This is a genomic window from uncultured Mucilaginibacter sp. (genome assembly GCF_937859865.1).
GTDB lineage: Bacteria > Bacteroidota > Bacteroidia > Sphingobacteriales > Sphingobacteriaceae > Mucilaginibacter_A.
Genome location: NZ_CALMAT010000098.1, coordinates 1 through 46,118 on the forward strand (window position 1 = coordinate 1; position 46,118 = coordinate 46,118).

The window sequence follows — 46,118 nt, forward strand, 5'->3', positions numbered from 1 at the left end:
TTTGGGTACTGTACCGATACAAAAAGTAAAATGGGCCAATGATTTTTATGCGGTAAAAGAAGCATAAAAAATACCTTGAACAAATTTTAAACAAGCTCTTAAAAATAACAACTTTTTATGTTAAAAGTCCGTATTTATCCGATATTATTATTAGTGTTATTATTATGCATAGCTTTTCCATTATACAACAACCACTGATATCAGTAATCGTGCCTTGTTACAATCATGGAGAATATTTAGAAACCGCAATTGAGAGTATTTTATTACAATCCTATAAAAATCATGAAATCATTGTGGTTGATGATGGCTCAACAGATAATACCAAGTTGGTTGCCAAAAAATATGCCGGAGTAAAATACGTCTATCAAACTAATCAAGGGCTTTCTGCAGCCCGAAACAAAGGGATAGAAAAAAGTACAGGTAAATTTCTTGTATTTTTAGATGCGGACGATTGGCTCGTTCCTGATGCGCTTTTAACCAATTTAAAGCATTTTGAACAAGATAATGAAGTTGCATTTGTAGCGGGGGCTTATGAGTTTTTTTATATGTGGAATAATGAAAAGTCACAAATTTGGCAAACCAATTTAATTGAAACGCCCTATTGCCATCTCCTGGAAAAAAATTTTATTGGAATGCATGCGTCTGTACTGTTTCAAAGGTGGGTATTTGAATTATTTAAATATGATACTAATTTAAAAAGCTGCGAAGACTATGATTTATACCTCAAGATAACAAGAAAATTCAAAGTATCAGTTCATACAGAATTAATCGCTGTTTACCGCATCCACAGTAATAATATGTCAAGCAATTTTGTATTGATGTTAGAAAGTGCTTTATTGGTATTAGAAAAGCAAAGAAAATTATTAAAAAATAAGACAGAAATAAAATGGTTTAAAAAAGGCATTATTAGTTGGAAATCTTATTACTCTAAAAAAATTTATGAAAAGCTTTTAAACCATTTGTATGATGAAAACAAAAAAGTTATCAAAAAAGATATTGAAGATTTAAAGCGTTACGATACCTTTTCATATTTAAAGTATGTTTATTATGTTAATCTAAAATATAGAATCAAAAATTTAATAATTAAAAATTAGGTTTAATTTGAACATGATAAGGAAGCACTGTTCTTTTTTATTTATAGATTACCAATAAGAAGTAAAAATGGGAATAAAACTTATCATACTGACTTTTCCAAAAAATCCCCATTTACTAAAAGCCTGTTTAAAATTGCTTCAATCTATTTTCGATGCTTCTTTTATCTCCTAAAAACTGGTAAGCATTTGGTTTTTGCTTGGGTTAAATTGATGCAAACACCAATTTTTATAGGGTAAAAGAAGCATTAACATCAATCCTCCTAAGCATATCGAAGGATCTTGAATAAATTTAAACAGGCTCAAAGAGTTATTAAATAATCTCCTTTATTAAACTAACAATGTCCCCTCCTGCTTTTTGCCAATTCAGTTTTGTTGAATACTGGTTGAAGGATGACAAGCAGAATCCTGAGTAATCTGTTGCGTTTTCCAGCTTTCCCTGTATGTATTCTGCATATTTAACGGGTTCATCCTGTAAAGTAAACATTTTACCATTTATATCATCCTCTATTACACTGCTAATTCCTCCAACGTTAGTAGTAATACAAGGCAACCCGAATGAATTTGCTTCAGAAAATACTACAGGTGTACAATCTGCTTTGGATGGTAAAATCAAAAAATGACTTTCTGCAAAAAGTTGATCAATTTTTTGCTTCCCCGCAACATTTGCCTTGTTAATATAGCCATGATTAATTACATAATCAGGCATAACCTCAAAAGGAAGTTCTTTTATACCAGCAATGTGCAATATGGTTTTTAAACCGTTAAGGTTAAGTAGCCGAGCTACTTCTAACGCTAAATCACCGCCTTTTCGGTTCCAATCTATACCTAAAAACAATAATTTACATACATTTTTAGAACGGCTGTTGATAATTGCTTTAATATCCTGCAAATTTCTGTTGCATTCAATATTTGCTCCAAACGGAACAATCTTAACTTTATTTGGATTAATATGATAATCATTAATGGCAGATTGAGCTGCCCAACTGGAAGTATAAATGGCCAAACTGCAACTATCTAATGCTTCCTGCTCTATTTCGTTGCCTGTTTTTATTATTTCTGTATTTAAATCTGTATAATGATCATAAAAATTTATCAGTTTTGCAAAGGTTGCATCTGCATAAAAAACTTTAGGTTTATTACTTTTTACAAATGCTATATGCAGGTTTCCGGGAGAAAAAATCACATCCGAATCAGGTTTTATCCTACATTCTATTTGTTTTGCATAGTTTTTAGCAATATCAATACTTGGAACTAAATCAATGAGATAACTCTTGCCTATCATTCTATAAAATGCTTTTTTTAGCAGTAGTGCAGGCGTTAATTCTTTTGTTAAATTACCTACATAATCAACTTCTTCTCCCTGTTCTTTTAAAGATTTAGCAGCATAAAAACCAATCCCAGACCAGTTTTTAATATCGGCAGCATCATAGGTTGTTATGTAAGAAATCTTCATATTTTGTTATAAGTATTAGGTAAAGAGCGTTGAATTTTTTAAAATTGCAAAAACGAAAACGTAACTAACATTGCTTGTTAAATAAAATTTTTAAATAAAACGATGAGGAAATCAACATAATTTACAATTATAGGTAATATTTTTTCTTATAATATATGTGCAACAGAATTTATATATCAGCCTGCTTAAATTTCTATCAGAAAAATTTATAATGCTTCTTTTATGCCTGTAAATTTTGTTTTTAAAATATTGTTTTAATACAAAAAAGTACAATGTGCCAATGATTTTTATGCGGTAAAAGAAGCATTGAAAATATATTGAACAAATTTTAAACAGGCTTTATATCTTTTTATATATCTTTATAAGCCTTAATAATAAAATTTAAATCTTTAAAATTCTTTATGAACAAAATAAATAATTTTTATTATATATTTTTAACACTACTTCTTAGTTCCTGCAGCTCTTATAAAAATATCCCCTATTTCCAGGACTTAAACCACACCAAACCCACTAAGGAACAAGTTGAAAACTACTCCCCGCTTACCATACAGCCAGCAGATGTTTTAAGCATCAATGTAAGTAGCAGAAATCCCGAATCTTCGGCTATATTTAGCAGTGTAAACGGGAATAATTCTAATAATTCACCAGATAATCAAAGCATTGGGTATTTGGTGGATCAAAAAGGCAATATCCATTTGCCATTAATTGGAAATTTAAAGGTAGCGGGGCTAACTACTAACGAACTACGTGAAAAACTGAATCAAACTCTTCTTACCTATTATAAAGACCCGGTTGTAAACATTCGGCTACTTAACTTAAAAGTTTCTGTGTTCGGAGATGTATTGCGCCCTAATATTTATACTTTACCCAATGAACGTACAACCCTTACGCAAGCACTAAGTTTAGCAGGGGATTTGAATATTACAGCCATGCGCAACAATATTATATTAATCAGGGAAGAGGACGGTAAACGGAATTATATACCCCTTGACCTAACTTCTAAAAAATTGTTTGAATCTCCGTACTATTATATAAAAAACAATGACGAAATTTATGTACAACCAGACCGTACCAAATATGCTACTGTTGATCGTGGCAACCGTACTGCAACCTTTGTGCTTTCAGGTATTTCCGTCCTCGCCATTCTTCTTACCTATTTACGTCGGTAATTTATAATATATGAATGTACAGCAAACGTCTTCCGCTACATCAACACCGCTTACTACGTTTACCAATCCTAATATTACCAGACAATCTATAGATTTGAAAAGTATAATTACTAAATACCTTTATCATTGGCCCCTTTTTGTTGTTGGATTAATATTAGCCCTAACAGGAGCATTTATTTATGTTCAAATGGCCCAGCCTTATTACGAGATAAAGGCTACACTACTTATTAAAGATGATAAAAAAATGCCCGATCAGAAGTCGGCTTTAGATAAAATTGATCTTTTAAATTCAGCAAAAATAATAGAAAATGAAATTGAAATATTAAAATCAAAACAGCTTATCAGCCAGGTGGTGCAGGATTTGCAACTCTGGATTGTCTATCAAAAAAAAGACGGCTTATCTTATCAGGATTTGTATCAATCAAGCCCTGTTAAACTAACTTTAATAAATCCAACCGGAAATTTAAACCAAGCCACCGTCAATCTTGTTATAAAAGATAATAATTCATTTTCCTTAATGCTGCCTAATGGTAAGTTAAAAGATTTTTCTTATACAAATACATTTAAAAACAGCTTTGGTACTTGGAAGTTGGAACCAACCAAAGCCTTGGCACAATATAAAGGCGCTACAATTAAAATTACACTTTTTGATCCCGATAAATTAGCACTAAACTATCAGAACGCCATTGATGCAAGCTTACCAAATAAGTTAACTACCGCTATTGTTTTATCTATTTGGGATGAAGTTCCGCAAAGAGGAAAAGATATTCTTAACCGCCTTATTTATAATTATAATTTAGCTGCCACCCAGGAAAAGAAACGCGAAACAAAAAGCACCCTTGATTTTATTGATCAAAGATTAGCTTCTTTAAATGGTGAATTAACTACAGCGGAGAAAGGCATAGCAGGATTTAAAAGTAGCAGGGGCATTACAGATATCAGTGCTGATTCTAAAATTAGCTTAGAGAACCAGCAGGCAAATGATGCCCGTTTAAATGAGGTAAATGTTCAGCTTAGCGTGATTGACGGAATTGAAAGGTATGTCAATTCTTCTCAAAATTCCGGAAAGGCACCGGCAACCCTTGGAATTACTGATCCTGCATTAAGCAGCTTGATTGAGAAATTATCAACTTTACAATTACAACGCGAACGACTGTTGGCTACTACACCGGAAACCAATCCGGATTTTGAACCAATTAACAGGCAGATTGCAACTACCAGAGCAGCAATCAAAGAGAATGTTAGAAATATAAAGTCATCTTTATTAAATACGCAGGGTAAGCTTCAGTCCTTTAATTCCAGTTTTGAATCTTCCATCAGGAACATTCCAACTGAGGAGCGGCAGTATGTCAGCAAAAAAAGACAACAAGAGAGTAAAGAAAGCCTATACACTTACCTGCTACAAAAGCGGGAAGAAATGGCTGTAACTTATGCTTCTACATTAACCGATGACCGTGTAGTTGACCAGGCCTACGCCGGGCCAGCCAAAGACCAAAAAAAATCTTTAATTTATGCTGCGGCCATGCTTTTAGGCTTAGGATTACCCGCAGGGCTAATTTATGCCAGAAATAGTTTTAGCGATAAAATAACAACCTTACAAGAAATTAAAGATGCTGTAACCATTCCTGTTTTAAGTGAATTACCTTTTGAAGCATCTCAAAATTCAATTGTTATTAATGATACGAATACCAACGTACTTGGTGAACAGTTTAGGGCATTACGTACAAAATTATATTATTTGTTTGGAGAACGGGAGCATGGCCGGGTAACCTTATTAACTTCCAGCGTTGCCGGTGAAGGTAAAAGTTTTGTATGCACCAATTTAGCTACTTCACTTGCAAATGCAGATAGAAAAACAGTTATCCTGGAACTAGACTTGCGCAAACCTAAAATTGCAGAAACGTTTAATCTATCAAAAGAACATGCAGGTATCAGTGATTTCCTAAAAGGAAACGCAACAATAACTGATATTGTACAAGCCTGCAGTATGGTACCAAACCTGGATATTATTAGTAGTGGAACAACAGTGCAAAATCCTTCGGAGTTGTTGGAGAAAAAACTATTAAAAGATTTAATTTTAAGTTTACGAAATAGTTACGACGATATCATTATTGATAGTCCTCCTGTACATTTGGTTCCTGATGCTTTGATTCTTTCCCGCTTAACAGATATTACTTTGTATGTGATCCGTCAGGGATTTACCGAAAAAGCAGAATTAAATTTTTTAAAGGAACTATATCAGCAAAAGCAACTACCTAATATCAATCTAGTTTTTAATGGTATCGAAAGAGCTAAATATGGTTATGGTTACCACTATAGTAATAACTACTATAATAATACTTATAAAAAAAGCAAAGGTGCCAATTCCATATTTAGTGATTTTTTAAATAGATTCTAATTTATTTAGGGCCTGTTTAAACTTATACAAGAAGAAATGCTAATGCTTCTTTTACCCTATAAAAATTGGTGTTTGCATTAATTTAAATAAAGCAAAAACCAAATGTTTGCCATTTTTTAGGCGATAAAAGAAGCATTGAAAATAGATTGAACCAATTTTAAACAGGCTCTAAAGAAAAGTTTGATAATAAGCTAGTTACTACTTAATACTATTAGTTGCTAGCTTGTATAATCATCGGCTTATTAATAGGATCGCATAAATTTTCGTAAGCGCCCATATCAGGTGCTTTCCCGCTAAAAGTTAACCCAACGTTTTTGCCTGCATCAATACAGAGTGAAGTTTTCTGGAGGTGCAAATCATTTGTGCTTACAAAAAGTGGGTTTACAGATATAGAATGAAGCCCTTTTCCAGTTGCTGCTTTATACTGAGCCAAGCTCTTTTGATTACCGGTACTGTAATCTGAGTAGATGTCGCTTAATCCGTTATTATAAAAACAATTGTAATCATCTTCTGCCAATACATTTTCATTTGTGCTAAAACTAATCATGGCATACCAAGAAGGGCTTTCTATGGTACTGAATACATTGTTTACCAGTCTGATCATTGGTACTTCTGACGCAGAGGCATAGTCCAGATTAAAAAAGCGGCTTTTAAAATCGTAAATAGAGTTGTTATAAACATTTATGCCACCAACTTTATAAATACCTATTGCCACACTTGTAAAATCTATCCCCCCTCCAATCATGATGTTTCCGGAAATGGTTGTATTTAACATTGCCCCAATACCGTTTGTTGCCCCATGTCCATCCATCACCTCACACTGTTCATAGTTTATAGCATAAATATATGAATGTCCACCACTATACATGTAATTACCATTTATATTAGAATCAAAGGCATTTTCAAGCGCAATCGAATACTCTGGACAATTGTAGATTTTATTGTTTCTTATCGTATGGCCATAATCAACATGATAAGCCCCGTCTAGATCTATACCCGCCACTTGGCAATCATGGATAATGTTATTCTCAAAAATACAATCATGTGTATTAATCATCGTCCAAATCCCACGTACTGTAAAATTACTTATGGTATTCCCTGTGTAAGTATTATGATGGCAAAACTTATGGTGCTCCCAAATGCCGTTGCCATTCCCATCATTAGTGCTTCCGTCAACAATATTATTCTCAAAAAAATTATAAGAACCAAGAAGTTGGACTCCACCATAAAAAACGCAATTTTTTATCCTGCAATTGCTCATTCCAATATCAGTGTCATTCCAAATATTTCCTAATTGAACAACCATGCCCTTTGTGCCAGTCATTTTAAATGCTATTCCGTCAACTGTTTGATTGAGACTAAAATCCCTCGCAATGTTTATAGCTACACCTGTACCGCCATCAATAACAGGCAATTCTCCACTTCCATAATTACCGAAAGTGATACCATTACACATAGTAGTAAGGGTAGCACCAGTCCAAACATCCCCTTTATTAAATAAAACAAAATCGCCTGGACGAATGCTGGCAGCGAAAGAATTTAGTTTATCTAAAGTTTTCCAGGGAGTTAATGAGTTTTTTGCCTGCTCACTACTTCTGCTATCATCACCAAACCTTGAGGAAAAGTAGTATGTGGAGGCCAAACAACACTGAGATAAGGCAATAAAAAATAAAACAAACAGTAGCTTCATAAAAGAGAAATTCATAAAAAACCATTTACTTATACCAATCTATCAATACTAAGTTGCAAAAATTTTAGAAAATTTAGCTTAATATTTTAGAGACTGTTTAAATTTTGTTATACGAAAAAATATTAATGCTTTTTTTATGCCGATAAATTTTGTCTTGCATAAAATTAAGATGTAAAAAGCATAAAAGTTGTTATTTTTCGGGTGATAAAAGAAGCATAAAAAACAAATTGAATAAAATTTAAACAGGCTCTCATAATTAAGTGTGAAATTAAATTTACATTTAAAAAGCAGATGTATATTTTTAACCTTAAAAAAGCATGTGTTTGTATTGTATTTATGTAAAAGAGAATAGGAAGATTAATCTTTATTATACGAATAAAATAAGCATAGAAACCAAATTTAGAGCATGTTTAAAATTTACTTAATTGGTTCTCAATACTTCTTTTATCGCATAAAAATTGGTAAACATGTGATCTTTAGTTTATTTAAATTGATGGAACTACCAATTTTACAGGGTAAAAGAAGCATTAGCATTTTTTCTTATATAAGTTTAAAAAGGCTCTAAATAAACTTTAAACAAGCGCTAATAAACACTTTTATTAATCAACTCAATACATAAAATATGTTTTAAAAAATAATCGTTAAAATAAAAAGGGAACAGAAAAATATTATATTTGGAATTAGTTATTTTCCCACAATACAAATATGATATTTAATTCTTTTGAATTTTTACTTTTTTTTCTTATAGTAACCAGCTTGTACTTCTTGCTTCCACACAAATTTAGATGGGTATTATTGCTATTTGCAAGTTGTGTTTTCTACATGTTTTTTGTACCCATATATATATTCATTTTATTAATCACTATTTTAATTGATTATTTTGCTGCAATATATATAAGTAAGTCTGAAGGCCGAAAGAAAAAACTGTATTTGCTTATTAGTATAGTCTCTACCTGTCTGGTACTTTTTATTTTTAAATACTTCAATTTTTTTAATGATAACTTTAAACTATTAGCACAGTATGCACATTGGAAGTATCCTATTGGCGCATTAAAAATATTACTTCCCATAGGATTATCCTTTCATACTTTTCAAAGTCTTAGTTATGTAATTGAAGTCTATCGCGGCAATCAAAAACCAGAAACGCACTTTGGTATTTATGCGCTTTATGTCATGTTTTATCCACAATTAGTTGCCGGTCCAATTGAACGTCCGCAGAATATACTTTATCAATTTTACGAAAAACATAATTTTAATTATGATAATGTTACTTATGGTTTAAAATTAATGTTATGGGGTTATTTCAAGAAAGTAGTTATTGCTGATCGTCTTTCTATATATGTAAATACTATATATAACAATCATCAACATCATAACGGAACAAGTTTATTGTTGGCCACTGTTTTTTTTGCTTTCCAAATCTATTGTGATTTTTCCGGTTATTCTGATATTGCAATTGGCAGTGCCCGTGTAATGGGTTTTAAACTCATGACCAATTTTAACAGGCCTTATTTTGCAAAATCTATATCTGAATTTTGGAAAAGATGGCATATCTCCTTATCAACCTGGTTTAAAGATTATGTATATATACCCATGGGAGGCAACAGGGTTATTAAACCGTTAGTTTTATTTAATTTATTGGTTACGTTTTTATTAAGTGGTTTTTGGCATGGTGCAAACTGGACCTATATAATTTGGGGTGGATTAAATGGATTATATTTAGCAATTGGCGTGCTGCTTTATAACACAAAATCGAAGATAAACCACAAATTTGATAAAGGTTATTCAAGCTTTTTTAATCAATTAATAAACATCATTTTTACTTTCTTTTTAATAGCATTTTCATGGATATTTTTTAGGGCGAATTCCCTTCATGATGCTGTAAACATTATTCACAAAATACTTTTTGAAAAAGGTAAATTATTTATTGGGGATAATAAGAGTATGGCTTATTCAATTTGTTTTCTAACTATATTATTAATAACAGAAGCAATTGAGGAATATAAACTATTCAACAAATTTAGTCTATACAATAATAGCAGTAAATTGGTGAGGCATTTAACTTATTACTCCTTAATTATCATCATCATGCTATTTGGTGTATTTGATTCCAGTCAGTTTATTTATTTCCAATTTTAATTTTAAATGGATAACAACAATGATTTAAAAAGATTTTTAAATAAATTTCCACTATTCGTTATTATATTAATAACACTAGATTTTTTAATTGGAGGAATATTCAAATATTACTATTTTAAACAAAGATCAGGAATACTTTATCGTACTACATACACAATTGATAGTACTAAGGCAAACCTTTTAGTTTTTGGTTCATCACGGGCAACTCACCATTATGTACCGTCAATATTTGAAAGTAAACTACATACTACTTTTTACAATGCCGGCCGCGATGGCTGCAATTTAATCTATTATTCAGCTGTTATTTCAGCTGTTTTAGAAAGATATACTCCTAAACATATAATTATTGATTTAACACCTAATGAATTAGATTTTTCTGAAGAAGGAAGGTTATCACCATTACTTCCATATTATAAAAACCCTGTTGTTTACAATTATATTAAATACAACAGTAAATTTGAGAATTGGAAGTTACTGTCAAAAATGTACCCTTTTAACTCAATATTTACGACTATTATTATTGGTAATTTAGCCACCAATAAATCGCAGATTTTAGAAGATAAAGGTTATATAAAACTTGAAAACACAATGCCTTTTCATCCAATAAAAACATTTAAGCATGATCAAATAATTGATAAGAGGGTTAAAATTTTAAATGAACTTTTAGCAAAATTAAATAAAAAACATATTGCTGTAACTCTTGTAGTTTCGCCCTCCTATTTCTTATATAGAAAAAATGATCCAGTAATTGTAGCCATCCAAAAGTTAGTAGCTAAACATGACAACATTAATTTTTTTAATTATGAAAATGATCCTGCTTTTGCAAAATATCAATTATACAGTGATGATGACCATTTAAATGAGTGGGGAGCACAAAAATTTTCGCAAGATTTAACCACTAAATTAATTAATACGAATTAAAATACTTTTATAAATTTTCAGATAAGTGATTTTATAGGCTGTGATAACATTTTCTCAACTGCTTTACAACACCTTTTGCCTTACAATTTTATTTTCAAAAAATAATTCTCTTTTTCCTCCATGTTACAAATGCTCCTTTAACGGTTTGTTTAAACGTTATTTATAAGTAACTAATATCTGAAGTAAAATTTTAAAAAGATTATTTTTTATTGATTTTGCTATTTAATAATATATAAAAAAAGAAAAATTAATATTATCAGGAAGACTAAATTCCAGTTAGTTTTTTTTAAGGCATAACCTTCAAAGGCAACAAAATATATTGTTATAATTCTATTATATTTTAGTTTATAATAATATTATATTTGAAACGTAAAACCCTTTGAAACAATGAAGTATAGATTTGAAATTTTAGATATATTTAGAGGATTGTTTGCATTCATTGTTGTTTTGTATCACCTTAAAACAGTTTTCCCTAACTCTATTTCTTTAAATAATGAATTTATATCTAATGGGTATATGTTTGTTGATTTCTTTTTTGTACTAAGCGGGTTTGTTATTGCTTATAATTATGAATCAAAAATTTCTAATTACATAGAATTTAAGCAATTCATGGTAAAAAGATTATTTAGAGTGTATCCCCTACATTTAGTAATGCTTATGATTGCATTAATGTATGTCGTTTTTAGAATTATTATTGGTTTTCATTTTAAACCTGATGCTATCAAACTTTATACTGTCGAAACATTTTTTACAAACTTATTTTTATTAAATTCTATAAAGTTTCCTAACACAAATGATTTATCGTGGAATTACCCATCATGGTCTATAAGTGCCGAAGTTATTTCTTATATGGTGTTTGCAGCATTTACATTAACTATAAAAAAATTAAATTTAAGCTATCTTAGAACTATTGTATGGCTACTTGTATTAGGAATTTCCATTTACTGGATACATTCTTTATCTAATAACTATTTCATATTTCTCACTTATAATAATGGTTTCATCAGAGGTTTAATTGGTTTTTTTTCGGGCGTTATTTGCCAACAAGTATTTCAAAAATTAACAGGAAAGATAAACGGCAACTTTTTAATAACGTTTACTATTTTAGAAGTTACAGCTATTTTACTCATTATATATTTTGTTACATCAGGCAATCTATTCAAAAGCTTTGGTTTAATATATGACTTTGTTTTTTTACTTTCTATATTAATATTTTCATTTGAAAAAGGTTTATTATCAGAAAAAATAAAAAAGATAAGACTTTTAAAAGAGATAGGAAAATTCTCTTATTCTATTTACATGACTCATGCATTAATCATCATTTTTGCATCTATTGTATTAAAAAAAATCATTAATAAAAACTATATTTTAGATACTATAATTGAATGTTGCTTATTACTGGTTATCTATTATACTTCAAAATGGACTTATAAAAATATAGAATTAAGGTTTTATAACATAAGTCATAAACCTAAAATTAAAAACTAAACTAAAAGTGATGTAACTAAAAAATCTATATATAGAACTTGTTAAACTTATTCTTTTGTATTTTACACCATGCTTCTTTTATCGCCTAAAAATTGGCCTTGCCTGGTTTTATAAGTTTGTTTAGGCAGGTACAGGCACCAATTTTTATAGGGTAAAAGAAGTATCAACTAAAAAAGAGGGCCAGAAAAAAAGTTTAAACAACTTTATAATATAAAACCATGATTTAGAACAATCAACTAAAACATTAAATTCTGGTAAAAATATTTTTGTATTACATTATTTAGGCGCCTTTATCTCATCAAAAAACCAAAATTTATTGGCATAAAAGAAGCATTATCATTTCCAAACAAATCATTTAAACAGGTTTTTACCTTTTTAAATGATTTATGCTGATAACATTTTTACCTAAATTTTATTTCATTACAATAACCTTCTTTGTCAAGTTATTTTTTCCGCTTTTTAAATGAAGAATGTAAACACCGTTCTGTAAACTTTCTGCGCTAAGTATCAAGTCCTGCTTAACATTTGCTTCTGTTGTTCCGGTAAATAATTTGCTAATTAACTGTCCTTTTGTATTATACAAAGCAACATCTGTTTGTCCTGCTTCCGGCAAAGCAAACTCTACAGTTGTTTGCTGTGAAACGGGATTTGGATAAACATACAACCCTGGTTTCACAGTTGCCGATATTTGTTCAGTTGCTGTTGCAGAGAATGGCAAAGTACTTCCGGTTCCGAAGTTTGCACTTAAAGAAGATGTATTCATTTGTTCTGCAACATAAGGCGACAAATGGCTTCCTGCAATTGGTGTTTCCATCGTTGCATCCGGAAGCCGCCATTGAACTGTTAAATTATTCCAGCCGCCACCGTCTTTTTGTAAGGCTTCTACATAATATTTCTTCCCTGCCTGTAAGGTTATTACAGCAGATTGTTGCGAAGGATATTTATTCCATTCCCGGTAATTTGTCCAACCACTTACGTTAGCAATCCTTACTTTATTTACAGGTTGATCATCTGTTGAAAGCCATAGTTCACCGTCATCATCTGTTGCAATCCAAAAAGTGTAACTCCCAGTTTGGGGCGGACAAATATAACCCCGAATACGTGAGCCATATTTATCTGCTATGTTTAACGGCCCTTCAAAAGAAGTTAGCTGACTGGTAGACGTGGGCGTAGTTTGAAGTGGAATATTGGAAATATTGTTGCCGGAAATATTATCCCATTCCTCTCGCAAAATGGTACCTGTGGCAGAACAAGCAGTAGTGGTTATCGCAGAATTAACAGGATCATTTAAATATTCATAAGCACCCATATCTGGTGCTTTCCCGCTAAAAGTTAACCCAACGTTTTTGCCTGCATCAATACAAGGTGAAGCCTTTTGCAGGTGCAAATCATTTTTATCTACAAAAAGTGGGTTTACAGATATGGAATGAAGCCCTTTTCCAGTAGCAGCCTTATATTGACTTAGGCTTTTTTGATTACCGGTACTTCTATCCGTATAGATGTCGTTCAGGCCGTTGTTATAAAAACAGTTGTAATCATCTTCTGCCAATACATTTTCGTTAGTGCTGAAGTTAACCATGGCGTACCAGGAGGGGCTTTCTATGGTACTAAATACATTGTTTACCAGTTTGATCATTGGGACTTCTGATGCAGAGGTATAGTCCAGATTAAAAAAACGGCTTTTAAAATTGTAAATAGAGTTATTATAAACATTTACGCCACCAGCTTTATAAATGTTTATTGCCACACTTGTAAAATCTATCCCCCCTCCGATCATGATGTTTCCGGAAATAGTTGTATTTAATATTGCTCCAATACCGTTTGTTGCCCCATGCCCATTCATTACCTCACATCGTTCATAATTTATAACAGAAATATAAGAATGCACAGCGCTATACATATAATTGCCTTGTATAGTACAATCAAAAGCATTTTCAACTGCCATTGCATTAAGGTTGCAATTGTAAATTTTGTTGTTCCTTACCAAATGGCCATAGACAACATAATAAGCGCCGTCTAAATCTATACCAGCCACCTGGCAATCATGGATAATGTTATCCTCAAAAATACAATCGTGCGTGTCAGTCATCGTCCAAATTCCACGGACTGTAAAGTTACTTATGGTATTCCCTGTGTAAGTATTATGATGACAAAATTTATGGTGTTCCCATATCCCGTTCCCATTTCCGTCGTTAGTAGTCCCGTCAACAATGTTACTTTCAAAAAAATTATAAGAGCCCAGAAGCAGGACTTCACCAAAAAAATTACAGTTTCTTATCTTGCAATTGGTCATGCCAAGATCGGTATCGGTCCAAATATTTCCTAATTGAGCAACAATATCTTTTGCCCAGCTTCTTTTAAAAGCTATCCCGTCAATAGTTTGACCGAGGCTGAAATCCCTTGAAATGTTTATGGCTACATTTGCACCGCCATCAATAACAGGCAGGTCTCCATTCCCATAATTACCAAAGGTTATACCATTGCACATAGTTGTAAGTGTGGTGCCTGTCCAAACATCCCCTTTATTAAATAAAATAAAATCACCCGGACGGATGCTGGCAGAAAAAGAGTTTAATTTTTCTAAAGTTTTCCAGGGTGTTGAAGGGTTTTTTGCCTGCTCACTGCTTCTGTTGTCATCGCCAAGGCTGGATGAAAAATAATAAGTGGAAGCAAAAGAACATTTGCATAAGGCAATAAAAAACAAAATAAAAAGTAACTTCATGTAAATATAAAGTAAGAGAGCATATAAAGTAAAAAGCCAAGTGCTCGTTTAAGCAAAACAATTATTTTTTTACTTTTTGCAATGTTAAAAATATAAAACCGTGCTTTTCTTTGCTTATTTAACAAGTAAATGCAATTATATGAAAAATATTTAATAATATAGATAATGATACTGATAATATTTATAATAAATATACTTTAACGAAAGGAATTTGTAAATATTTTATAGGGTTACCTAAAATAACATGTTAGAACCTGTTTACAAATTAAATAAAGCATGGGTAGTTGATAGTTTTTAGGTAGTAAAAGAAGCATAAAAAATAAATCGAACAAAGTTTATACAAGCTATTAGAGCATTTTTAAATTTGCAAAAAAAACGGCCATGCTTTTTTTACCCTATACAAATTGGCGTTTACATCAACCTAAATAAATCAAAAACTAAATGTTCATGATTTTTTAGGTGATAAAAAAAACATAGGAAAATATATTGAACAGGTTTTAAACAATTTAAAAATCTCTGAACAAATGCAAGAAAAGTAGTTTTTTATTCTTTAAATGATTGTTAAACTTGTTCCAAAGTTTTGCATGCTTCTTTTATCCATATAAATGCTATTCCTATCTTTGTCTTTCTATAACAGATTCATAAATAATATAGCCAAAAGAAGTAAGTTTTGATATGAATTTAATCAATTTCTAAAATATTACCAAGTTCGCGCTTTCATTTTATGTTAAAACAAAATCTTGCTTATATCCTGACTGTAATCGTGTTATTATTTTTTTTTATAGTATTTAATAAAAAAAGTACATCAAAGTCTTTTTTGACTTTTGTACTTTATATGCTTCCATTTTTGGATTTTAGGGTTATACCGGAGGCTTGGAGTGGATTAAATATATTAGATTTAACTACACTTTATAGTTTTTTTTTTCTATTTAAAGAATTTTTTTCAGTAGGCACAATTAAATCAAATAATTTTTATTTTTTTCTATTCCTACTATTTGCAATAATAACTCTTTTTGGAAGCTTGAGTTCCGAATTTCCTAAAAATTCATTGATTCATTTTGTTAAAATTTTCCCGATTTTTATCTATGCCAGGTTTTTATTGGTTGAATGTTTATATGATAAATCATTTCATAAGGAAGTTATCAAAATTTTAAAGAATGTATATATTATCTCATTGATTTTTCTGTTGATACAGGTAATAGTAGGTTTAAGTTTTACTTTCTATCCTACTTTAAATGGTAATACCTATGATATTAATACTGGTCTTACAAGGTATCCAGGATATTTTTTTGAATCACAAGTTCATGGACAATATCTTGCTATGGGTAGTTTTCTTTTTTTCCTTACCAATGATAGTATGAACAAAAAGGAAATATTGATACATTATTTTATATTAGCAGCAGCACTTTTTGCAATTATAGCAGCAGGAAGCAGGGGAGCTTTGGGAGGATACTGCTTTGGAATGATAGTGTCTTTTTTTTTAGCAGGTAAACGTTATCGTATTGGTTTATTAGCCTTAATAGTTTTATCAGTTTCATATTATGTTGTGTTTTCTCCGCGTTATGGTGTTTTTAATCGTGCAGAAGGCTTAAATGATGATTTAGCTTTTAGACAATCATTATGGAAAGGAGCTTTTGAAATATCAAAAAATAATCCATTATTAGGAATCGGAAACAATAATTACCTTGAGTATGTTAAAATTCATGCAAAAGATCAGTATTTAGAGGTTGAAGGCGGTGAATTGATATATTTTAATCAACCAGAAAATGGTTATTTGAAAATTTTAGTAGAGTTTGGCTATTTTGGTTTTGGTATTTTTGTTTTATTTATTGTGGCCCCTTTAGTTAATGGGGTTAGTTTATTTATGAAGAATATTTATGATTATAAAGTTACTTTTTTAATTGGCTCTGTTTTAAGCTGGATTATAGGTTTTAATTCTGATTATTCATTTGCTGATACAAGAATACTTTTTATGGTTACTACTCTTTTAGTATTAATACTATCTTATCCTCGTTCAGATGAAATTTCTTATGAGGAGCCTTATTACAATAAGTTATTATAAGGCTAATATATTAGTTGATGAAAACGGTTCAAAATATTAATATAAAAGTTAAGAGTATGTTTAAATTTATATCATAAAATTTTACAATGCTTCTTTTATGCCTATAAATTTGGTGTGCTTAAATATTTTAATATTACAAAAACCACAAAAATTCAATGATTTTTATGTGCTAAAAGAAGCATGGCAAATAAGTTTAACAAAATTTAAACAGGTTCTAAGAGAAGTAAAAAAGTAAGAGGTTGTTAAATAAGAAAAAGGTAAGTTTTAACTACTAAACTATAATAGTAATATTCCAATGGTTCGAGTAAATTTAATTGCACTTATAACTTGTTTTGAGGAAAAAAGTTCAGAAAGCAGGTTATTCATTTTTAAGTTATAAGCATAATAATATTATAAAAAACCAAACCCGTTACTAATACACTTTTATCTTAAAATAACTAATATATGATAAAAAAAATAATAGCTCAGCTTAAATATGGAGCAAAGAAATACATTACTTATATCCCACGAATTTTCAATGTAAATTTATTGGATAAAGAAAAAACCTTAGAAAAACTGGAAAAATCAAAGATTTATTTTTCAGAAGAGGAGGTGGTTGAGTTGTCGCCCGTACAGGTATATGGCGAATCTTCGGTTGATTATCAAACCGTTCAAATTGTGAAATCTTCGCCGTCTATTGTTTATGAATTAAAGCCAAGTAAAAAAGTAACGGTATTAGCATTTGGAGGAGTAAAACTTGATAATACGATACTTAATTTAGACTTTGGTTCTGCAGAATACATAAGAAGCCTATTTAAACGAGGTAAACGTAGTAAAATTCATACGGAAATCTGCATACCTTTATGGTCCCACTATTGGGGGGGAGGATATTATGATTATATAATGTTTATTTATTTAAAGATTTTATTAATAAAATCTGTTTTAAATGAATCAGATTTCAAAATAGCGAAATTTGTTTATCCTGTATTTGGTACTCCATTTGAACGAGATTTGTTTGAACTTGCCGGGTTATCTAATGAACAAGTAATTAATTCCAGGCTTTATGATGTAAAGGCAGATAAATATTATGTAGTACCTAATGTTACTTGGTGCTATCCTAATAAAAAGAATATTTTGTTACTTAAACAATTATCCCTTTCCTTAAATATACCCAAACACCAAGATCAAGAATTAATTTTTATATCTAGAAAAGTACGCAGACGTCTTTCAAACGAAGTGGAAATCGTAGAAATTTTAAAAGAGCATAACTTTACATTTATAGAAGACAAACCCAGATCAGTTGCTGACCAAATTTCATTATACAAAAACGCAAAGGTAATCATCGGGCCACATGGAGCTTCTTTTTCAAATATAATTTGGTGTGACCCAGGAACAAAACTAGTAGAGCTTTTTTCTAACGGATATGATTCCCCTAATTTCAGATATTTAACAAAAATACTTGAACTTAAGTATTATGCAATTTTTGAAAATGGCGTTAAAGAAACCCACTACACTAACTTATATAATGATTCCTATATAGAACCTAATAATTTTAAAATAGCTCTTTCCAGTATATTAAATGATTAATCTGACCTACATCTTTCAGCTTAACAAAGGCAACAGGATCAAAAAGAAAGTTGTTAAACGAAAATTGTAAAGTTTTAATTATAAAAAAGAACTGTATTTTATTGGTATACGATTTTTTTATAATAAAAATTACTGTAATTTATTGCCTTTTTACACTATCTTTATTGACTTTGATTTTAGTTAAAGTTTTTTTATAGCATAATTCTATATATCAATTAATGAGTTTAAAAAAAAATGTGATAAGTAACTTTATTCTTACTGCATCTACATTCATTTTCCCTTTAATATCATTACCATACATTACAAGAACCCTGTCTACTGCCAGTATTGGACAGTTTTTTTATATAGATTCTTTTACTCAATATTTTATTTTATTTTCTGCAATAGGTATACCTTATTACGGAGTAAGAGAGGTTGCAAAACTGAAATTTGACAGACAGAGAATATCACAATTTGTCATAGAATTGGTTATTATTCAATTTGCCTTGTCATTCATCTTTTGTGGCCTGTTTCTAACTTTTCCTTTTTTTATAAAAACGCTCCGTGCTAGTTCAGACCTAATCAGAATTGGGTGTATTACTATTGTTTCAAATGCATTTCTAATTGAATGGTTTTACCAAGGAATTGAAAATTTTTCCTACATAACTGTTAGGTCTATTGTAATTAAGTCACTAAGTGTAATTATGATTTTATTTTTGGTAGTTAACAAAAATGATTCTAATATATACTATTTAATTCTTGCCCTAACTGTTTTAGCGAATGCTGTTTTAAATTTTGGAAACTTCATTGGTAAACATTATGCTAATTTTAAATTTGAATCTAAAATATTTTGGCATTTACGTCCTCTGTGGATATTATTTAGCATTAATATCTCTGTTAGTCTTTATACCCTGATGGATACGATTATTTTGGGCTCTATGACTAATCCTGTGCAAGTAAGTTATTATAATATACCACTGAAAATAGTAAAGCTTTTTTTTAGTGTTATGGGTGGCATAGGATTAGTTTTTATACCAAGAATGTCTAGTTTTTTTGTTGATAATGATATAAAAGGTATTCAAAATCTTATGACAAAGTCAATTAGTATAGTCCTACTATTAGGAATTCCTTTCTTTTTGGTTGGGTTTTTTTTTCCGGAAGAGATTCTATTTGTTGTATCTGGTAAGCAATATATACATGCTAAAGTTGCTTTACAAATCTTAGCTATAGTTCCTTTGATTATTGGCTTAAATAATGTTTTTGGAACTCAGTATCTTTTAGCTATTGGCAGGGAAAAAAAAATTTTGTATGCTACTATTTTTGGTTTTTTTGGAAGTTTAATCTTAAACATTTGTCTTATACCACACTACGGATTTGTTGGGTCTTCAATAGCATGTGTTTTGGCAGAATTAATAGTTTGTATAATAATTTTTAAATCAGCAAAGGATACAATAAAAATTAACGTAGATTTTAATCTTCTATTTTTAATAATTGTAAGTTCAATCTTTGCTTTAGTTTTTTTACTAATTTTTAAGAATATTTCAAATCAAATTCTTTTAATGATTTTTACAGGTTTATGCTACGTATGCTCATTTGGATTATTCCAAATTTTTATTTTTAAAAATGGTTTCATTAATTCTATAATTAAGTTTCGATCTCGTTAAATAATTGCTATATTAATAATGAAAATAGTTTATTACTACTATGCAAAATTGGATTATTTCCAAAATAAATGTACGTCTTGCCGTATGATAGATGCTTTTAATATGGTTATTTATGATTTTTTAAAAATTTCATAATATTCAATTTAGTCATTTTTCATGGGAATACTCCCTTAGTTTTTATTCAAATAATGTTTTAAAAGCCCTTTTAAGTTTTACCCAATTTATTTTTTATGCTTCTTTTATCGCCTAAAAAACAGCAGATTTTATTACCTTTTTGGATTTATGTAGCTTTGTTCGCAATAATTACAAGTATAAAAGAAGCATTATCAATTTTTCAGATAAAAATTTAAATAGTATTAATTTATTATTTTATCATAGGCTGTTTTATCCTTTTGTAACATCTAATAAAGATTTAAAATAAACCTATAAATAAAATAAATAGGACTTAGATAAAAACTTTCTTTAATTCATAAAATGGCATTTCTTTCGATTATTGTTCCTGTATTTAACAAAGAGAAGTACATCGACAATTGCATTCAATCGATACTATCACAAACATTTAAGGATTTTGAGCTTATTTTAGTAAACGATGGCTCTACTGATAGCAGTGGTTTTAAATGTGATTGTTATAAAAATATGGACAACAGAATTATTGTTTTTCATCAGGAGAATCAGGGAGTATCTTCTGCCAGAAACAAGGGAATTTCAATAGCAACAGGTGATTACATTGGTTTTGTAGATGCTGATGACACAATTGATGTTAATATGTATGAGACACTCATTGATAATGCCACAAGCAATAACGCAGATATTGCTATTTGTAGATTAAACACTTCTGAGAAACCAACAATACATTTAAATAGAAAAAATATTGAAGTTTTTAATCGAAATGAAGGGTTATCTGCTTTTTTTAAAGGAGAATTAGATTATGGTGCTTATAACAAGGTATACAAAAAAACAATTGTAAAAAACCTTCAGTTTGAAGGCAGAATGTTTGAAGATGTATTTTATACTTTTCGAGCATTATTATTATCAAACAAAGCTGTGTTAAATCAAAATAAAATGTATAATTATTTTATAAGAGATAATTCAGTAAGTATATCAAAGTTTAGCCTAAAATATTTAGATCTTGTTTATGTTACTAAAAAAATAGTAAATATTGTATTAGAAAAAATGCCTGCACATGTGGAAGCAGCAAAAGTTTTCGACTTTGTTACAAACATGTTTCTTTTAAACAAAATTCTATTAGCAGGTGAAAAATACTATATGAATGAATATAAGATGATTGTTGAACGTCTTAACGGATATTCGGTATTTTTAAATGAAACAAAAGCTATAAACAAAAAACATCGAATTGCCTATCACCTATTTACTAATAACCCCAAAGCATATTTAGTAATTTTAAAAATTTATTGTTTTATTTTTCCATCTCATGCTAGTGGGAAGGCTTAAAATATTTTCATTCGTCTTTTATCCTATTAAAATAGGAATATTTTAGAAATCCTAATATTGAATATGTTTTTTAATAATGAAGTTGTTTAAACTTTTTTTCCGGCTTATTTTTGGAGCTGATGCTTCTTTTACCCTATAAAAATTGGTGCTTAAACAAACCAAAAATTAGGCAACGCTAATTTTTAGGTGGTAAAAGAAGCATGATATAAAGCATAAAAGAATAAGTTTAAACAAGTTCTATAAAAGTAGTATAATATTTTTTTAGATTTAACCTTTAAAAATTATTCTAAAATATATTTAGAACACAAGTGTACTTATAGCAATTTTTATTTACTATAAATTATGGATTACTTGCGGAATAATAAATTGACCTATGAAGATATATTTTAGAAATAGTTATAAATTGAATAATCATGAGTTTTTTTAAATTTATCCTTCAGGATTGGAAGGCTAATAAAGGAAATATTAAAGGAAGGCTCATACTTTTTCTTTTCCGTGTAGCTAACTTTTGTTCTATGCGAAAAGTTTATTACTACATTGGCCTTCCATACCTGTTATTTTACAAAATACTAGTAGAATGGATTTTCTGCATTGAAATTCCATGGAATATAACAGCAGGAAAAAACCTTGTTATATATCACGGACAGTGTTTGGTAATAAGCAGAGGTGTAATTATTGGAGATAACTGTATTCTCCGGCATTGTACTACTATTGGCAACAAACAAATGAAAGGAGGAACATTTAGTTCTTCACCGGTTATTGGTAATAATGTGGATATCGGAAGCAATGTATGCATTATCGGAGGTATATCTATAAATGATAATGTGAAGATAGGTAGTGGTGCTGTTGTTGTTAAAAACGTTTCGGGCAACTGTATAGTAGTAGGAAATCCGGGAATTGAAAAGAAAACAGATTTACTTGCACAATAAAAAATACATAATTCCTACTAACTATCGTAATGGCTATAATTGCAAGCTTCCTATGCTAATTAAAATCCATTACTATTAATAAAAATATTTCTTAAAACTATTATGGTTGAAAAAAAGAAACTTAACATATTGTTGTCTGCCTTTCGTTGCGAACCTGGCAAAGGTGGCGAACCCGGAGTTGGCTGGAACTTTGCAAAAAACATGGCCGATTATCATTATGTTTGGGTACTAACCCGGAGAAGCCATAAAAAGTTAATTGACGAAGCGTTACTAAAAAACCCAATTAAAAACTTATTCTTTATTTATTATGATATTCCACAAAGTGCTTTAATAGATGAGAAAAAATTAGGAGAACAAGCCTACTATATATTATGGCAAATATTTGCAATTACAGCTTATAGAAAAGCATCAAAAAAAGTTAATTTTGATTTAATACATCATGTAACCTTTAATCAATACCGCTCGCCTTCTATCGGTTTTTTTATAAAAAAACCATTTGTAATGGGGCCTATAGGTGGCGCAGAAACGATTAACTCTGTTTTTTTTCAGGATTTAGAATTTAAAGGTAAGTTAAAAGAAGTATGGCGCAATATAGGTTTAGATATATTTCTGTTCAGATTATTATGTAAAATAAGAAATAATCCAAAAACTGTTGTTTTTTCTTCTGTACAAAATTTACAAAAATTAGGAAAACATCTTGGCAAAAAAGATAAATCGGCAGTAATTCCGGCAATTGCAATAGACAAGGAAGATTTTATTAAATATATTGACAAAAAAAGTATCGAAACAAACAAGCCTTTTACAATTATTTATTCTGGGACGGCAAAAGATTGGAAAGGACTTTTATTATTACTACGTGCAATTAAAAATGCTTTTAACAACGAAAGTAATATTTTAGTTAAATTGATTGGTATTAGAAATGAAGCGGAACACCAAAAAGTTTCAAAATGGCTTGTTGATTTTGAAATAGCAAACAAAGTTCAGTTGATTAATTTTTTGCCAAGAGAACAAGTAATCGAAGAATTAAAGAACGCAGATATATCTGTTTATCCGGCCTTTAGAGATTCTGGTTCGATGTCAGTGTTAGAGGCATGTGCTCTTGGTTGCACTGTCCTTTGTTTTGATGCTGGCGGACAAGATGCTTTTCCTGATCACATTTTATTAAAGATTCCGGTTTCTGATATTTCTTATCAGGCAAATCTTAACAATCTGTCAGAGAAGCTTAAGTGGTCTTATAACCATCCAACCGAAATTAGTAAAATAGGGGAAACAGCAAGGAATTATGTATTTGAGAATTATACCTGGCAAAAGAAAGTGATTACTTTTAGTCAATTATATGAAGATATTTTAATAAAAAATTAATTTACAAGCTGTGCCTAATTGCGTAATAAAAATATTTAATTTTTAACTTTATCTCTCCGCTGCTTATAACTTATAAAAATAAAAACAGATTAAACTTAGAGTCTGTTTAAGATTCATTTAAGATTTTTCTATACTTCTTTTATCACCTAAATTTTTATGTTTTCTATATTTTTTTCTGAAAGCATCAATTACAAAAACAAAATTTATAGGCATAAAAGAAGCATTATACATTTTGCTAAAGAAATTTAAACAAAGTCTGTACACAGCAATCAAGAATAATATTTTATAAAAATATTATCATCGTACGTTTAAAATTATGTTTAGCGTATTTTTACTTCTTTTATCCCACAAAATTCTTTATCGTGCTTGTACCCTTAATTAATAAAAATGAATAAAAAAATATTAATAGGCGCTCCTCCTAAACATCATGTTCTTTTAGCTATGGACGAAATGCACGGATTAGAGGACATTGGTTATACCTGTAAAGTAATTACTTATGGGCGGAATGATCAATCTATCAGTAACTTAAATAAATTATTTGGTGTTGTTGGTAATGCATTTAATATTGTTTTTACGCTTTACAAGTTTTCGCCTGATTTATTGTATCTCAACTCACGCTTTGAGCCTGTCGCTACTTCCAGAGACTTTTTAACGCTATTGATAGTCAAAACCTTTTATTTAAAAAAGATTAAGGTTGCAATAAAAACCCATGGATCAGATCCTTCCATCTTGGAAAAAAAATCTTTCTTGTATAAAAATTGTATAGTTCCTTTTGTACTTAAACATGTTGATATCTGGTTTTTTCTATCTAAAGATGAAAAGAATATTATTGAGGGCTATTACCCTAATATTGCTGATAAAATTTTTACTACTTGTAATATAATTGACCCGGCCCGATCTGTTGCTTCTTTAGAATTTAGAAAGCGTTATGGATTGGAAGAAAATAAATTTAAAATTTTATTTGTTGGACGCATCGTAAAAGAAAAAGGTGTTTTTAGCTTGCTTAAAAGTATCCCCAATCTTGATTTTCGAAGTAATTGCACTTTTATTTTTGTTGGGGATGGTCCGGATTTAGAAGGGCTTAAATCTTTAGCATTAACATTAAATGTGTCTGAATATGTGCGTTTTTTAGGGTTTATACCAGATGCCGAATGCGATAATTTTTACGCGAATGCTGATCTGCTTGTTTTTCCTACTTATTATAACGAAGGTTTTCCAATGGCATTATTCAAATCTATATCTGCAGGTTTACCCGTTATAACTACAAAAATCCGCGCTGCAAAAGATCATTTAAATTCTCCTGATAATGTTTTATGGGTGGAAAAAGATTCTGCAGAAAGTGTGGCAGCTGCTATTACAAAGCTGTATTTAAATGAGAATCTTAGAAATACGATGACTAAGAACAACAAAGCATTAGGGAAAGAATTTTCTAAATCCGAAGTATGTTTAAAAATGAGTGAAGCTCTTGATTCAATTCAGGTTTAATATTTTTGTTGAAAGTATTGAGGTATGAAGGCTTGTTTAATTTAAATCCGAAAAAATTACTGTGCTTCTTTTAGCCATTAAAAATTCGTTTTTATTTCTTTTATTTTTTACAAAAAGCATAAAAATCACCTGTTTTTTTATGTGCTAAAAGAAGCATAGAAACCTGTTCAATAAAATTTTCAAACCAACTCGATTCACATTTTAGAAATTGTATTTCTGTAAATTAGCCATTCAATAAGCTAATTAGTGTTTAACCAAATAAGCATATTAGGTTTTGCATAAGAAAATATGGGAGAAACTATATACTTGTTTGTAATGTTAAAGGAATTTATACTATGGCTTGCATCTCTTCTCAAAAAACACTACTGGTTATATTAATGGTATTGTTTTTGGGTAATGTTATTGCTCAGGTGCCTAATATTAGCTATCCAACTCCTCAAAGCTATACAATCAATACTGCTGTTACTCCTCTATTGCCAGCTAATACAGGCGGTGCTGTACCAAACAGGGCTTATGGCCAGGTTTCTACCTTAACTGGTAATGGTTACGGAAATGCCGTTGGTAGCTTAGCATCAGCAAGATTTGCTTCTCCAACAGGGGTAGCATTAGACCTACAGGGCAACATTTACATAGCTGATCGTGAAAATAATATTATAAAGAAGATTTCCTCTGCTGGTATAGTTAGTGTTTTTGCGGGAAGCGGTGCAGAAGGCTCTGCCGATGGAATTGGCCCGGCAGCTACCTTTTATTCGCCTGTAAGTTTAACTACAGATGTTGCAGGTAATATTTATGTTGCAGATTATGGCAGTAGTTTAATCAGGAAGATAACACCTACCGGAGTAGTAACTACCCTGGCCGGAAGCACACCAGGGTTTGCTAATGGAACAGGGACAGCAGCAAAATTTGGTTCGCCAAGTGGTATAACTGTAGATAAATCAGGTAATGTTTTTGTAGGAGACAGAGATAATAATTTAATAAGAAAAATTACTCCCGCTGGAGTAGTTACTACTTTTGCAGGTAGCGGAACTGTTGGAGCTGTAAACGGGACAGGTACAGCAGCAAGCTTTCAACATCCGCAATGTTTAACTTTTGATAATAATGAAAACCTCTATGTTACGGATTTTAATAGTATCATAAGAAAAATAACGCCAGCAGGTGTGGTAACTACTTTTGCTGGTAGTGGAGTTACAGGTTCAACTGATGGTGTTGGTACTGCTGCAAGCTTTAATTTGCCAGTAGGCATTACAGCTGATCATTTAAGTAATATATACGTAGCAGATGCCGGAAATCTTTTGATTCGGAAGATAACCCCGGCAGGTGTAGTAACTACGTTAGCAGGAACTGGTTCAGTTGGCTTTGTAAACGGTATTGGTAAAGCTGCCAGTTTTTCAGGTTTATATGACCTAACTATTGATACTGAAGGAAATGTATATGCGGCAGATGCTTATCACAACGGCGCGATAAGAAAGATTTCAACTACGGGTTATACAATTGATAAAACTCTGCCTGCGGGTTTGATTTTTGATTCAGCAACTGGAACTATCAACGGTACTCCAATTGTTTTATCTCCTGCTACTGATTACACCATCACAGCGTATAATACAAGCGGCAGTAGTACTACGGTTGTAAATATTAAAGTAGAAAATCCGGCACCCCTCGCTTTTGCAACCCTTCCATCTAAAAATATTTGTGATACCGATTTTGATCCTGCTGCCACAAGTGGCATCGGAACAATAACATACATCAGTAGCAATTCTGCTGTAGCAACTATTATAAACAATAAAATACATGTTACCGGACCAGGCGTTACATTAATCACAGCTACTGACGGAAGTACATCTGCTCAACAAAATTTAACAGTAATTTCACCGGTTCTTCCTGTAGTTAACATCACTTCGGATCATAACAACATCTGCATTGGTATGCCCGTTACCTTTACTGCAACTGTAAAGAATGCTGGCAGTAATCCAACTTATCAATGGCAAGTTAATGGCATAAAGGTTGGTATTAACAGTCCAACTTTTACCACTTCCAATATTTCCCCAACAGATGTTGTTCAGTGTGAAGTAACTAATAATGATTCCTGTCCGGTCAGTAGTTCATCTAATAAGATAACCGGTATAAATGCCGACCCTTATGTTACGCCTACAGTTTCCATAATATCATCAGCTACCGGGCCTGTTTGCAGCGGAACTGAAATAACTTTTACCGCAACTTCAACTAATGGTGGTACAAATCCAACTTATCAATGGCAGGTTAATGGTGTAAACTCAGGAAGCAATAATCCAGTATTTACTAATAGTAATTTTGTAAATGGAGATATAGTTACTTGTATGCTTACCAATAATACAGGTAAATGTGTTGCACCTCCGATGGTTTTATCCAACACCATAAAAGTAAATTTGATTCAGCCTTCTAATACCAGCCTTTCCGTTATTGCATCGGCCAATCAGGTTTATACAGGTACAACTGTTACTTTTACTGCTTTACCAGTTAGCATAGCATTGGTTACCTCTTACCAGTGGCAGATTAACGGGATAGATACTGGTACAAATAGTGCTACTTTTACCAGTAAAACCTTAAAAACCAACGATCAAATTATTTGTACCATTACAGTAAATGATGGGTGTACTATCACAACTGTCAGTAGTTTGCCAATATCCGTAAACATTCTTCCATCACCTACCTTAAATATCCCTAATACCTTTACCCCTAATGGAGATGGCATTAATGACTACTGGAATATTACAGCCCTGGTTTATTACCCAAACTGTTTGGTAAGCATTTATAACCGTTACGGCTCCTTAGTTTACCAATCAAAAGGATATAGCAAAGCATGGGATGGTTCAATAAATGGCAGTCCGCTTTCTGTTGGAACTTATTATTATGTAATTAGTTTAGGTAGCAGTAGTAAGAAAATAAGCGGCGGCGTTACTATTATTAGATAATTTGGGTTTTACTACGCGGTAAGTAAAAGTCTATAAACTTTACTTGTTCAAAGTACAATGGTTTGACGTTTGATTATAAGAGATTGTATAAATTTATATCAGAAAAATTTATAATGATTTTTTAGTACTGTTTCTGATTATAAGATGACTATAAAAACCGATACATTCTTATAAATATTAAGCTGCAGTTAGCTATAAAAAATGAAAATATTCATTCTGATTTATCTGCTTTTTCTACTAAACTAAAGCCATTATACATTTAAAGCCTGTTTAAAATTTGTTCAATAATTTCTTATATACTTCTTTTACCGCATAAAAATCATTGGCACAATGTACTTTTTGTATTGGAACAATATTTAAAAACAAAATTTATAGGCATAAAAGAAGCATTATAAATTTTTATGATAGAAATTTAAACAGGCTCTAATGGAGAGAAAATTGAGCTTGTATAACAAAAACAAGATTAATTATTGATAGAAACGTAGTTAAAAGACAACTTTTGCTACTAAACATCATTCACCGTTTTGTTTAAAGAACTTCCCTGCCTAACATCTTAATCCTTAAAAAATTAATTAGTACTGTTATTAATTGTTTAAAAACATAAATTGTTTATTTAAATTTTTAATCATAGCTTTAAAAAATTATTCTTTTTGTTTTTTTAAGAAAACATTTATATATTTTTTATACCAATTATTATATTATTAACTTAAAATTGCGAGTATATATCTGGTTTATATAGATATTATCACTTTTAAGTTCAAAATTTGACCAATTATATTTTTACAATTTGTATATTTTTTAATCTATTAATTTGGTTATTGTTGTATATAAATTATTTAAGCATTACAGAAAAGAATTATTTTTTAGTATTTTTTTAATTAATAATTGTATAAACTTACATTCTAAAAATGAGTGAAAATTTAAGTAATTATGCGGGCTATAACCTGTTTACCAAATCACTTGACGATTTGCCACAGGCACCAAAAATAGTGATTAATACAATTAACCAATATTCTTTTTGCATGGCAGAAAAAGAGGCTGAGTTTAAAAATGCTTTATTAGAATCAGAAGTATTATTGCCTGATGGTGTTGGAATTGTAGCTGCTGTTAGGTTACAAAACGGTGATAAAATAAATAAAATTTCAGGCTCAGACCTTCATTATCATTTATTAAATAAATTGAACCAAGAATATGGCAGTTGTTTTTATTTAGGCTCTACGGAAACAACATTAAAAAAAATTAAAGAAAAAATAGCACTCGAATATCCTAATATTAGAGTAAGCTATTATTCTCCTCCTTTTAAAGCTACCTTTTCTGATGAGGACAATGCTAATATGGTTTTTCAAGTCAATCAATTTAAACCTGATGCATTATTTGTTGGAATGACTGCTCCTAAACAGGAAAAATGGGCCATTGCACATAAACAACAATTAGATGCAAAAGTAATAGGTTCTATAGGTGCAGTATTTGATTTTTACGCAGGAACTGTAAACCGCCCGGCCAATTTTTGGGTAAACTTGCGTTGCGAGTGGTTTGGCCGATTGCTCAATGAGCCACAACGCATGTGGAAAAGATACTTGTATTATGGACCTATCTTCGTTTATACTTTACTTAAATACAAAATTAAATATTGATAATTTATACCTAAATGCCTTTTTAAGTAAAAGAGTACATTATAAAACATTTCTTTTTTACTTAGAGCCTGCTTAAATTTTGTTCAATTTATTTTCTATACTTCTTTTATCACCTAAAAAACATAAAAAGCTTCCATGCTTTTTGTATCAGCATAGAATATAAACACAAAATTTATAGGCATAAAAGAAGCATCATAATTATTAATCCTGAGCTTATTGAAGGATATGCTATAAATTAAACAGGCTTTTAAATTACTTTAGTGCATTTTTTATTAGTTGCAATAAATTTTAATTAATGCTTGTTTATTGTTTCTTTCACTTATATAAAGGTTTGTTAAAATTAACAGGATACTTACACAATTTAAAATAAATTGTAATATACAAGTTTTTTTTTAATAAAAATATATCAGCATTTTCTGTTATTCTTTTACAAATTGTATAAGATAAATCAATAACATAGTTTATAATTTTTAAAGCTTAAGTTATATAAATTTTACAAAGTCAATTAAAATTTTTTTACTAAAAACACTAAAAAAGAAACCGGTAATACTCCTACTATCTTGACTAATAAATAAAATTAAAAAAAGAAAAAATGTTATGGCAATAGTTGCTTTTTTAAAAAAAGCCAGGAACTTATTTTTAAGAAAAGTTATATATAGAAACTATCAAATAGATAAAGGTTTCCATTCGGGTGCAAGAGTTAGGATATGGGCAAAAAATAAAATCAAGATTGGTAAAAACTTTTACATTGGCAGGGATTCTTTTATTGAAACTGATGTTAATATTGGAAATGATGTAATATTTGGAAACAGCGTTGCAATTATAGGCCGTTACGACCATTGCTATCAGCAAATTGGGACACCAATAAGGTTTGCTGTGCAAATTCGAGATAAAGATTATAACTGGAAAGGGTTAAATTTAATAACGACTATCGAAGATGATGTATGGGTAGGATATGGTGCCACCATATTAGGAGGTGTAAAAATAGGTGAGGGAAGTATAATTGGTGCAGGCTCGTTGGTTATTAAAGATGTAGAGCCTTATTCTATTTATGCTGGTACTCCTGCAAAAAAAATAAGAGGTAGATTTGAAAGCTTTGAAGATTTACAAAAGCATTTATATTTAGTAAAATCAAAATATTACAAATCCAACAAAGTAGAGGATACCCAATATTAAATATGTGTATGTTTTACTAGTTGCGTTTTCAATAACATTATAGTTTATATTATTTTCTAATAGTTATTGATGGCATATTTTGCAATTAAAGAAACCATATTTTATCTACTTTTAAGGTGTAGAAAAATAAAATAAAATTAATAGCTCTGTGCAAAGCAACACGATAGAAATATTAATTTTTAACAAGTAAAAGAAGCATAAAATATTTTTAATGACGTTGGCCTAAAACGTATTGGCCTAATCATTGGCGGAGAAGGTGGGATTCGAACCCACGATACCCTTGCGAGTATACAAACTTTCCAGGCTTGCTCTTTCGACCACTCAGACACCTCTCCGTGTTTTTCGGACTGCAAAGTTAAAATTTTCCAGTGGTTACGCTAATTTAATTTTTGCCCACCAATTTTATGCCGGTAAAAGAAGCATCGCACCGGAATTTTGGCAATTGTCGTTAAATCCGCAGCTTCCAACAAAATCATTCCTTATTTTCGGCAACAAAAAAACATGGGCAAAAGAAGCATGAAGCTTTATGTAGTTAAAATTGGTGGCAACGTGATAGACAATTCCGAAAACCTACACCATTTTTTGAAAGATTTTGCCGCGCTTGATGGGCTGAAAATATTAGTGCACGGCGGCGGAAAAGTGGCCACGCAAATCTCTTCTTCGCTGGGGGTTGAAACGCAACTGGTGGATGGCCGCCGCATTACCGATATCGAAACCTTGCGCGTGGTTACCATGGTTTATGCCGGGCTGATCAACAAAAACATGGTGGCGCAATTGCAGCGTTACCACAACAACGCCATTGGTTTAACCGGTGCCGATGGTAATTTTATCCGTGCAAAAAAGCGCCCGGTCAAAACGATTGATTATGGTTTTGTGGGAGATTTGGACGAGCACTCGATCTCCGCAGAAAACATCGCCAAATTGTTGGATGCTTCTTTTACACCTGTTTTTTGTGCGTTGACACATGACGGCGAAGGGCAGCTTTTGAACACCAATGCCGATACCATTGCTTCTGCCCTCGCCGTTGCTTTGGCTAAAATTTACGAAACGACCTTAATTTATTGCTTTGAGAAAAAAGGTGTTTTGCAGGATATCAACGATGATGAATCACTGATTCGCGACATCAACCCCGAACGTTACGAACAATTGAAATTAGAAAAAATAGTTTCCGAAGGGATGCTGCCGAAACTGGACAATGCTTTTGCCGCGATAAAAAGTGGTGTAAAAGAAGTAATTCTTGGCCAGGCCGATGAACTGCATTATTTGAATAAAGGAAATAGTTTTGGAACGATTTTGAGGAGTTAGGAGTTGTGTGTTGCCAGTTCTCGATTTACAACTTAAACCTTACAAATCTCAACCCAAAACCGACAACAGGAAACGTACAACTGACAACTGGAAAAAAATGATTGACAAAAAAATAGCCATACTTGGCAGCGGCAACATTGGTTTATCATTGGCCAAAGGTTTGGTAAAAGCCGGGATTTGCGAAGCCGGACAAATTACGTTAACGCGAAGAAACATAGCGGCTTTACAAGCACAAACGGAAGCCGGATTTGTAGTTTCCAACAACAATTTTAAGGCGGTAAAAGAAGCATCTATTGTGATCATTGCCGTTTTGCCGCAGCAATTGAACAAGCTGCTGGACGAGATTAGACCGGGCATTGATGTGGAAAACCAATTGTTTATTTCGGTGATTTCAGGTGTGAGTTGTGCCGATATTAAAAAACACTTGCAGGCCGAAGTGCAAGTGGTGCGCGCGATGCCGAATACGGCCATTGCGATTGGCCATTCCATGACTTGTTTGGCTACCGATAATGCTTCCGTAGAAAACCTGAATCTGGTAAAATCCCTGTTCAACACGGTTGGTTTAAGCATCGAAATTAACGAAGAACTGATGACGGCAGCAACGGCTTTGTGTGCCTGCGGCATTGCCTTCTTTTTGCGTTCGATACGTGCGGCATCGCAAGGCGGAACGGAAATTGGTTTCCATGCGCACGATGCTTTAAAAATGGCCGCGCAAACCGCAAAAGGCGCGGCCGATTTGTTGCTGCAACTGGCTTCTCACCCCGAACAGGAAATTGACAAAGTTACCTCGCCCAAAGGCTGCACCATTGCCGGCCTCAACGAAATGGAGCACAATGGTTTTAGTTCGGCCATGATCAAAGGCATTAAAACTTCGGCCGTAAAAGCAGGGGAATTGTACAAAGAGGATTAGCAAAATGCTTCTTTTATCAGCCTAAATTTAGTGCGATAAAAGAAGCATTGCCCCATTTTAAATTTGCCACATATTGGGCGTGTCGCGGTACTCGCTAATCTGTTCGATAATCTCTTCCACTTCATCGCTTGACAGTTCAGTCGCGCCATCAGCCGTGTAAGTGAACAGGCGGCCTGGCTGCTCAAACGTGATGTAGCCCATGTAATCCGGGTCGTTGTTTTTTTCTAAATGCAGGTTGGTTTCCTTCTCAAAAAACTGGTTTTTATCGCCGTTTTTCTGATCGCGGTAAATGCTGTACGTGTACGTTAAAACCGGGTGGTTATCTGCATGTGCCTGGCTGTCTGGTATGATAATCAAAGGGCGTTTTTTTGCGATGGTAATATGAATGGGTTTCATAAAAATGCTTCTTTTAATTGTGCTTTAATTAATATAGACAGTTAAAAAAAACATTAGGTTTTTGAAAATTTATCTCTGCAAAAAACAGGTTTGATCCACCAAGGCCATAACCTAAAACAACATACTGTTTTTACCCATACTTTTTAAGTGCTTTGATATTCCGTACAAAAACCAGTGCTTTGCGCCATCCATTTTTTAAAAAGCATAAGAAGTTTGAAGTTTTTAATGGGATAAAAGAAGCATCAAAACCAGGCTAAACTATATTTAAACAAGCTTCTGGTACAAATAAATTAAAGAAAAATTTACGTGGTTAAAATGAATGGCTTAAATTTATGATCTAAACCTGTCTGAATACCGTCCAATATTTGCCATGCTTATTTTACCGCATAAAAATCATTGGCTCGTTTTACTTATTGTACCATACCAGCACCGAAAACAGGGTTGACAGGCATAAAAGAAGCATAGAAAGATAAAATTTAAGCAGACCTTGCCATGAGAAATAAGTTTAGCAAATCCATTTTCATGGCCTGTGTTTGTGCTTTCTGCTTATTATCATGTGCCACGTTCGGCCAAACTATAACCAATAAATTTTTAAAAGACAATGTAACCGCAATAAAGGCTATGGGCGAACGGCTACCGGTGGAAAAGCTTTACCTGCAAACCGACAAGCCTTATTACAGCAGCGGCGATACGATCCGTTTCAAGGCTTACCTCTTGGATGCCGATTTCCTTCTCCCCTCGGCCCGGAGCGGGCTGCTTTATGTGGAACTGGACGACATGGCCGGCACCGCCATTAAACGGGTGATGGTGCCTGTTAATTCCGGACTGTCATGGGGCGATATAACCTTGAACGAAAAAGAGGTTCACGAAGGAAGTTTTGTTTTGCGTGCCTACACCAACTGGATGCGCAATTTCGGGGAAGGCTACGTTTTTAAAAAGAACATCTATGTTTCTGCAACAAGCGGCCCCACTACCTTGGTTAGGGCCATATTTAGGACGGACAGCGCGGCAGGCAAAAACAAGGTAGAGGCCAATTTACAGCTTACCTCGACCGGCAATATTCCCGTGGCACTGAAAGACATGAAACTGCTTGTAACGGACGGAAAGCATACGTTAGCCCGGGACAAAGTTACGACCGGCATAGACGGAAGCCTGAAGTTTGGCTTTGGCCTGGCCGACAAAACAGCCCTCAAAAACCTAACGATAAAAGCGCAGCAGACCGGCAACGGTGCAGATACCGCCACTTTGGCCATTCCGGTAAACATCAACCGGCCCGAAAAAACCGACCTGCAGTTTATGCCCGAAGGCGGCAATTTAGTAGCAGGCATATCTACAAAAGTTGGTTTTAAAGCGGTAAGCGAAGATGGCAAAGGTATGGCCTTGGCAGGGAAAATCTACAACGGCAAAGGGCAGGAAATAACCAGTTTCAAAACCGCCCACGCCGGCATGGGCAGTTTTGGGCTTGCGCCACAGGCAGGGGAAAGCTATTATGCCAAAATAACGCTGCCCAAAGGAATCACGAAAGAATATCCTTTGCCTTTGGCCAGCCTTTCGGGCACCTCGTTGTCCGTAAAACCGCTGGGCAACGATACGTTGGTGCTGACGGTTAACGCCACAGCAGATTTAACAAACAAACCTATAACTTATTGCCTAATCGGCCAGTCGCGCGGCGTGGTGTGCTATGCGCAGGCCCTTGGCTTCGGCAATAATTTACCGGTAAAAGCAGCATTGCCCAGCTCGCTTTTCCCGACGGGCATTGCCAGGTTTACCTTGTTGGACCAAGGCCACCTGCCGCTAAACGAGCGGCAGGTATTTATTAATCATCATGATGAATTGCAGATTAGTGTCAGTACCGATAAACAAAACTATAAAACCCGCGACAGCATTGCCCTGGCCATCGAGGTAAAGGACAAAGACGGCAGGCCCGTGCAGGGCAGTTTCTCTTTGGCGGTAACGGACGACAGCCAGGTAAAAATAGATAGTTCAGGTAGTAACATCCTCAACAACCTACTGCTTACTTCCGATTTGAAAGGCAATATCGAAGCGCCCGGCTATTATTTTACAGGCGATAAAGCCGAAGAGCTGGACAACCTGATGCTTACACAGGGATGGGTTGGGTACAGTTGGAAAGAGGTTTTTAACCCGGTTAAAACACCAATCGCCTACCCGGCCGAAAAAGAGTTCGTGGTTCAGGGAAAAGTAACCAACGCGTTTAACAAGCCGGTTGTGGCCTCAAAAGTTATACTCATTTCTAATAACCCGCCGATATTTAAAGACACGGTTACCAATACTGAGGGCCGTTTTTATTTTAAAGGTTTGGTGCCTGTAGATACAGCGCTGTTTAAAATACAAGCAAGGACCAAAAAGGGAAGCAGCTTTAACGTGAACATCAACGGGGAAGAATTTAAACCACCTGTGTTTGGGCCATCGGCACCAATATCCCCATGGTACGTAAACCCTGATACCATTGTAGTGGCGAACGTAAACACAAAGGCAGCGCAGTTAAAGGCAGTGGATGATTTGATGGGAAAAGGCCTCCGCTTGAAGGAAGTAACCATCAAAGCTAAAAAAATCATTCCCGGTTCCAAGAACCTGAACGGCCCGGGCGAATATGATGAAGCGTTTGACGAAAAAGATTTTAAAAATGCCAATAAAATGACTTTGGGGGATTTCCTGGAAAAAAATATCCGAGGGTATGTTGTTAACGGAATTTGGGGAAAGGACCGTTGGTATTATGTACTAAAAGGAAAAAGAATACATTTTATAATCGACGGGATGGACCTGGAATACGGTTACAGTTTCGGCAGTTCAGGAGGCGAAAGCTATGAAGACGAACGCTACCATTTTATAAAAAATTACCTTGGTTATTTTACCGCAGAGGATATTACGGGCATTGAAGTTATGTATAATACAGGCCACATCGGAAGCTACGGCGTACAATATGCACCTATCGGAAAGTCTCCAAATGGCGATGAACATGCCTACTTAGAGATCACCACCAGGGCAAAGAAAGGGCCGTTTATGAGGGTAACGCCAGGCACTTACCTGTACAAAACTTTGCCTTTTGCCCTTTACAAAGAATTCTACCGCCCCAAATATAATGCAAACAACAGAAACATTGCCATAGGAACAGACCTGCGCTCCACCATCCATTGGGCACCAAATGTAACAACCGATGCCGAAGGCAAAGCCAGGCTCTCGTTTTACAGTGCCGACAAGCCCAGCATTTACACCGTTACCGTAGAAGGGACAGATTTACAAGGCCAGATCGGCTACCGCAAGCAAAAGATAAATGCAGCAACACCACCATCTTCCCATAAATGAAGAAACTTCACCCCAAAAAATATGGCTTACCTAAAAAGTAGTGCTAAAAGAAGCATCGGCAAAAACTGAAACAGAATTACTGCTCCAGTTTCAGTTTGCCCAGCATATACTCGCTTACTTTTTTGCCTTGTTCTGCGCCAACATCCACACTGTTGCGGTAGTGGATGCCGCCATAAAACCGGCTGATCGAAGCTTCATCTGCAGCTTGTACAAAAGATTTAAAGTTCCGTTTCATGCCGATGTATTTCAAATCGCTGGTATCTTGGAAATTGAAATTATCGCCAAACAAATGCGTTAACATCACGGCTGCCGAACGCGTAATGGTGCTGTGCCCACTTGGATATTCAGGAAAAGGCGGCGTTTGCAGCATCGGTTCCCAAGAGCGGTCAATCTTATCATTAATCACCGTAACCGGCCGGATGTAGGCACTTTTGTATTTTTCCTGCCAGCAACACGTAAAAGCATCAAACATGGCAACCGAAGTCAACGCATAAGCTTGGGCAGTTTTCAAGGCATCGGCATGTGTTTTTTTACAGGCAATTTCGGTGATGCCAATCCAATGGCCGCCGGGCGTGATCTTTTTGTTGGCAAAAATCATGTGGCCGGAATGCTGCAGCACAAAAGGGTTATCGTCCCAATATTTGGCAATGTCTTTTTGGTCCTGCGTTAAATTTTTGGTTTGGTTGTAAACGTCCAGGTTTTGCTTAAAGTAGATACTGTTTTTATCGGTACTAAATTTGGGCGGCGGCGGAGGCGCAAACTGCTCCGAATTGTCCAGCACAAAAGTGTGCATCGTTCCCCAGCAATATTCTACGCCGTCTAAATAATCCGGTGGCGTTGGGTGCCATTTTCCGGGATCGTTGCTGCCCAAAAACTTTGGCTTGCCGCGCGTTTGCAAATAATTATCGGCGTTGGCACGTTTCAAAACCACTTTGGCCACTTGTTCGCCATAAGCTACAGAACGTGCATAAGTAGAATCATCCATCTGATCTTTGAAAGAAGCATAAACGCGGTCTTCGTAATTTTTAAGCGAATCCACCGAAAAAGTAACCTTGCGCACTACTGTAAAAAAAGCTTTGGTAGCAGCCAGCGTATAATTATATTTTTTGCCTTTTTGCGGTTCTGGCGAAGCATCAAAACCGTTTAACTGCTGGGTCAGCGAAACATATTTTGGGTTTTGATGACGCAAAGCCTCATAAGAAGCCAGCGAAGCATACGCATAAATACGGCAGGCAACCGGCGGCGTAAACACATCGTAAATGATGAGCTTGGTCAACTGGTCTTCATTTTGATGCAATATTTCCGTCTCGCTCATCCCGGCTACTTTTGCTTTCTTGCAACTTGAAAAGAACAGGGCCGAAAAGAACAATAAAGCTATGAGATGTTGTAACCTCGTCATTTTTAAATTTTTGGTGCGGCAAATTTACTTTTATCGGCCGAAGTTAAAAAAGGTGAAACCGGAATATAATGTTAACTGATTAAACGGATGTATATTTTAGAAACCCAAATTTCAAAAGAAATAATTAAGTTGCAGCCAAATGGATTTCCGCCGCTTGTTTTACCGCTTTCCAAAACCGTTGGTTTCAATATTTATCATTGGGTTTTTTGTGGCGGACGCTTCTTTTGCACAACAAAAATCAGTGTTAAAAGAAGCTGCCATCATCCCGAAACCGGTTCAATACGAACTGCAGAAAGGAAGCTTCAAACTTAACAATGCCACCTCTCTAAACGCTGCGCCTGCGATAAACCCAACTACCGTTTTACTTTTTAAACAAGCTGTTTTTTCTTTCGCGCATACTGTTTTTACCCACCAAAAAAGTAGTGGTAAAAACAGTATTGCCTTGACAATAGATTCGGTTTTGGTGCCGCAAAAAGAAGGCTATCAATTGAGCATCGGCCAAAACCAGATCAAAATAATCGGGCACGATGATGCAGGCGTTTTTTACGGAACGCAAACTTTGCTGCAATTAATTTCTCACGATAAACCCGGAAACTACAGCATCAACAATTGTAAAATTAACGACTATCCAAGGTTTGGCTACCGCGGGATGGAACTGGATGTAAGCCGACATCTTTTCCCGGTTTCGGCCATCAAAAAATGGATCAATATTTTGGCTTTTTACAAGATCAACACGTTTCACTGGCATTTGACAGACGACCAGGGCTGGCGCATCGAAATCAAAAAATACCCGAAATTGCAATCGGCTGCTGCATATCGGAACGAAACTTTGATCGGCCATAAAAAAGAAATGCCGCACCAATTTGATGGCCGGCGTTACGGCGGTTTTTATTCGCAACAAGAAGTAAAAGATATCGTCAAGTTTGCTGCGGAGAGGCACATCAGCATTATCCCCGAAATTGAAATGCCTGGCCATGCGTTGGCTGCTTTGTCGGCTTATCCCGCTTTGGGCTGCACTGGTGGCCCATATCAAACTGCTACTTTTTGGGGCGTTTTTGATGATGTTTATTGCGCCGGAAACGAGGAAACTTTCCATTTTTTGGAAAATGTTTTGGATGAAGTGATTACGCTTTTTCCTTCAAATTACATCCATATTGGCGGTGATGAATGCCCAAAAACGAAATGGAAAACCTGTCCGAAATGCCAGAAACGCATTGCCGATGAACATTTGAAAGACGAGCAGCAACTGCAAACTTATTTTATGGGCCGGATTGAAAAATACCTCAAAAACAAGAACAAAAAAGTGATTGGCTGGGACGAGATTTTGGAAGGCGGCCTAACACCAGATGCAACCGTAATGAGCTGGCGCGGCGAAGAAGGCGGAATTGCGGCTGCCCATTTGCAGCACGAAGTGGTAATGACGCCCGAAAAATTTGTGTATTTGGATTACTACCAATCGCTTAACCCGAACGAACCAATTGCTGCCGGCGGATACACGCCTTTGAGTAAAATTTATGGTTATGAACCTGTTCCGGCTGCTTTAAAACCGGAAGAAACCAAGTACATAAAAGGCGTGCAGGCCAATGTTTGGAGCGAATATTTAACCAGCGAAGAAAAGGCTGAATACATGGTTTTTCCGCGGGTTTTTGCTTTAGCCGAAATTGCCTGGAGCAGTAAAGCCGACCGGAATTATGCTGATTTTTTAAACCGTTTACGTTTGCAAAAACCGATGATCCAACAACTGAAAATTAATGCGGCTGAGGTTTTTGATGAGATAACAGACACGGTTTCAGTACAAAAAAACAGTGTTTTAGTCAGTTTGAAAAGCACAAAACCAAACGCAGAAATCCGCTACACCACAAACGGAAAAATACCCGATAAAAACAGTATCGCTTATCAAAAGCCGGTTTCAATTTTCAAACCCGGAACGTTAAAAGCAGCTTTGTTTACCCATGGAAAATTATGTGGACGCGTTTTTGAACAAAGTTTTAACATTAGCAAATCTACCGGCCAGAAAGTAAGTTTGAAGTATTCCCCGCAGGGAAATTTTAACCCCGGCAACAACAATGTTTTGGTGAATGGTTTGAGCGGAAGCAACCGCTACAATGATAACCAGTGGTTGGGTTTTGCAGGAGAAGATTTGGAAGCAGTGATTGATTTGGAATCCGTCCAACAAATTTCTGAAATCGGCACCCATATTTTAAAATATCACTGGCAAAAAATGTGGGAGCCGAAACAGTTGACTTTTGAAATCTCTACCGATGGTGTTACATTCAGCGAAGTTTATCGCCAGCAAAGTTTTCCGGCAAACGGCATCAATACCGTTCATGCTGTTTTTATGCCGGTAAAAGCCCGATACATCAAAATCAAAGCAGAAAACAAAGGGCTTATCCCGCAGGGAGAATATGGTGCCGGTGGAAAAGTCTGGCTTTTAACAGATGAATTTACAGTAAATTAATTTCGGGCAAATGACTTTTTTGATTATCATCGGCTGCATTGCAGGTTTAATTTTACTCATCAGCGCAGCTAAAGTGCACCCGTTCCTGGCTTTTTTGCTGATCTCGTTGGCGGCAGGCTTGTTGCTTGGTCTTCCACTGGATAAAATTGCAGGCTCGATAGAAAAAGGCATCGGCGATATTTTATCCTCGCTCGTCATCCTGATTACGTTGGGTGCGATGTTTGGCAAATTGGTTGCCGTTAGCGGTGCCGCTCAACGCATTGCGGCCGTCATCGTAAATGCCGCTGGCAAAAAAAATATCCAATGGGCGATGATGACGATTGGTTTTATCATCGGCATCCCGCTTTTTTACGGAATTGGTTTTGTACTGATGGTGCCGCTGATCTTCTCGGTGGTTTACAAATACAAATTACCGGCCGTTGCCATCGGCTTGCCCATGCTGGCCGCGCTTTCGGTAACGCATGGTTTTTTGCCGCCGCACCCCTCGCCTTCGGCTTTGGTTACGCAGTTTCATGCCAACATGGGTCTCACCTTATTCTACGGGATTTTGCTGGCTGTTCCCGCGATCATTATTGCCGGTCCGGTTTTTTCGAGTACGTTAAAAAAAATGCCTTCGCAGCCCTTGAAATCTTTTGTGGCCGATGAACTGCCCGAAGATAAACTGCCGGGTTCGTTCAACAGTTTTTTCACGGCCGTTTTGCCCGTTTTATTATTGATGGCAACTACAATTGCTTCGTTTGCTTTTCCGGCCACTTCGCCGTTGCATCCGCTTATTGCTCTGTTGGCCGCGCCTTCCATCGTGCTGATGATCGCCATTACTTACGCCACGTTTTCATTAGGAATTTTTCAGGGCAAAAACATGCCGCAAGTGATGGGTTTTTATGTAGATGCCGTAAAAGATATTGCTTCTATCCTGCTCATTATTGCCGGTTCGGGCGCGCTGAAACAAGTGCTGACCGATACCGGCGTAAACGCGCAATTTGCCGGATTGCTACAAAACCTGCACATGCAGCCGCTGGTTTTAGGCTGGCTGATTGCCGCCATTATCCGCATTTGTGTAGGTTCGGCAACGGTTGCCGGCTTAACTACGGTTGGTATTATTTTACCGATTATGGTAGCCTCGCACACCAATCCAAATTTGATGGTGCTTGCCGTTGGCGCCGGAAGTTTGGCTTTTTCGCACGTTAACGATTCGGGTTTCTGGCTTTTTAAAGAGTACTTCAACCTCAGCGTAAAAAACACATTTTTGTCCTGGTCGGTCATGGAATCCATTGTGGCTTTTGTGGGATTGGCCGGCGTATTAATCCTCAATTCAATTTTATAACGATAAAAACAGTATGAAAATTTTAACTGCAGACCAATGTTTCGAACAATTAGGCTTCACCCTTCCGCCCGCGCCAAAACCATTGGGCGTGTACAAACCTTATTTGATTGACGGCAAATACTTATACATCTCTGGCCACGGCCCGGTTCAAAACGATAAAAGTTTGATTATTGGCCGTATCGGCGATACCATTTCTCAAGAAGATGGCAAACTGGCCGCGCGACAGGTTGGCCTGACGATCCTATCTACCATCAAAACCAACCTGGGAAGTTTGGATAAAGTAAAACGCGTGATCAAAGTTTTGGGTATGGTTAATTGTATGCCCGATTTTGAAAAACACCCTTTCATTATCAACGGTTGCAGCGAACTTTTTGCACAAATTTGGGGCGAAGAAAACGGCATCGGCACACGCAGCGCAGTTGGTTTTGGTTCTTTGCCGGATAATATCCCGGTAGAAATCGAAGCGCTAATGGAATTATGGTAACACCAATTTTTAGCCGATAAAAGAAGCATCTATCCTTGATGATAAATTTAGTAAATTTGAGTTATGGAAAAGCTGATCATTTACGTACCGGAAAGAAAAAGTGCTTTGGTAAAAGAATTACTAAAGGAATTGGGCGTAACTATTGAAAAAGAAAAAATGGATATGGAAGCTCATTTAAAAGAGATTGCCAATATGCCTGTTTGGACTGATGAAGATTTGAAACCAATTGAAGAAGCCAGAGAAGCCTTTAACAGTTTAAAACCAGCTTAATGGTAATTGATTCGAATATTTTAATTGAGCATTTACGGACTAAAGACAAACTATCTACCAAGTTCTACAAGCTTTTGCAAGGAAATGAAAAGCTTTTTATATCTGCTGTTTCTGTATATGAAATTTATTGTGGGGCAGCTACAAAAGACAAAGAGAAGAATATCAAATTATTGATTAAGGACATAACAATTCTCCCGTTTGACTTTGAAGCTTCACTCAAAGCAGCTGAAATCTTTCGTCAACTTAAAGCAAAGAACCAGTTAATCGAGTTCCGCGATATTTTTATTGCCGCCACTTGCATCATCGAAAACCTGCCTATTTCAACATTGAACAGAAAGCACTTTGAGCGGATTGAAGGACTAAAAATCGCTTAATATTTTCTCCCTTAACACCAATTTTTACCCGGTAAAAGAAGCATGCAAACCAAACCTTGGTATTGGATAGAAAATACCGAAACCCTAAACACGCCGGCGTTGGCAATTTACCCGGATCGTGTAAAACACAATATCAATTTGTTGATCAGTTCGATCGGTAATGTTTCCCAGCTTCGACCGCATATAAAAACATGCAAAGCGATCGAACCAATTTTGCTGATGTTGGAAGCAGGAATTACCAAGTTCAAATGCGCTACCATTGCCGAAGCAGAAATGCTGGCGATGGCAAAAGCACCGAACGTGTTGCTGGCTTACCCGATTGTTGGCGCTTCAGTCGGCCGTTTTTTAAAACTGGTCAAAACTTTTCCTGAAACAATTTTTTCGTGTTTGGTAGATCATCCGGAATCGGCACAAATTTTAAACGATGCCGCTTTCAGCCAAAACCTTAAAGTTCCGGTTTATATTGATTTGAACATCGGGATGGACCGAACCGGCATCAACCCAAATAAAGCAGCAGATTTGTATCAATTTTGTGCCATAAAAGAAGCATTAGTTCCAATAGGTTTGCATGCTTATGACGGCCACATCCACGAACCGGATCTGGAAACCCGCCGAAAAGAATGGCATACTGTTTTTATGCAGGTAAAAACAGTATCAGAAGAATTGGTTGAAAAAGGATTTGATCAACCAACGATTATTGCCGGAGGAACGCCGACTTTTCCGTTTTATGCTTTGGAAAAAAACGTAGAATGCAGCCCCGGCACGTTTATTTACTGGGACGAAGGCTACCGGCAGCATTTTACCGAACAGGCTTTTTTGCCGGCAGCTTTGGTAGTTTCGCGTGTTGTTTCTTTGCCGGATGAAACGAAGATTTGTATTGATCTCGGCCATAAAGCTGTTGCTTCCGAAAGCAGCTTTGATAAACGGATCCATTTTTTAAATGCGCCTGATCTTAAATTAATTAGCCACAGCGAAGAACATTTGGTGGCCGATGCAGGCGAAAACCACACTGTTAAAATTGGCGATGTTTTGTACGGATTGCCTTGGCACATTTGCCCAACCGTTGCTTTGCACCAATTTGCCGTAACTATAAAAACCCATCAAATAACCGGAAGCTGGGAAACCATCGCCCGAAACCGCAAAATTACCTTGTAAAAACAGTATGTTTATTGTTGATGCCCACCTCGACCTAAGTATGAACGCGCTGGAATGGAACCGCGATTTGACCCAAACGGTTGCCAAAATCAATGCACGCGAAAAAGGCCTGAACGATAAACCAGACCGCGGAAATGCCGTCGTTGCTTTGCCCGAACTGAGGCGCGGAAACGTTGGTTTGGTGGTGGCCACGCAAATTGCCCGTTATGTTGCGCCTGGCAATCCGCTTCCAGGCTGGCATTCGCCGGAGCAGGCCTGGGCGCAAACGCAAGGCCAGTTGGCCTGGTACAAAGCGATGGAATATGCCGGGGAAATGGTGCAGGTTAATGATTTGGATTCGTTAAACAGGCATTTGGATTTATGGGAAACCGCTTCCACAGAAAAAAAGCCCATCGGTTATATTTTAAGTTTGGAAGGCGCAGATTCTATCCTTTCCATGCAGCATTTGGATCAAGCTTATGAAGACGGTTTGCGCGCTGTTGGCCCTGCCCATTATGGCCCGGGCCGATACGCACAAGGCACGGATGCCACTGGTTTTATGGGAGAAAAAGGCCATGAACTGTTGCGCCAGATGGAAAAACTGAACATCATTTTGGATGCCACGCATTTATGTGATGACAGTTTTTGGGAAGCTTTAAACCATTTTAACGGCGCGGTTTGGGCCAGCCACAACAACTGCCGCGCTTTGGTGAACCACAACCGGCAATACAGCGACGAACAGATTAAGGTATTGATAGAACGCGGTGCCGTTATTGGTGCTGCCATGGATGCCTGGATGCTGATTCCAAATTGGGAACGCGGCAAATCCGACCCGAAAGGTATGCACTGCGATTTGAATGTTGTAATTGATCATATAGACCATATTTGCCAGATTGCCGGCAATTGTTTACATGTTGGCATTGGTTCTGATTTGGATGGCGCTTTTGGCCGCGAGCAATGCCCGTACGATCTGGAAACCATTGCCAATCTGCAAAAGCTGGACGGTTTATTGGCTTTGCGCGGTTATTCGGCTACCGATATTGAAAATATTTTGCATCGGAATTGGATACGGTTTTTGAGGAATACCTGGAAATAGAGATGCTTCTTTTATCGGCATAAAATTGGTGGTTTTATCATTTCGACCGAAGGAGGAAATCCTCTTTCAACTTACATGCTTCTTTTATCGGCATAAAATTGGTGTAATGCCTGCTTGCCCAAAGATTTTATGTTTCGTTTGCTGCCGCAGCTTTCATTTTCCGAAGCAGTGTTTATCTTAGCGAAATGATCGGTGTTTGGCAATTAGCTAAACGCAAATGGTCAGCCTAAATTCTAAATTATCACCCCAAACTTATGGCTTCTTCCCGCAAAGCAGCACTCGGTTTTATTTTTGTAACCCTGCTGATTGATGT

General features: G+C 34.7%; 31 protein-coding genes and 1 tRNA gene. 26 read left to right on the forward strand and 6 right to left on the reverse strand.

Annotation, left to right across the window (positions count from 1 at the left end; all coding sequences use genetic code 11):
* The first annotated feature begins 209 nt into the window (after positions 1-209).
* A complete protein-coding gene (locus Q0192_RS10175) occupies positions 210-1,094 on the forward strand; it encodes a glycosyltransferase (protein WP_299289374.1) in 885 nt (294 codons plus the stop codon).
* Between the two features lie 310 nt (positions 1,095-1,404).
* Here Q0192_RS10175 and Q0192_RS10180 read toward each other — a convergent pair whose 3' ends face one another.
* A complete protein-coding gene (locus tag Q0192_RS10180; protein WP_299289375.1) occupies positions 1,405-2,547 on the reverse strand; it encodes a glycosyltransferase family 4 protein in 1,143 nt (380 codons plus the stop codon).
* A gap of 401 nt (positions 2,548-2,948) precedes the next feature.
* On the opposite strand from Q0192_RS10180, the gene Q0192_RS10185 reads away from it, so the two are divergent.
* A complete protein-coding gene (locus tag Q0192_RS10185) occupies positions 2,949-3,716 on the forward strand; it encodes a polysaccharide biosynthesis/export family protein (RefSeq protein ID WP_299289376.1) in 768 nt (255 codons plus the stop codon).
* Positions 3,717-3,726: 10 nt separating this feature from the next.
* Positions 3,727-6,114, forward strand: a complete 2,388-nt coding sequence (locus tag Q0192_RS10190) for a tyrosine-protein kinase (protein ID WP_299289377.1) — start codon at positions 3,727-3,729, stop codon at positions 6,112-6,114.
* Positions 6,115-6,325: 211 nt separating this feature from the next.
* Here Q0192_RS10190 and Q0192_RS10195 read toward each other — a convergent pair whose 3' ends face one another.
* Entirely contained in the window at positions 6,326-7,804 is a 1,479-nt protein-coding gene (locus Q0192_RS10195; protein ID WP_299289378.1) for a right-handed parallel beta-helix repeat-containing protein, read from the reverse strand.
* 930 nt (positions 7,805-8,734) lie between these two features.
* Here Q0192_RS10195 and Q0192_RS10200 point away from each other — a divergent pair.
* From Q0192_RS10200 to Q0192_RS10210, 3 genes are all read left to right on the forward strand, one after another.
* Positions 8,735-9,943, forward strand: a complete 1,209-nt coding sequence (locus Q0192_RS10200; protein WP_366518170.1) for an MBOAT family O-acyltransferase — start codon at positions 8,735-8,737, stop codon at positions 9,941-9,943.
* Positions 9,944-9,949: 6 nt separating this feature from the next.
* Positions 9,950-10,864 carry a hypothetical protein gene (locus tag Q0192_RS10205; protein WP_299289380.1) on the forward strand — a complete coding sequence of 305 codons (915 nt, stop codon included), beginning with the start codon at positions 9,950-9,952 and terminating at the stop codon, positions 10,862-10,864.
* A 387-nt stretch (positions 10,865-11,251) separates the two neighbouring features.
* Positions 11,252-12,352, forward strand: a complete 1,101-nt coding sequence (locus Q0192_RS10210; protein WP_299289381.1) for an acyltransferase — start codon at positions 11,252-11,254, stop codon at positions 12,350-12,352.
* 412 nt (positions 12,353-12,764) lie between these two features.
* Here Q0192_RS10210 and Q0192_RS10215 read toward each other — a convergent pair whose 3' ends face one another.
* Positions 12,765-14,840 (reverse strand): T9SS type A sorting domain-containing protein, encoded by a 2,076-nt coding sequence (locus Q0192_RS10215; protein WP_299289382.1) that lies wholly within the window; start codon positions 14,838-14,840, stop codon positions 12,765-12,767.
* Between the two features lie 958 nt (positions 14,841-15,798).
* Between Q0192_RS10215 and Q0192_RS10220 the strand changes: the two genes are divergently transcribed.
* The 10 genes from Q0192_RS10220 (at position 15,799) to Q0192_RS10265 (ending at position 31,331) form a co-directional block, all read left to right on the forward strand.
* The gene (locus Q0192_RS10220) at positions 15,799-17,136 is read left to right on the forward strand and encodes an O-antigen ligase family protein (protein ID WP_299289383.1); all 1,338 of its coding nucleotides are present in this window, start codon (positions 15,799-15,801) and stop codon (positions 17,134-17,136) included.
* A gap of 444 nt (positions 17,137-17,580) precedes the next feature.
* On the forward strand, positions 17,581-18,702 hold the full coding sequence (locus Q0192_RS10225; protein ID WP_299289384.1) for a glycosyltransferase family 61 protein: 1,122 nt from the start codon (positions 17,581-17,583) through the stop codon (positions 18,700-18,702).
* A 218-nt stretch (positions 18,703-18,920) separates the two neighbouring features.
* Positions 18,921-20,345: a flippase gene (locus Q0192_RS10230; RefSeq protein WP_299289385.1), complete on the forward strand. Its 1,425-nt coding sequence runs from the start codon at positions 18,921-18,923 to the stop codon at positions 20,343-20,345.
* 474 nt (positions 20,346-20,819) lie between these two features.
* Positions 20,820-21,797 carry a glycosyltransferase gene (locus Q0192_RS10235; protein ID WP_299289386.1) on the forward strand — a complete coding sequence of 326 codons (978 nt, stop codon included), beginning with the start codon at positions 20,820-20,822 and terminating at the stop codon, positions 21,795-21,797.
* Between the two features lie 413 nt (positions 21,798-22,210).
* Positions 22,211-22,726 (forward strand): serine acetyltransferase, encoded by a 516-nt coding sequence (locus tag Q0192_RS10240; RefSeq protein WP_299289387.1) that lies wholly within the window; start codon positions 22,211-22,213, stop codon positions 22,724-22,726.
* A 102-nt stretch (positions 22,727-22,828) separates the two neighbouring features.
* Positions 22,829-24,088, forward strand: coding sequence for a glycosyltransferase family 4 protein (locus Q0192_RS10245; RefSeq protein WP_299289388.1), 1,260 nt, complete (start codon positions 22,829-22,831; stop codon positions 24,086-24,088).
* Between the two features lie 387 nt (positions 24,089-24,475).
* Positions 24,476-25,573, forward strand: coding sequence for a glycosyltransferase family 4 protein (locus Q0192_RS10250; protein WP_299289389.1), 1,098 nt, complete (start codon positions 24,476-24,478; stop codon positions 25,571-25,573).
* 335 nt (positions 25,574-25,908) lie between these two features.
* Complete coding sequence (locus Q0192_RS10255) at positions 25,909-28,521, forward strand: gliding motility-associated C-terminal domain-containing protein (protein WP_299289390.1); 2,613 nt, start codon at positions 25,909-25,911, stop codon at positions 28,519-28,521.
* 908 nt (positions 28,522-29,429) lie between these two features.
* Positions 29,430-30,155, forward strand: coding sequence for a WecB/TagA/CpsF family glycosyltransferase (locus Q0192_RS10260; protein WP_299289391.1), 726 nt, complete (start codon positions 29,430-29,432; stop codon positions 30,153-30,155).
* 597 nt (positions 30,156-30,752) lie between these two features.
* A complete protein-coding gene (locus tag Q0192_RS10265; protein ID WP_299289392.1) occupies positions 30,753-31,331 on the forward strand; it encodes an acyltransferase in 579 nt (192 codons plus the stop codon).
* A 245-nt stretch (positions 31,332-31,576) separates the two neighbouring features.
* On the opposite strand, the gene Q0192_RS10270 is transcribed toward Q0192_RS10265, so the two are convergent.
* Positions 31,577-31,666 (reverse strand) — tRNA-Ser (locus Q0192_RS10270).
* Positions 31,667-31,847: 181 nt separating this feature from the next.
* Between Q0192_RS10270 and argB the strand changes: the two genes are divergently transcribed.
* Together argB and proC are read left to right on the forward strand one after the other, a co-directional pair.
* Positions 31,848-32,636 (forward strand): acetylglutamate kinase, encoded by a 789-nt coding sequence (gene argB, locus Q0192_RS10275; protein WP_299289413.1) that lies wholly within the window; start codon positions 31,848-31,850, stop codon positions 32,634-32,636.
* A gap of 97 nt (positions 32,637-32,733) precedes the next feature.
* The gene (gene proC / locus Q0192_RS10280; protein WP_299289393.1) at positions 32,734-33,546 is read left to right on the forward strand and encodes a pyrroline-5-carboxylate reductase; all 813 of its coding nucleotides are present in this window, start codon (positions 32,734-32,736) and stop codon (positions 33,544-33,546) included.
* Positions 33,547-33,603: 57 nt separating this feature from the next.
* Here the strand turns inward: proC and Q0192_RS10285 are convergent, their stop codons facing one another.
* Entirely contained in the window at positions 33,604-33,942 is a 339-nt protein-coding gene (locus tag Q0192_RS10285; protein ID WP_299289394.1) for a hypothetical protein, read from the reverse strand.
* A gap of 621 nt (positions 33,943-34,563) precedes the next feature.
* Between Q0192_RS10285 and Q0192_RS10290 the strand changes: the two genes are divergently transcribed.
* A complete protein-coding gene (locus tag Q0192_RS10290) occupies positions 34,564-37,266 on the forward strand; it encodes a hypothetical protein (protein ID WP_299289395.1) in 2,703 nt (900 codons plus the stop codon).
* Between the two features lie 76 nt (positions 37,267-37,342).
* Here the strand turns inward: Q0192_RS10290 and Q0192_RS10295 are convergent, their stop codons facing one another.
* The gene (locus Q0192_RS10295) at positions 37,343-38,581 is read right to left on the reverse strand and encodes a vanadium-dependent haloperoxidase (RefSeq protein ID WP_299289396.1); all 1,239 of its coding nucleotides are present in this window, start codon (positions 38,579-38,581) and stop codon (positions 37,343-37,345) included.
* Positions 38,582-38,804: 223 nt separating this feature from the next.
* On the opposite strand from Q0192_RS10295, the gene Q0192_RS10300 reads away from it, so the two are divergent.
* From Q0192_RS10300 to Q0192_RS10330, 7 genes are all read left to right on the forward strand, one after another.
* On the forward strand, positions 38,805-41,123 hold the full coding sequence (locus tag Q0192_RS10300) for a glycoside hydrolase family 20 protein (protein WP_299289397.1): 2,319 nt from the start codon (positions 38,805-38,807) through the stop codon (positions 41,121-41,123).
* Between the two features lie 10 nt (positions 41,124-41,133).
* Positions 41,134-42,447, forward strand: a complete 1,314-nt coding sequence (locus Q0192_RS10305) for a gluconate:H+ symporter (RefSeq protein ID WP_299289398.1) — start codon at positions 41,134-41,136, stop codon at positions 42,445-42,447.
* Positions 42,448-42,460: 13 nt separating this feature from the next.
* Positions 42,461-42,931 (forward strand): RidA family protein, encoded by a 471-nt coding sequence (locus Q0192_RS10310; protein WP_299289399.1) that lies wholly within the window; start codon positions 42,461-42,463, stop codon positions 42,929-42,931.
* Between the two features lie 63 nt (positions 42,932-42,994).
* The gene (locus tag Q0192_RS10315; protein WP_299289400.1) at positions 42,995-43,201 is read left to right on the forward strand and encodes a hypothetical protein; all 207 of its coding nucleotides are present in this window, start codon (positions 42,995-42,997) and stop codon (positions 43,199-43,201) included.
* Positions 43,201-43,575, forward strand: coding sequence for a type II toxin-antitoxin system VapC family toxin (locus Q0192_RS10320; RefSeq protein WP_299289401.1), 375 nt, complete (start codon positions 43,201-43,203; stop codon positions 43,573-43,575). Before Q0192_RS10315 ends, Q0192_RS10320 begins: the two co-directional genes overlap by 1 nt.
* 42 nt (positions 43,576-43,617) lie before the next feature.
* Positions 43,618-44,730, forward strand: coding sequence for a D-TA family PLP-dependent enzyme (locus Q0192_RS10325; RefSeq protein ID WP_299289402.1), 1,113 nt, complete (start codon positions 43,618-43,620; stop codon positions 44,728-44,730).
* A 7-nt stretch (positions 44,731-44,737) separates the two neighbouring features.
* Complete coding sequence (locus tag Q0192_RS10330) at positions 44,738-45,805, forward strand: membrane dipeptidase (protein WP_299289403.1); 1,068 nt, start codon at positions 44,738-44,740, stop codon at positions 45,803-45,805.
* Positions 45,806-46,118: the final 313 nt, after the last annotated feature.

Bases quoted from the DNA above. Each gene is read 5' to 3' on its own strand.
- Q0192_RS10180 (WP_299289375.1), bottom strand. From the start codon at position 2,547: ATGAAGATTTCTTACATAACAACCTATGATGCTGCCGATATTAAAAAC.
- Q0192_RS10185 (WP_299289376.1), top strand. From the start codon at position 2,949: ATGAACAAAATAAATAATTTTTATTATATATTTTTAACACTACTTCTT.
- Q0192_RS10190 (WP_299289377.1), top strand. From the start codon at position 3,727: ATGAATGTACAGCAAACGTCTTCCGCTACATCAACACCGCTTACTACG.
- Q0192_RS10195 (WP_299289378.1), bottom strand. From the start codon at position 7,804: ATGAAGCTACTGTTTGTTTTATTTTTTATTGCCTTATCTCAGTGTTGT.
- Q0192_RS10205 (WP_299289380.1), top strand. From the start codon at position 9,950: ATGGATAACAACAATGATTTAAAAAGATTTTTAAATAAATTTCCACTA.
- Q0192_RS10210 (WP_299289381.1), top strand. From the start codon at position 11,252: ATGAAGTATAGATTTGAAATTTTAGATATATTTAGAGGATTGTTTGCA.
- Q0192_RS10215 (WP_299289382.1), bottom strand. From the start codon at position 14,840: ATGTGCAATGGTATAACCTTTGGTAATTATGGGAATGGAGACCTGCCT.
- Q0192_RS10220 (WP_299289383.1), top strand. From the start codon at position 15,799: ATGTTAAAACAAAATCTTGCTTATATCCTGACTGTAATCGTGTTATTA.
- Q0192_RS10225 (WP_299289384.1), top strand. From the start codon at position 17,581: ATGATAAAAAAAATAATAGCTCAGCTTAAATATGGAGCAAAGAAATAC.
- Q0192_RS10230 (WP_299289385.1), top strand. From the start codon at position 18,921: ATGAGTTTAAAAAAAAATGTGATAAGTAACTTTATTCTTACTGCATCT.
- Q0192_RS10235 (WP_299289386.1), top strand. From the start codon at position 20,820: ATGGCATTTCTTTCGATTATTGTTCCTGTATTTAACAAAGAGAAGTAC.
- Q0192_RS10240 (WP_299289387.1), top strand. From the start codon at position 22,211: ATGAGTTTTTTTAAATTTATCCTTCAGGATTGGAAGGCTAATAAAGGA.
- Q0192_RS10245 (WP_299289388.1), top strand. From the start codon at position 22,829: ATGGTTGAAAAAAAGAAACTTAACATATTGTTGTCTGCCTTTCGTTGC.
- Q0192_RS10250 (WP_299289389.1), top strand. From the start codon at position 24,476: ATGAATAAAAAAATATTAATAGGCGCTCCTCCTAAACATCATGTTCTT.
- Q0192_RS10255 (WP_299289390.1), top strand. From the start codon at position 25,909: ATGGCTTGCATCTCTTCTCAAAAAACACTACTGGTTATATTAATGGTA.
- Q0192_RS10260 (WP_299289391.1), top strand. From the start codon at position 29,430: ATGAGTGAAAATTTAAGTAATTATGCGGGCTATAACCTGTTTACCAAA.
- Q0192_RS10265 (WP_299289392.1), top strand. From the start codon at position 30,753: ATGGCAATAGTTGCTTTTTTAAAAAAAGCCAGGAACTTATTTTTAAGA.
- argB (WP_299289413.1), top strand. From the start codon at position 31,848: ATGAAGCTTTATGTAGTTAAAATTGGTGGCAACGTGATAGACAATTCC.
- proC (WP_299289393.1), top strand. From the start codon at position 32,734: ATGATTGACAAAAAAATAGCCATACTTGGCAGCGGCAACATTGGTTTA.
- Q0192_RS10285 (WP_299289394.1), bottom strand. From the start codon at position 33,942: ATGAAACCCATTCATATTACCATCGCAAAAAAACGCCCTTTGATTATC.
- Q0192_RS10290 (WP_299289395.1), top strand. From the start codon at position 34,564: ATGGGCGAACGGCTACCGGTGGAAAAGCTTTACCTGCAAACCGACAAG.
- Q0192_RS10295 (WP_299289396.1), bottom strand. From the start codon at position 38,581: ATGAGCGAGACGGAAATATTGCATCAAAATGAAGACCAGTTGACCAAG.
- Q0192_RS10300 (WP_299289397.1), top strand. From the start codon at position 38,805: ATGGATTTCCGCCGCTTGTTTTACCGCTTTCCAAAACCGTTGGTTTCA.
- Q0192_RS10305 (WP_299289398.1), top strand. From the start codon at position 41,134: ATGACTTTTTTGATTATCATCGGCTGCATTGCAGGTTTAATTTTACTC.
- Q0192_RS10310 (WP_299289399.1), top strand. From the start codon at position 42,461: ATGAAAATTTTAACTGCAGACCAATGTTTCGAACAATTAGGCTTCACC.
- Q0192_RS10315 (WP_299289400.1), top strand. From the start codon at position 42,995: ATGGAAAAGCTGATCATTTACGTACCGGAAAGAAAAAGTGCTTTGGTA.
- Q0192_RS10320 (WP_299289401.1), top strand. From the start codon at position 43,201: ATGGTAATTGATTCGAATATTTTAATTGAGCATTTACGGACTAAAGAC.
- Q0192_RS10325 (WP_299289402.1), top strand. From the start codon at position 43,618: ATGCAAACCAAACCTTGGTATTGGATAGAAAATACCGAAACCCTAAAC.
- Q0192_RS10330 (WP_299289403.1), top strand. From the start codon at position 44,738: ATGTTTATTGTTGATGCCCACCTCGACCTAAGTATGAACGCGCTGGAA.